Consider the following 57,671-nt stretch of genomic DNA (forward strand, 5'->3'; position numbering starts at 1 on the left):
GCAGCTCTTTAGGGATTTTGGGTAGCTCGCGTAACGCAGGTTTCTTTTTGGTTGGCATACATGCACCTCTTACTCATGTTATGCCCGAACACAAAATTTCTGACACCCCCCTTTTCCAAGTAACTCGCCGAAGGCGAAATGTCTGCCCTTAGGCAGACGCTTTAGATCTTGATCCCAAAACACCCGCCTTAGCGCTTGATCTTCTTGGCCACCACCGGCAACGGCGCAAACAACGCCGCAATATCCTCATCCTGCAACTTCCAGTCCCCGGCCTTGCGCCCATCCAGCACACCGGCCGCCAGCGCCGCCTTCTCCTGCTGCAAATGCTGAATCTTCTCCTCCACCGTCCCCCGCGCAATCATCTTGTACACGAACACCGGCTTATCCTGACCAATCCGATACGCCCGATCCGTCGCCTGATTCTCCGCCGCAGGGTTCCACCACGGATCATAGTGAATCACCGTATCGGCCGCCGTCAGGTTCAACCCCGTGCCACCCGCCTTCAGACTGATCAAGAAGATCGGATGCTTCCCGCTCTGGAAATCCTGTACCGGCACCCGCCGATCCCTGGTCTTCCCGGTCAGCAGCGAATACGCGATCCCGCGCTGCTTCAACTCCGCCTCGATCAACTCCAGCATCGACGTAAACTGCGAAAACAACAGAATCTTGCGATTCTCCGCAAACAACTCCTCCAGCATCTCCATCAGGCTGTCCAGCTTGCCCGAACTCGACTGCCGCGGATTGACCGGCGCACTGTTGACCAGCCGCAGGTCGCAGCAGACCTGACGCAGCTTGAGCAGCGCCTCAAGAATGATGATCTGACTGCGCCCCACGCCCTTACGGGTGATCTCGTCGCGGACCTTCTTGTCCATCGCCAGGCGCATGGTTTCGTATACATCGCGCTGGGTGTCGTTGAGCTCGACCCAATGCACGATCTCGGTTTTCGGCGGCAACTCGGTCGCCACCTGCTCCTTGGTCCGGCGCAGCAGGAACGGCTTGATCCGTGCGTTGAGGTGCTCCAGACGCTGCTCGTTGCCCAATTTCTCGATCGGCGTGCGGTAATTGCTGTTGAACTGCTTGGCATCGCCCAGCCAGCCCGGCATGAGGAAATGGAACAGCGACCACAGCTCGCCCAGGTGGTTTTCCAGCGGCGTACCGCTCAGACACAGACGCTGCCGAGCATTCAACTGACGCGCCGCCTGGGCCGCTTTGCTGGTGGGGTTCTTGATGTATTGCGCTTCATCGAGCACCAGCACATGCAGCAGTTGCTGACTGAGCACCTCGACGTCACGGGGCAGCAGCGCGTAAGTGGTGAGGATCAGGTCGTAATCCTGCAGATGTTTGAAATCCTGATGCCGCTGGGTGCCGAACAGCGCCAGCACCTTGATTTGCGGCGTGAAGTGCTTCGCTTCGTCCATCCAGTTCGGGATCAGGCTGGTGGGCATCACCACCAGCGCCGGTCGGTCGAGACGTCCGGCCTGTTTTTCCAGCAGCAGGTGCGCCAGGGTTTGCAGGGTCTTGCCCAGGCCCATGTCATCAGCGAGCACGCCGCCGACTTCCAGCTCGCGCAGTGCCTGCATCCAGCTGAGGCCCTCCAGCTGATAAGGCCGCAACGTGGCATTCAGGCCCTCCGGCACCTCACCGCGCACGTCCTTGATGTTCACCAGTCGCTCGGAAAACTGCCGTAGCCGGTCGCCGCCCTGCCACACCAGCGGCAGGTCATCGAGCTGCCGCAGCCGCGCGGCGTCGGCGGTGTTCAGGCGAATGGCATTGTTGCCATCCTCGCGCCAATAGAAATCGCCGAGGGTCGCCAGCACCGGTTTCAGCCGCCCATAAGGCAGCGCCACCTGAATCGGCACGCCGCCGCGCTGGGTGAAATGGTTGAGCTGAACCAGCAGCTGCTCGTCGTCGCGGCGCTTGGCGATGCCGCTGGCGGTCATCAATTCCGGGTGCGTGCGCAGCAGATTGATCAGAATCGGCAGCAGGCTCAGCCGCTCGCCATTGACGATGATCCCCAGCTCCAGATCGAACCAGTCGCGCTCCGGCTCGTCGTCGACCACTGCGTACCAATCGTCCACCGGCGTCACGTCGAAGCCGAAGTCTTCGCTCATCTCGATCTGCCAGCCTTCGGCGCGCAGCCGGGGCAGGTCATCGAGAATGAAACTCAGCCAGGCCTTGTCGGTGGGCAGTTCGAACATCTCGCCGGCACTGTCCGGCAGCGCCTTGCTCTGCCGGGTCGCAATGCGAAAGCCCAGTTCCTGAAGCTGCTTGCGATACTCGCCTTCACGCTCCGGATGGCGGCGGGTGCGCAGAATTTCGTCCGGCAGATGCCAGAGGATGTCGCCGCCACGGCCGGGGGCGGGCACGCCAGACACATAGGATTCACGGTAGCGAAACGCCAGGGCTGCGCGGTGCTGGATGTGCCGCTGCATCTTGCCGTTGCGCGGCTCGTAGGCGCTGTACTCGAAGCTGGCGAGAATCAGCCGCGGCTCGGGCTTGATGTTCTTTTCCAAGCGCTCGGGCAACTTGGGTTTTTGCTCGACGACTTTCGGTCTGCGCGCAGTTGGCTCGCCGTCCACCGCTGCAAGAATGCCGGGGCTGTTTGCCGGGTCCTGCAAGAAGAACAGCGCCGCCGCGCAGTGCTTGCAGTTGTTTCTGACCGGGCAGGTGCATTTGCCGACAATGAAATTGCGCGTGCGCTCGGGGTCCTTGAACAACAGCGTCTGGGTGTAGTTCTCCAGGCTTGAACCCCGGCACACCGTGCGCACCACATCGCCGCTCAAGTGTTCGAGCATCACGCGCTTCTGCCGCGCGTACTCCAGACCCCGCTCGACCGCCTGGGTTTTGAACAGCGGTTCCCACGGCAGGGCGAGGGCTTTTTCCAGTAGGGACGCCACGTCTAGGCCTGCGTCAACGCGGTGGCTGGACGGGGGAAACCTTGATCAGCATGGCGAGGCTTCCGTTGTCCATATAAGTAAGTTCTCCGTTTCTGACGCGAGTGGCCTGACGCATGCGCTCGCTGGTCACCAGCACACCGTGGCTGTCCAGCTGGTTGACCCAGAAGTTCGCGTCGATGTCGGTAAAGCGTGCCAGACCCAGGTTCACCGTGCCCTCGATGGGGAAGTGGCCGAACTGCTCCTGGCCGTCACTGATGGCCACCTTGCTCGGCGTGGCACTGAGGTCCTGTTGCCAGGCGGTGTGCAGCAGCACTTTATAGCCGTCGCTTGATTCCAGCTTGTTCACCAGACCGTCCAGCGCCGTGGGCGTCTGGCTGTCCGCGCCCAGCCGTTGCGCCCCGGCGGCCCAGTCTTCCGGCGCGGGTTGATTGGTCGCCGCCGGCTCGCCGTTCTGACGGAACAGGATCAGTTCCACCTGATAGGTGCCATCGGCGAAGGCCGCCGGGGCAAACAGCACCAGCAGCAGGGTGAAGGAGCGGATCAAACCCATGGTGAATCCTTAAGCCGATTTTTTGGAAGGCGGTGGGGTCAAGCGTTCGAACAGCGCCTCCAGTGTGGCGAAGCGTTCCTCGGGACGCTCCATCGGCACCATGAATTTGAACAGCGTGGCGCCTTCGAACTTGTAGCGTTTGGGCTGGCTCTGGATCAGCTTGATCAGCGTCAGCGGGTCGACCGGGGTCTCCGCCGCGAATTCGATGCGTCCACCCTGGGGCCCGGCGTCGACTTTCTTGATGCCCAGTTGCTCGGCCTTCAGCTTGAGCGAGGTCAGGCGCACCAGATTCTTGGTCGGTTCCGGCAGCAGCCCGAAGCGGTCGATCATCTCGACCTGCAGGTCCTTGAGGCCCTCTTCGTCGGCGGCGTTGGCGATGCGCTTGTACAGAATCAGGCGCGTGTGCACGTCTGGCAGATAGGCTTCCGGAATCAGCCCCGGCACCCGCAGATTGACCTCGGGACCGCCACCCAGCGGCTGGTCGAGATTGGGCTGCTCGCCCTTGCGGATCGATTTGACCGCACGTTCGAGCATTTCCATGTACAGGGTGAAGCCCACCGCCTGGATCTGCCCGCTCTGGCCATCGCCCAGCAGTTCGCCGGCGCCACGGATCTCCAGGTCGTTGGTGGCAAGCACGAAGCCCGCGCCGAGGTCCTGGGTGTTGGCGATCGCCTCCAGACGCTTCTCGGCATCCGGGGTGATCTGCTTGCGTGGCGGTGTCAGCAGGTAGGCGTAGGCCTGGTGGTGACTGCGCCCGACCCGACCGCGCAACTGGTGCAGCTGCGCCAGACCGAATTTGTCGGCACGCTCGATGATGATGGTGTTGGCGCTCGGCACGTCGATGCCGGTCTCGATGATGGTCGAGGCGATCAGCACGTTGAAGCGCTTGTGGTAGAAGTCGCTCATCACCTGTTCGAGATCGCGTTCGTGCATCTGCCCGTGGCCGATGCCGATGCGTGCTTCCGGCACCAGTTCGGCCAGGTCCGCCGCGCATTTCTCGATGGTCTTCACGTCGTTGTGCAGGTAGTACACCTGACCGCCGCGCAGCAACTCACGCAGCAACGCTTCTTTGACCGTCGGCTTGTTCTGCTCCATGACGAAGGTGCGCACCGACAGACGTCGCGCGGGCGGGGTGGCGATGATCGACAGGTCACGCATGCCGGCCACGGCCATGTTCAGGGTGCGCGGGATCGGCGTGGCGGTGAGGGTCAGGATGTCGACCTCGCTGCGCAGGGCCTTGAGCTGTTCCTTCTGACGCACACCGAAGCGGTGCTCTTCGTCGATGATCACCAGCCCCAGATTCTTGATCTTGACGTCGTCCTGCAGCAGCTTGTGGGTGCCGATGACGATGTCGATCTTGCCCTCGGCCAGGTCGGCCACGGCGGCGTTGATCTCTTTCGCCGATTTGAAGCGGCTCATCACTTCAACCGTCACCGGCCAGTCAGCGAAACGGTCGCGGAAACTGTTGTAGTGCTGCTGGGCGAGGAGGGTGGTCGGCACCAGAATCGCCACTTGGCGGCCACCGTGCACGGCGATGAACGCCGCACGCATGGCCACTTCGGTCTTGCCGAAACCGACGTCGCCGCAGACCAGACGGTCCATGGGCTTGGGCGCGAGCATGTCGGCGCGCACGGCTTCGATGGTGGTCTGCTGGTCCGGGGTTTCTTCGAACGGGAAGCCGGCGCTGAAGGTGTCGTAGTCCAGCTTCGGATCGGCGAAGGCATACCCCTCGCGAGCCGCGCGGCGGGCGTAGATGTCGAGCAGCTCGGCGGCCACGTCGCGGACCTGTTCGGCGGCCTTGCGCTTGGCTTTCTGCCAGGTCTCGGAACCCAGGCGGTGCAGCGGCGCGAGCTCGTCATCGCTGCCGGTGTAACGGGCGATCAGGTGCAGGTTGGTCACCGGCACATACAGTTTGGCTTCCTCGGCGTAGGCCAGCATGAGGAACTCGGCGACCTGATTTTCGACTTCCAGCGTTGCCAGCCCCAGGTAACGGCCGACCCCGTGATCGATGTGCACCACCGGGGCGCCTTCGCGCAGCTCGGCCAGGTTCTTGATCACGGCATCGCTGGCGTGGCTGTCGGCGCGCTTGTCGCGGCGGCGACGCTGCATGACCCGCTGACCGAATAGCGGGCTTTCCGCCACCAGCGCCAACGCCGGCTCCTCCAGCACCAGGCCTTCGTCAAGCGGCGCGATGGTGATTGCCAGACGCTCCTTGCTGTCGACAAACTCCTGCCAGCTGTCCAGGGTTTTCGGGCGCAGCTTCAGGCGTTCGAGCAGCTCCAGCAGCACTTCACGGCGACCGGCGGATTCGGCGGTAAACAGCACGCGGCCGGGAAATTCGCCGAGGAACTTCGACAGCGCTGCCAGCGGTTGACTGGCCTTGGCTTCGATGGCCAGATCAGGCAGCACCTGTGCCGGAAAACGCTCGCGGCCAACGCCGCTTTCGACGTCGTCCTGGCTGGCGACCACCCGCGGCCAGTTCTTCAGGCGCGCGAAGCAGTCGTCCACCGGCAGGAACAGCTCGGCCGGCGGCAGCAACGGGCGTTCAGGATCGACACGACGTTCTTCGTAACGGTTGCGCACGTCCTTCCAGAACGTCTCGGCCGCCGCTTCGATGCCCGGCATGGAAAACACCTGGGTGTCCTGGGGCAGGTAGTCGAACAGCGTGGAGGTTTCTTCGAAGAACAATGGGATGTAGTACTCGATACCGGCCGGCGTGATGCCGCTGTTCAAGTCCTGAAAGATCGGGCTGCGGCGGAAATCGACGTCGAAGCGCTCGCGGAAGCGAGCCTTGAAGCGCGTCACGGCTTCCTTCTGCAGCGGGAATTCTTTCGCCGGCAACAGACGCACCGAATCGACCTTGTCGATGGAGCGCTGGGTTTCCGGCTCGAAGGTGCGCAGGGTTTCGATTTCGTCATCGAACAGGTCGATGCGGTAAGGCAGTTTGCTGCCCATCGGAAACAGGTCGATCAGCGCGCCACGCACGGTGAATTCGCCGTGCTCGTACACCGTGTCGACGTAGCGATAGCCGCTGGCTTCAAGGCGAGTGCGCATGGCGTCGACGTCGAGCTTCTGGCCGACGTCGAGGACCAGGCTGCTGCCCAGCAGAAAACTGGTCGGCGCCAGACGGTGCAGGGCGGTGGTGATCGGCACCACCAGTACGCCGTGCACCAGCTCCGGCAGCCGGTACAGGCTGGCGATGCGCTGGGAGATGATGTCCTGATGGGGCGAGAACAGATCGTAGGGCAGGGTTTCCCAATCGGGGAAATGCAGGACCGGCAGATCAGGGGCAAAAAACTTCAGTTCCTGCTCCAGTCGCTCGGCGCTCTGGCTGTCTGCGGTAAGCAGCAGGGTGAAGCGTTTCGCGGCGCTGGCAGCCTCGGCGATGGCGAGACTCAGGGCGGCACCGGGGAGGTTACCCCAATGTTGTTTGCCTGCTGCAGCAGGCAGAATCGGAAGGCGCAGAACGGGCACGGAAGTTAAAGCTCCAGGCGTTGCGGCAAAGCCGGGGAGTGTAACTAATCCGCAGAGACGCTGTCAGTTTTGTGCGCCGGGAATTATGTAGTGCTCCAGCTCGTGAAAACTCTGGATTGCTCATAAACAAAGGCCTGTGCATAATGTAGTCCCTTTTTTCAGCCCCTACATGTGGAAGGTTCCCGTGACTCAGAAGCCCGACCAGTGTCTTGGTGAATGGATCGATCGTGAAGCCCTCGCCGAGGCGATGATCCCGCTTATCGGTCAGCTCTACCGCAATAATAATGTGGTGAGTTCGATCTATGGCCGCAGCCTGATCAACCGTTCAGTCATCGCGATTCTCAAAGCACACCGCTTTGCGCGTCACCGCCAGGCCGACGCCAGCGAGTTATCCGTACACGAGACGTTCCCCCTCGTCAAAGCCATGAGCGAGCTCAAACTGGGCGCCGCTTCGGTGGACCTGGGCAAGCTGGCGGTGAAGTACAAGGCCGAAGCCAATGGCCGCACGCCTGAAGAATTCATCCGCGAAGAAATGGCCGAAGTCATTGGCCAGCAGAACTCCGGCGAGCGCAAGGGCACTGACGTCGTCCTGTACGGCTTCGGTCGCATCGGTCGTCTGCTGGCACGCATCCTGATCGAAAAAACCGGTGGCGGCGACGGCCTGCGTCTGCGCGCCATCGTGGTCCGCAAGGGTGCTGAAAACGATCTGGTCAAGCGCGCAAGTCTGCTGCGCCGTGATTCGGTCCACGGTCCTTTCGACGGCACCATCACCATCGATGAAGCCAACAACACCATTTGCGCCAACGGCAACCTGATTCAGGTGATCTACGCCAAGAACCCGGCCGAGGTGGACTACACCCAGTACGGTATCAAGGACGCATTGCTGGTCGACAACACCGGTGTGTGGCGTGATGCCGAGGGTCTGGGCCAGCACCTGCAGTGCCCGGGCATCGACCGCGTGGTCCTGACCGCGCCGGGCAAGGGCAAGTTGAAGAACATCGTGCACGGCATCAACCACCAGCAGATTACCGCCGATGACAAGATCATCTCCGCGGCATCCTGCACCACCAACGCCATCGTGCCGGTGCTGAAGGCCGTCAACGACAAGTTCGGCATCGTCAACGGTCACGTTGAAACCGTTCACTCGTACACCAACGACCAGAACCTGATCGACAACTTCCACAAGGGCGATCGCCGTGGCCGCAGCGCCGCGCTGAACATGGTCATCACCGAAACCGGCGCCGCCACCGCTGCGGCGAAGGCACTGCCCGAGCTGGCCGGCAAGCTGACCGGTAACGCGATCCGCGTTCCAACGCCAAACGTCTCGATGGCCATCCTCAACCTGAACCTGGGGACGGCAACCACGCGCGAAGAGATGAACGAATACCTGCGCCACACCGCGCTGTATTCGGATCTGCACAAACAGATCGACTTCGTGAACTCCCTGGAAGTGGTGTCCACCGACTTCGTCGGCTCGCGTTACGCCGGCGTCGTTGACGCTGAGGCGACCATCGCCATGGATAACCGCGTTGTGCTGTACGTCTGGTACGACAACGAATTCGGCTACAGCTGCCAAGTGGTCCGCGTCATGGAAGAAATGACCGGGGTCAATCCGCCAGCTTTCCCGAAGTAGGTTGAAAGCAGCGGCAAGCGGTGAGCTGAAACGCTAAGCACAAAAAAACGCCCCGACTGGTTCGGGGCGTTTTCATGTGTGAGCAAGTCCAGCGAACTGGCAGAAATCCCGAAGCGACCCACGATCCTGTGGGAGCGAGCTTGCTCGCGAAGGCTGACTGTCAATCACCAGAGAAGGTGGCTGGCTGCCCCGGCCTCTTCGTGAGCAAGGTGGAGCGCCACCCCGGTCACTCCCACAAGTCCTACGAAACGGCTGAAGTCCCGAGGCGACCCACGATCCTGTGGGAGCGAGCTTGCTCGCGAAGGCTGACTGTCAATTACCAGAGAAGGTGGCCGTGTCATCAGGAAACAAAAACGCCCCGAATCAATCGGGGCGTTTTTTTGCTTGAGCTTATGGCTTGAAGCTTGAAGCTCTCGGCGATCAGCTCACCGCCGTCACGCCCTGAATCCGTGTCTGACCCTTGCGGAACAGCACCAGCGTGGCGATCAGGCCCAGTACCGCAGCGCCGCTCAGCCAGATGCCTGGAGCCGCTTTGTTGTCCAGCACGTGAATCAGGTAAGTACAGGCCGCCGGCGTGAAACCGCCGAACGTTGCGGTCGCCAGGCTGTAGGCCAGGGAGAAGCCGGTGGTGCGCACTTCGACCGGCATGATCTCGGTCAGGGAAACCACCATCGCGCCGTTGTACGAGCCGTACAGGAAAGACAGCCACAGCTCGACCATCAGCAGGTTGCCGAAGCTCGGGTTGGCGGTCAGCCAGGACAGGGCAGGGTACGCCGTGATGATCGCCAGAATGGTCGCCGCTAGCAACAGGGGCTTGCGGCCGATCCGGTCCGACAGCGCGCCCATCACAGGCAGCCAGATGAAGTTCGAAATCCCGACGCAGACGGTCACCAGCAAGCTGTCCAGATCAGACAGGTGCAGCTCGTTTTTGCCGAACGTCGGGGTGTAGGCGGTGATCAGGTAGAACGACACCGTGGTCATGACCACCAGCGCCATGCCGGCGATGACCAGTCCGAAGTTCTGGCCGATCGACTTGACCACTTCGCCCAGGCTTGGGCGGTGGTGTTGCGCGCGGGCTTCGAACTCAGGGGTTTCTTCCAGCGAGCGACGGATCACGAAGATCGCCGGAACGATCAGGCAGCCGATCAGGAACGGCACGCGCCAGCCCCATTGGCCCATGTCTTCCGGGCTCAGCCAGTGGTTGAGGCCAACACCCAGCAGACCGGCGAAAACCACCGCTGCCTGTTGGCTTGCCGATTGCCAGCTGACGAAAAAGCCCTTGCGGCCCGGCGTGGAAATCTCCGCCAGATAAACCGAGACACCGCCCAGTTCAACGCCTGCGGAGAAGCCTTGCAGTAGACGCCCGATCAGCACGAGCAGCGGCGCGGCGACGCCCAGGGTCGCGTAGCCCGGCACGCAGGCAATCAGCACCGTACCCATGGCCATCATCGCCAGCGTAATGACCAGGCCCTTTTTCCGGCCGTGGTGGTCGATGTAGGCGCCGAGGAAAATCGCACCCAGAGGGCGCATGAGGAAACCGGCGCCGAAGGTCGCCAGCGACAGCATCAGCGATGCGAATTCACTGTCGGCGGGGAAGAAGGTTTTGGCGATGGCTGTGGCGTAGAAGCCATAGACCATGAAGTCAAACATTTCAAGGAAGTTGCCGCTCACAACGCGAAATATCGCCTTGCCTTTGCCCGTGTTCGAGGCCATCTGGAATTACTCACTTAAGCTGTCTAGCTGGGGGGATCCGTTATATTTATGCGTCCTCTGCTGCGGCGCCCGCGCTTGGCCTCGGGCACCCCAGATTTGTAACGATATGTGTAAAGCTGGCGGTTGGCAATCAGAACGCCCCGGCCATCGACCACGGACCTCCCGCTGCGCCCGCGTGAAAACAATATTTATGTATCCCATCGATGGACTCGTTCCCGGTTTAACTCCCCGCACATTCTCTCAGTGCCTCACGGGGCCCTGAGCGATCCTCAATCCATTGCACGAGTTAACTGGCCAATGAGCTCAACCCTTCATCTGATCGCTGGAGTTTCCCGGCGACCGACCTTGCATAACGTCGCGATCAAACAGCTGCAATCCGCACTGCAACAACAATTCCCGGACCTCGAAATCGATCCCGAGATTTGCGTCATCACCCGAACCGCCTCCGACGGCACCCAGCGCGCGGAAACACTGTTGAGAAATCTGCAGCAGGCATTCCTGACGGGCAAGACTCCCCTTTGGCGCTCCGAAGCCAACACACTTGTCATCGATCCCGCCGTACAGGACGCGACCCCGACGCCCATCGATTTCGATCAGCTGAATATTCTGGTCGATACGGTTGCTCTGGCGCTGAACGAACAGTTCCAGCAGGCGCTGATGGATTTCTGGGAAGCGCCGACTGCCGATGGGCAGAGCCCTTGGGCGGGGCTGTCTGATGCACTGAAGAAGGGCTATCTGCGAGCGTTGAACGACACCCCGGCGCTGCACAAAAACGAGGGCGATTTCCTTCGTCCCATCGCTTATTTTCCCGACCAGACCCAACGCAATTTCATGCTGAGTATCGACAAGGTCCATGCGGACGATGTCGTTCGTGCCTGCATCCCCCAGGCAGTGGATGCTTCCTCACCGGCGTCAGTGCTGCCCGTGCTGGCAGCGACCGGCGTGTGGGGCGGCACGGAGATGTTTTTCACATGGCAGTCGCCGGGTCTGATCGTCAGGCATGGCTCGCTGGCTGATCTGCTGGCCAGCCTCGATACTTCGCCGGCAGCCACCCACCCCGAAACCTGGGCGCTGCGCGAGGTTGAGGGAGACCTGTTCGACGCATTGGCCCAGTCAATCCTTGCTTGCCAATTGCAGCAGATCACCCGGCTCGATCACGCCGACGCAGAAGATTTTGCCGATCTTGATCGCCGGATGACCATCGCCACAGACATCACGCCTTTTCTGATCCCCGCCATCCCCGGGATGGAAACCCCCGAAACCCTTCCTGACTGGTTGCGCAACGCCAGCGTTGCCGACCGCATGGATTTCAGCCGTCGAATGATTGCGTTGGCGAGCGCTCCAGCGGGCGCAGCAAGCACGTTCAACGAAGACATTCCGCCGTTGCTCGATTACGCCAGTCAGCAACTGCAGCGCGAAATGCTCGCCGATCACCCGGAGGCCGCAGATCTGCTGATCGCCGATCTGGACGTCGTTATCCGCAAAGTGGTCGCCGCCGCGATTCCCGGCGGTGGTCAGGTGGTCACCTCGGGCGTGGTCGAGCCAGTGCGCATGAGCCTCGCCGAGTTTGCTCTGGAAAACCTTTCCGGCGAGCCGGCCGGTGCGCTGCACGTCGTGCACAGGGACGGCACCCCGGCGCCGGACTGGTTCAGCGCCGATTATCTGCGGCTGCTGGTGTGTCAGGTGGACATCGGACGCCATTATCCTGCGCTGCTGAAACGGCTGCTGGTGACTGACCCCGGTGAATCCGCCAAGCGTCAGGTGGCGTACATCGATCAGCTTCGGGCGCAGCTGCCACTGCGGGCGTTGGAGCTGAAAATGCGGAGCGAGGGGCACTTTTGTGACAGCGCCTGTCAGCGTGTTGCCGCCCTCGTGCAGCCGCCGGAACAGCGCCCTTCAGCGCTGCGCAACACGACGCTGCGTCCACTGGCCTTCCGCGCCATGGTTGGCAGGAAGGCTGATGCGGTCGCCAACATGTTCGTGATCAGTGACCGCGATACGTCCAGGGATCCGGTGGTGCTGTATCGACCGTTTTCCCGTCAGTCGCTGATCGAATTCGAATCCTGGGCAGCCCTGCGCGCCGCCATCGTCGAACCCGGTGAGCTTCAGGATGACGTGCTGACGTGGATGGACGATCACGCGCAGCAGATGTACGGCAATGGCGGCTTCGATCAGCCGCACATCGTGCGCTTCGGTCAGGGTTCGGAGTTCGCACCCCTGGAAACCCCGGCGCCTGCGCAGATGGCTGTCGACGAAGTCGTCGGTGACCCGCTGGTTGCGCTGTTCAAGGCCGATGCAGCCGCGCTGGTCGAGCTGGCGGACCGGCAGTCCACCTCCAACGCAGAAAGTCGCTGGGCCTTGCTCAAGCGCGGTGGCTGGCTGGCGCTGGAGACCCTCATGCCGTTTGTCTCCGGCCCCGTCGGCAATGCGCTGTGGCTGGTGCAGATGATGAACGAGGCGCAAGGGGCCCTGGCCTCTGAGCGCAATGCCACTGACCGTGATCGTGAAGAATCCATGGGCAATTTACTGCTCACCGTGGCGATGTTGCTGCTGCATAGCACCCAGGCTAATCGTGTCCTCCCGGCGCGCGGGCGATCAGCAGGGGTAGCTCGGCCGAATCTGGCAGACCTGCTGGCTGCACCCAGTCCGACCCTTGCCCCGGAGCCAACGCCTGTAGCAGAGCCCGACCCGCTGCCCGGCACAGTGAGAACCCAACTGGATTTTTCCTGGTCGCGCGCCGATCTGAGCCTCACGGCTGCCCAGCAGGTTGCGCTGCAGGCGTTTGAAGTCCGGCCAGCGCCTTTGCTGCCGGAGCCATCAGGCGCCGCTGGCACCCAAGGGCTGTATGAGCTGAATGGCGCGTGGTACGCGCGCATTGATGGTGCGGTGTACAGGGTTCAGGTGAGCGACCACGTGCAGATTATCGACCCGCGAAACGATGAACTCACCGGGCCCTGGCTTGCGCGTGAGAGTGAAGTCTGGCGTCTTGACCTTGGGCTGCGCCTTCGCGGCGGCGGCCCCAAGCGCAGCGCCCGGCAACTCGCGCTGGAAAACGCCGCCCGACTCAAGCTGGCCATCGCGGAAAAGTCCGAGCTGCTCAAGCGCCAGAACGATCTTTACATCAGGATTGTGGAGAACGACAACCGTATCGATGCCCTGCCGCTCGAAAGGCACCATGAGATCACTTCGTTGCTGGAAACAGACATCCGCGCCGTGATGGAGATCATCGACCGCAAAAATGCTATCGACCAGTCATTGCGTCCTGCCGATCGCACCCCTGACAAAACCTATGCCAAGGACCTGCAGGGCATCGTCAGGCGGATCTGTCTGCTGGAAGGCGTGCTGCTCAGCGACATGCTCATCGTCGCCAAAGAAGAATTGGCCCGGATGCGCGCCGTGTCCGGGATTCTCTCTCTCGAGAATGTCGGGATCTATCTGGGGCTGTTCGAGAAGTCGCTGGTGCTGCAAGAGAGCGGAGTGCACTGGGCGCTGGTCAGGGAAGGGCTGTGGCAGCGGTTGCGCGAGGTGCCGAAAGTCGGCGAGGCATACTGGCGCACGGAAGCGCTGGAGTTTTACAACAACAGGATGTTCTCCCTCGTTGATTGGCGCGCCAGTCGCATGTGGTCGTCCCTCGAACTGTGTTTCAGCGCCGAGACCATTCTGGACACCCACAGGGCGGTGACGCTCAAGCGCATGCTCAACGACGACTCACTGCACTCGGGGCTGAGCTCTCAGGCCGAGCTGGAAAGGCCACACGATTACACGATCGCCGAACAGATCGCTGTGCTGGAAAGCTCCCTCAGGGAATATGACCGGGCCTCGATAGTCGCGCTCGCCGCCTTTGAAAGTGAGCCCGAAGCGGTCAATACCGGGCATTTCAATCGTTTTCTCGAGGATCTTTCGTTGATCTCCGACCGCGCCGAGCACCGGCTTTCGGACCTCATTCGCGAGAGCGAGGAGCCCGCCGAGACGCTTGCCGAATATGTTCCGCGCGCGGCCCAGACGCGCAAGCGGGTGATCAAGACCCGAGGCCAACGCACGTTGATTGGCCGTCTGCGCGAAGGTGAAGAGCCTTCACTGGGTGAAGTCGTGGAGGTCAAGGACGCCACCGGTGATCGCGTCGTCGGCACATACCACCAGCATGCGGAAGGGGAGTGGGTTGAACTCGAGGACCAGCGCCGACAGCCGGTCAATCGTGACAGCATCGTCCCGCTGGCAGAGCTCATGCGCCGCGGACGCGCCTTGCTGGAGCGGATAGAAACTGACATCGCCAGTGCGGTGCGCCAATCCCTTCGCGCCAGTGAGCCCGAGGACATGGAAGACATCCTGGTGCAAAAGGCCGACAAGCTCGGTGAGCTGGCGGAGAAGCTGCAGATTCATCTGGACGATTCCGACGCGGGGGAAAGCAGGGCCCAGGCCGTGCAGACGCTGTTGGACGAGTTGCGTGAGGCCGGGCAGCGACTTCGCGAGCAGGGCCGGCAATTGCGCATCGACATGATCAAGCGACAGCCGCCGACAGCCAGCCGGATCAGTTATCTGGATCGCCAGCAGGAGGTGCACATCGCCCGGGTTGACGGCCGAAAAAATATGTCGGGCGCCCGCCGCAACGACTTCGTGCAGGAATACGCCATTCGCGACAAGGAAGACCATCTGCTGTGGTGGGCGCATTTTCATTACGCCAGTGAAGATGCCGCAGCCGACGCCTTCACCGCCGCGCACCTGAAACTGCCTGAACAGCGACTGATGGGTTACAGGGCGATGCTCAAGGCGGCCAAGGACAATAAGGAAGTCGTGAGCATTTATCGCAGTGCCATCGGCAAGGAACTCGCGCAGCGGTTGTTTCTGCATCTGGCCGAGTAAATTCCAGGGCCGCTGCAGAGGCAGTTGCTTGGACGTGCGATTTTTTTAGGATTCGTCACGCAAGGGATTTATCATCCGCAGCAATTCTGCAGTCGAGTAAGGCTTCCGCCCCTCGACCCGCAAAAGCGCAGGGAAGTCTGCCGAGGGACGCGACCAAGGGTTAATGGTCGTTTGCCCTCGGTGCGACTAGACTGCGCCGCGAGTTTCGATCCTTCATGCCGCCCGGAGCGGCATGATTCAGCCAGAGGCACCAGAGTGGTGGCTCGGCCAGTTCTGAGGAGTACGCATGGCTGTCTACAACTACGACGTGGTAGTGCTGGGTTCGGGCCCGGCGGGTGAAGGCGCGGCAATGAACGCTGCCAAGGCCGGGCGTAAGGTGGCAATGGTCGACAGCCGTCGGCAGGTCGGCGGCAACTGCACGCACCTGGGCACGATCCCGTCGAAGGCCCTGCGTCACTCGGTCAAACAGATCATCCAGTTCAACACCAACCCGATGTTCCGCGCCATTGGCGAGCCACGCTGGTTCTCGTTCCCGGACGTTCTGAAGAACGCCGAGAAGGTCATCAACAAGCAAGTGGCGTCGCGCACCGGTTACTACGCGCGCAACCGTGTCGACGTCTTCTTCGGCACCGGCAGCTTCGCCGACGAGCGCAGCATTGATGTCGTGTGCAACACCGGCGTCGTGGAAAAACTGGTTGCCAACCAGATCATCATCGCCACCGGCTCGCGGCCTTATCGGCCCGCCGATATCGACTTTTCCCACAAGCGCATCTACGACAGCGACACCATCCTCAGCCTGGGTCACACCCCGCGCAAACTGATCATCTACGGCGCAGGCGTCATCGGCTGCGAATACGCGTCCATCTTCAGTGGCCTCGGCGTCGAGATCGAACTGATCGACAACCGTGACCAGCTGCTGAGCTTCCTCGACTCGGAAATCTCCCAGGGCCTGAGCTATCACTTCAGCAACAACAACGTGATGGTTCGACACAACGAGGAATACGAGCGCGTTGAAGGGCTGGACAACGGTGTGATCCTGCACCTCAAGTCCGGCAAGAAGGTCAAGGCCGACGCCTTGCTGTGGTGTAACGGCCGTACCGGCAACACCGACAAGCTGGGTCTGGAAAACGTCGGCATCAAGGCCAACGGACGCGGGCAGATCGATGTCGACGAAGCCTACCGCACCAGCCAGCCGAACATTTATGGCGCAGGCGACGTGATCGGCTGGCCGAGTCTGGCGAGTGCGGCCTATGACCAGGGTCGGTCGGCCTCGGGCAGCGCGGTGGACAACGGCGCGTGGCGCTTCGTCAACGACGTGCCGACCGGGATCTACACCATCCCCGAGATCAGCTCGATCGGTCAGAACGAGCATGACCTGACCGTGGCCAAAGTGCCGTACGAAGTGGGCAAGGCGTTTTTCAAGAGCATGGCCCGCGCGCAGATCTCCAACGAGCCGGTCGGCATGCTGAAGATCCTGTTTCACCGGGAAACCCTGCAGATCCTCGGCGTGCACTGCTTCGGCGACCAGGCATCGGAGATCGTGCACATCGGTCAGGCGATCATGAATCAGCCGGGCGAGGCGAACACCATCAAGTATTTCGTCAACACCACGTTCAACTACCCGACCATGGCCGAGGCCTATCGGGTAGCGGCGTACGACGGCCTCAACCGGCTTTTTTGAGCGGCTCCGGCCGGTGGCCTGAGCCGGCCGGGGAGACCGATTTCAGTATTTCCCAAGGGTGGCGCTGGCCAAACCGGGAAAGTCTGTAATCAGGCTGTCAACGCCGAAGTCGGCGAGTCTGCGCATAAGCGCGGGCTCGTTGACTGTCCACACCGAGACATGCAGGCCCTGATTCTGGGCTTTCTTCAAGCGCTCGGGCGTGCACAGCGTCCAGTTCAGCGCGAGTATCTCGCATCCGTAGCCCTGAGCCACTTTCAGCGGGTCGAGCCAGGCGTATTCCGCCACCAGCCCGCGCGAAATGTCTGGCGTCAGTTCCAAAGCCGCGCGCAGCACTTCCCGGGAACTCGACGTGATCGTTACTTTGTCCAGCAGCCCGTGGCGCTGAGCCATTTCGCGGATCGCCAGCACGGTCGTTGCAGCACGGGTGCGTGACGCGCTTTTGACTTCCAGCTGCCAGTGATCGAAGGGGCATTTCTCGAACAGTTCTTCCAGGCGCGGAATGGGGCAGGGCTGCACCCAGCCCGGGCCGCCCTTGCGCGCGTCGTAGGTCACCAGATCGGCGGCGTCGTGTTCGACGACTTTGCCGCGCCGGTCGGTGGTGCGCTTGAGGGTCGGATCATGAATCACCATCAGCTCGCCATCGCGGGACAGGTGCAGATCCAGTTCGCAACGTTTGACGCCGTGTTTGAGGCATTCCTGAAAGCTGGTCAGGGTGTTTTCCGGTGCTTCGCCCTTGGCGCCGCGGTGGCCGTAAATAAGGGTCACAATCACTCCTTGGTACGCATGGCGCGGGAATAAATCGCTCTGGAATAAGTCGAGCTGGAATCAGTTGGGCTTTACGTCGGGGTCACTTTGCTCACGGGCCAGTCGCCTCTGAGCGGCTTGTCGTTGCAGGATGTGTCGGGCGAGCAATTGGCGCTGGGCATCGGTGAGGTCGATCCACTCCGTGCCGACGTCAAAATCGCCGATGGTCAAGGCATGGCACTGCGTCACCCGTGCGCGCAGCATCATCCCGGAAGCCTGGGGCATCAGCACCATTTTCACCGACAGCAGGGTGCCGGGCTGGAAGGGTTGAGGGGTTTCAAATTGCAGACCACCCTCGGACATGATCACGCGCTGCGGGGCGCCGAGCTTGCCCAGTGCGGTGTGCGCAACCACTTGGCCGAGCAGGTCGATGCGTTTGCTCATGGCCCGAAGGAAGCTGTTGGTGGTGCGGTCGCGATCATCCAGCTGACGCAGCAGGTGCTGGGATTCGAACTCGGCGACGTGCAATTCGCTCAGCAGATCGAAGAGCGTCGAAGTGTCGTGATGGCCAGGTTCATCTCCCGTGCCGGGGCCGGCAATCCGGTTAATTTCCAGTGCGACGCTGTCCTCGATACGGTAGTATTCGCGGCGTTCTTCTTCATCTAGTGTCGGCATGGCGAACCCATGGTAGCGGCGGTTGTCAGAGTGATTGCTCAAGATCATAGCTCAGCTTTCCGAGCATGATTCGGCGGTGATTCGAGTGTAAAGCCGCTTGCCCCAGGCCCGCCACAAGCACGTTCCCATTCCTCCGAACAAGCGCCTAAATGTTCAGACCTCTTTTTGTATTCATCGGCACGCGCTACACCCGTGCAAAGCGCCGTAATCACTTTGTCTCCTTCATTTCCCTGACGTCGATGATCGGCCTCGCCCTGGGCGTGGTCGTGATGATCGTCGTGCTGTCTGTCATGAACGGCTTCGACCATGAGATGCGCACCCGCGTGCTGGGCATGGTGCCCCACGCCACCATCGAGTCCGGCGAACCAATCAATGACTGGCAGGCCCTGGCCGCAAGGGTCAAACAGAACAAACAGGTCGAAGCCGTTGCGCCGTTCACCCAGATGCAAGGTCTGCTGACCAACAACGGCAACGTGCAGAAGATCCTGCTCAACGCCATCGACCCGGCGCAGGAGCGCAAGGTGTCGATCATCGACGGATTCATGAAGCAGGGCAGCCTCGATGATCTGGTCGCGGGCGGTTTCGGCGTGGTGATCGGCGACAAGGCCGCGACCAAGCTCGGTGTCGGCATGGGCGACAAAGTCACTTTCGTGTCCCCGGAAGTCACCGTGACGCCGGCCGGCATGTTCCCGCGCATGAAGCGCTTCACCGTAGTCGGCATCTTTCACGTCGGCGCCGGCGAGCTGGACGGCTACCTGGGCGTCACCAATCTGCAGGATCTTGCGCGGCTGCACCGCTGGAAGCCGGACCAGGTGCAGGGCTTGCGCCTGAAATTCACCGATCTGTTCAAGGCGCCGCGCACCGCGTACGAAATCGCCCAGAATCTCGGCGAGCACCAGTATTACTCCCGCGACTGGACGCGCACCCACGGCAATCTCTATCAAGCGATCGGCATGGAGAAATCCATCATCGGCCTGCTGCTGTTGCTGATCGTGGCGGTCGCGGCGTTCAACATCATTTCCACGCTGGTGATGGTGGTCAACGACAAGCGCGGTGACATCGCCATCCTTCGCACGCTGGGCGCGACCCCGGGCCAGATCATGGCGATCTTCATGGTCCAGGGCACGGTCATCGGTGTGGTCGGCACGCTGATCGGCGCAGGTGTCGGCATTCTCGCGGCGCTCAACGTCAGTTCGGCGATTTCCGCGCTGGAAGGTTTGATCGGCCACAAATTCCTCAACGCGGATGTCTACTTCATCGACTATCTGCCTTCGCAATTGATGGCCCAGGATGTGCTGCTGGTATGCGGCGCGGCGCTGGTCCTGAGTTTCCTCGCCACCCTGTATCCAGCCTGGCGTGCTGCGCGCACCCAGCCGGCGGAGGCGCTACGTTATGAGTGAGTCGGGCATGAGTGATAAAGCTGTACTGAGCTGCCGCAACCTGGGCAAATCCTACGAGGAAGGTCCGGAATCCGTGGTCGTGCTGTCCGGGCTGCAACTGGAATTGCACCCGGGCGAACGCGTGGCGATCGTCGGCAGTTCGGGGTCGGGCAAAAGTACCTTGCTCAACCTGCTCGGCGGCCTCGACACGCCCACCGAAGGCAGCGTCTGGCTGGCCGGTGAAGAGCTCTCGGCGCTGAACGAAAAGGCTCGCGGCCTGCTGCGCAATCGCGCCCTTGGCTTCGTCTATCAGTTCCACCACTTGCTGGCCGAGTTCACGGCGCTGGAAAACGTCTGCATGCCATTGTTGATTGGCAAGACGCCTATTCCGGAAGCCCGTCAGCGTGCAACCGCGCTGCTGGAGCGGGTAGGGCTCAAGCATCGCCTGGCGCACAAGCCGTCGGAGTTGTCCGGCGGCGAACGTCAACGGGTGGCGATTGCCCGCGCGCTGGTCAACCAGCCGGGTCTGGTTATGCTCGACGAGCCCACCGGCAACCTCGATTCCCACACGGCTCAGGGGATTCAGGACCTGATGCTGGAACTCAGCACGTCGTCGCGCACCGCGTTTCTGGTGGTGACCCACGACATGACGCTGGCCCGGCAGATGGACCGCGTGTGGCGTCTTGAAGAAGGCCGTCTGGTCGAAGCCTGACCCGTACAACCGGTGTCTCTCGGGCATCGGCTTTTACTTTTAGCTGCTTAGTTACGGTGCTCCACGAATGTTCAGACCGTTATCCATCTTTATCGGAACGCGCTACACGCGGGCCAAGCGTCGCAACCACTTCATCTCGTTCATTTCCATGACCTCAATGATCGGGCTGGCGCTGGGCGTGCTGGCGATGATCGTGGTGCTGTCCGTGATGAACGGTTTCCAGCAGGAAATGAGTTCGCGGATCCTTGGCATGGTGCCGCACGCGGTGATCTCCGGGGTGAAGCCGCTGGACGACTGGCAGCCCGCTGCGAAGGCATCGCTCAAGGACCCGCAAGTCACTGCCGCCGTGCCATTCACTGAAATGGACGGCATGCTGTCGTACAAGGGCTCGATGCAGCCGATTCAGATCAACGGCGTTGACCCGGCCCTGGAATCCAAAGTCTCCATCGTCACCCAGCACATCGTGCAGGGCCGGCTGCAGGACTTGAAGGCCGGTGAGTTTGGGGTGGTGATCGGCGAAATCACCGCCCGGCGCTTTCGTCTGAACGTTGGCGACAAACTGACCCTGATCGTGCCGGAAATCAGCAATGCCCCGGGTGGCATCACTCCGCGGCTGCAGCGTTTAACGGTGGTCGGCGTATTCAAGGTCGGCGCTGAGCTGGACGGTTCCATGGCGCTGGTCAACGTGGCTGATGCCGCCGTGATCCAGCGCTGGCAGCCCAATCAGGTGCAGGGTGTGCGCCTGGCGCTGACCGATCTGTACGCCGCGCCGCAGGTGTCGACGGCCATCGCCGGCGGACTCGGTGCGGACTATAAGGCGGATGACTGGACCCACAGCCAGGGCAGCCTGTTCAGCGCAATGAAGATGGAAAAGACCATGATCGGTCTGCTGTTGCTGATGATCGTTGCCGTGGCGGCGTTCAACATCATCGCCACGCTGATCATGGTGGTAAACGACAAGGGCGCTGACATCGCGATCCTGCGCACCATCGGCGCGACACCCGGCCAGATTATGAGCATTTTCATGGTTCAGGGCACCGTCATCGGCATCGTCGGCACCGTGATCGGCGGCGTGCTGGGCGTGATTGCGGCGATCAACGTCAGCCAGATCGTCGGCTGGGTCGAGCGCGTGACGGGCCAGCACATCTTCACCTCGGACGTTTACTTCATCAGCAATCTGCCGTCGAAGCTCGAAGGCAGTGACGTGGCGCTGATCTGCAGTGCCGGGTTTATCCTCAGCTTCCTGGCAACGATCTACCCGGCCTACCGCGCCGCTCAGATCCAGCCGGCCCACGCCTTGCGCTACGAATAGGAAATGAGGATGCCCCGTCTTTTCGCCATTGCCCTGGTGCTGGGAGCAAGCCTCTCGGCGCAGGCATCACCCGGCGAGCATTTCGCCTTCGGTCATCCCGCCGATGCGGCTCAGGCAACGCGTACGGTTGAAGTGACCCTGGGCGATATCTACTTCGAACCCAAATCCCTAGACGTGAAAAAGGGCGAGACCGTGCGGTTTGTGCTGGTCAACAAGGGCCGGCTGCTGCATGAGTTCAACCTGGGTGACGCAGCCATGCATGCGGCGCATCAGCAGGAAATGCTGAAAATGACGGCCAGCGGCATGCTGACCCCGACCGGCATGAAGCACGACATGGCCGGCATGGATCACGGCTCGGAGCAGGGCGCCGGGAGCATGAAACATGACGATCCCAACAGCGTGCTGGTCGAACCAGGCAAAACCGCCGAGCTGACCTGGACGTTCACCGACGCCACTGGCCTGGAGTTCGCCTGCAATATTCCCGGGCATTACCAGGCGGGCATGGTCGGCAAGGTGGCGATCAGTCAGTAAACGCTGAAAACCCGGTCCGAACCCGATAAACTTCGCGGCCTTGGTTTTTAACAGCCGCTTTTTAAGGTTCAGGTCCCGCCATGCATCCCGCAGCCGAACACTCGCCGCTGGGCAAGTCCAGCGAGTACATCGCCACCTACACGCCGTCTCTGCTGTTCCCGATACCGCGCGCTGCCAAATGGGCAGAGCTGGGGCTGACCGCCGAGACGCTGCCTTATCAGGGTGTCGATTTCTGGAATTGCTACGAGTTGTCCTGGCTGCTGCCGTCGGGCAAGCCGGTGGTGGCTATCGGTGAGTTCAGCATTCCGGCGGACTCGGCCAACATCATCGAATCCAAGTCGTTCAAGCTCTACCTCAATTCGCTCAATCAGACCGCGTTTGCGTCTCAAGCCGAGCTGATCGCCACGCTGGAGAAGGATCTGTCGGCTGCCGCGGGCAAGCCGGTGGGGGTGCGCGTTCGCAGCCTCAAGGACATCGAGGCCGAGGGGATTGTCGCGGTGCCGGGCGTGTGTGTTGATGACCTGGACGTGAGCATTTCAAGCTACGACCGCCCTCAGCCCGAGCTGCTGCGCTGCGATGAATCGCGTGTGGTGGACGATTCGCTGCACAGCCATCTGCTCAAATCCAACTGCCCGGTGACGAGTCAGCCGGACTGGGGCAGCGTTGCGGTTGAATACCGTGGCGCGGCGCTTGATCACGCAAGTTTCTTGGCCTACATCGTCAGCTTCCGCCAGCATTCGGATTTCCACGAGCAGTGCGTGGAGCGCATCTTCATGGACCTGCAGCGTCTGCTGAAGCCGGAGAAACTGACCGTGTACGCGCGTTACGTGCGCCGCGGCGGGCTGGACATCAACCCTTACCGCAGCACTGAAACGCTGACGCTGGAGAACGGACGTCTCGCGCGGCAGTAATATCTCACTCACGTTCTGCAAGTGAACGCACTGTGGGAGCGACCGGCGTGGCGCTCTCACATGAATGGGAAGGGATGATTCAGATCCCCATGCTGCCAAGGGTGACCAATACATTGCGCAGGGTGCCGGCAATGGTGGGGTGATCGACTTCAAACCGCTCGACCGCCAGGTTGACGCCATCGGAGATACTCGGGTCCTGAGAGACTGTCTCCAGTTCGATCTGCGCCTGGATCTGCTCCATGACCTCGGTCAGATTCCCGCGCTCCTCCAGCGTCAGCTGCGGATTCTGCTCAAGTTGCTCGCGCAAGGTGTTGAGTTGTAGTTGCAAGTCACTGACGGACATGGGGTCTTCCTTAATCTGATTAGTCTCACGATGGACCGCAATGCGCAGGCAAAGGTCCTTTACGGTCATAGACTAATCCACTCGGGGCCGCTGTGCATGGCCCCGGTCATCTCAGGGCTTTTCTGATTTCTGCCGGCGCAGCGTGATATCCGCCAGACACGACTCCAGTTCGCCCAGGTGATCGATCACCGAATGCGCGCCGGCGGCATACAGCTCAAGGGTGGCGCGGCCGCGACGGCGCTCGCGATCCAGATCACTCAACGCCTCCCATTGCTCGGGTGACAAACCGCACAGCGGCCCGCAGGACGCCAGCCCGACCGTCCAGAGTCCTGCGTTGATCCCGGCCATGAGCAGACGCGGATCGCCGCTGACCAGCACGCAACCGTCCAGTTGCCTGACGCCGAGGGTCATCAGCGCCTGCCAGCACGCATCAGGCGCGGGCCAGCGGCTGGTGGGAGTGAGGGTAGGGAGAACCAGAGTGCCGAGTGGCGCAGCCAGTTGGTCGGTGATAGAGGAGGGGTATTCATCGATCCAGGCGCAGGGAATGCCGAGCTGCTTCAGATGCTTCAACGCGTTGATCGCACCGGGCGCGAGCGTTGCGAATGGCTGGGCGTCCTGCGAGACAAGAGACTTGCCATCACTGCCGAGCAGCGTGCGCGCCTGTGCGCCGAAGTCGACGAGGCAACCGCTCAATCCGAACAACACAGCGGTGAACGACGGTGCAGCGACGGCGACTGGGGCGAGCATGGCATTCCCTCTCAAAGCCGATGACGCTAAGGGATTGCCATGACAAACCGATGACCGAACGATGACAGTGGCGGCAGATGTTTATTGCCCTACAAAACCGCGACCATTTCAGCGACGTAAATAGTCACAGAACGCTTTATACTCTCGCCTTTGGTTTGGGGCGTAGCGCCCGCTTGATTACTTTGACTGGGAGTCTCAGCTATGCCCGAGAACGGTGCTGGCTTTATCAATCGTCTGATTCGAACGTGCGTGTGGGCCAGCCTGGCCGTGGCGCCGATGGCTGCAAATGCGGCAGACGAAGATCCGTGGGAAGGCGTCAATCGTGCGATTTTCCGTTTCAACGACACCGTCGACACCTACGCGCTGAAACCCATTGCCCAAGGCTATGAGTTCATCACGCCGCAGTTCCTCGAAGACGGCATCCACAACATGTTCAAAAACGTCGGCGAAGTGACCAACTTTGCCAACGATGTGCTCCAGGCCAAACCTGAAGCCGCCGGCGTCGACACCGCCCGCCTGATCTTCAACACCACCTTTGGTCTGCTCGGCTTCTTCGACGTGGGCACCAAGATGGGCCTGCAGCGCAACGACGAAGACTTCGGCCAGACCCTCGGTCATTGGGGCGTTGCCAGCGGCCCGTTCGTGATGCTGCCGCTGTTCGGTCCAAGTACCGTGCGTGACGCGTTCGCCAAATACCCGGACACCTACACCCAGCCATGGCGCTACATCGATCACGTGCCGACGCGCAACACCGCGCTGGGCGTAAGCCTGGTCGATACCCGCGCCAGCCTGCTGTCGGCTGAAAAGCTGATCAATGGCGACAAGTACATCTTCATCCGCAACGCTTACCTGCAGAACCGCGAGTTCAAGGTCAAAGACGGCAAGGTCGTCGACGACTTCTGATCCAGCGGTCTGCAAAACGATGCTAAAAAGGCGACCCGAGGGTCGCCTTTTTATTTTCGCTTTTTTTCGAAAATGTGACGGAGTTCCGGGCTGCCGTCACTTCATCGCCAGAATCGTCAGCCCCAGTTTCTGCTCGCCGCCGTCGATGTCGGCGATCCACACCACCTCGGTATCGGCCTCCAGGCCCTTGAGCGCGGCGTGCTCGGAATCAATGCTCACGCTGATCTTGTCGCCCACCTGGAATGAGCGGGGCGCCTGTATTTGCATGCCGGAGCTGGAGAGATCCACGCAAACCGCCGGGATAATCTGGCCGGCGTAGATCAGGTTGATGTCCGCATCGACCCGCATGCGAATGTAATCCCGTTTTTCTTCGTAATCGCGATCGAGCTGGCCCATGGCACATCCTTTGTTTTGATTGCTGATTTAAGGGTTCTTATAACTCCGGGCGATTTGCGATGTAAAGACACCGCTCGGCAGCGGGGCCCGCTTGAAACGCCAGGCGGATGGGAGTACCGTCTGCGCCTTGAAGGGCAGCTCTGTCATGTGAAGCGTTTGACCAAAAGTCCGCTACCTGAGCCAGAGAGGCTAGAAGCGAATCCAGTACGCGGGCTGACTGCAACCAGCCGCCTACGCCAACCTAATCTGGCGCCGTTTGCCCACATGCAAAAAACCAGTGCCACGCTGCTGATCATCGATGACGACGAAGTAGTGCGCGCGAGTCTCGCAGCCTATTTGGAAGACAGCGGGTTCAGCGTTCTGCAAGCCGGTAATGGCCTGCAGGGTCTACAGACTTTCGAGCAGGAAAAGCCCGATCTGCTGATCTGCGATCTGCGCATGCCGCAGGTGGGCGGTCTCGAACTGATTCGTCAGGTCACCAGCCTCGCGCCGGAAACGCCGGTCATCGTGGTGTCTGGCGCGGGCGTCATGAGCGATGCCGTCGAAGCACTGCGCCTTGGCGCTGCCGATTACCTGATCAAACCCCTCGAAGACCTCGCCGTGCTGGAGCACTCTGTCCGACGCGCGCTGGATCGGGCGCGCCTGCTTCACGAAAACCAGGAATACCGACAGAAGCTGGAGACCGCCAACCGCGAGCTCGAGGCCAGTCTGCATTTGCTGCAGGAAGACCAGGACGCAGGCCGTCAGGTGCAGATGAACATGCTGCCCACCAGCCCCTGGGCCATCGACGCGTTCGAATTCGAACATGAGATCATTCCGTCGCTGTACCTGTCGGGCGATTTCGTGGATTATTTTCGGGTCGATGAGCGACGTGTCGCGTTCTATCTGGCGGACGTGTCCGGCCATGGCGCATCGTCAGCGTTCATCACCGTGCTGTTGAAGTTCATGACCACGCGCCTGCTGTTCGAGTCCAAGCGCGGCGGCAGTCTGCCGGAGTTCAAGCCGTCCGACGTGCTTGGCCACATCAATCGCGGGCTGATCAGCTGCAAGCTGGGCAAGCACGTGACGATGGTGGGCGGCGTGATCGACGAGGAAACCGGGCAATTGACCTACAGCGTCGGCGGTCATCTGCCGCTGCCGGTGTTCTACACCCCGGGCGACACGCATTATCTTGAGGGCCGAGGTCTGCCCGTCGGGCTGTTCAACGAAGCGACTTACACGGATCACGTCATCGATCTGCCTGAGTCCTTTAGTCTGACGCTACTGTCCGATGGCATTCTGGACCTTCTGCCAGGTGATACACTCAAAGAGAAAGAAGCCAACTTGCCCGAACTGGTCAAGGCGGCGGGGGGCAGCCTGGATGGTCTGCGCCAGACGTTTGGATTGGCCACTCTAGGGGAGATGCCGGATGATATCGCCTTGTTAGTGTTGAGCAGGAACCTTTAATGAGTACCGGTAGAATCCAGTTCGCCGAGCAAGATGGCACATTCGTCCTCAAGTTTGTGGGTGAAGTGCGTCTGACACTGTGCTCGGCGTTGGATGCGACAATTGAGCGGATCTTCACCTCGATGAACTTTTCGACGGTGGTCATCGATCTGACCGAAACCCGCAGCATCGATAGCACGACCCTCGGTCTGCTGGCCAAGCTGTCGATCCTCTCGCGCCAGAAGGCCGGGTTGTTGCCGACAGTCGTGACCACCCACGAAGACATCACGCGCCTGTTGCAGTCCATGGGCTTCGATCAGGTGTTCAACATCGTCGGTCGGCCGATTCCGCGTCCTGAGGCCTTGAGCGACCTGCCGAGCCAGGATCAGTGCGAAGACGTGGTCAAGGCCAAGGTACTGGAGGCCCACAAGATTCTCATGGGCTTGAACGATTCGAACCGCGAAGCCTTCCGTGATCTGGTCAACGCCCTCGAACACCAGTAGCAACGCCATCAGCAAGATCAGTAACAAGCCCCAGTCCTGAACCGAGGCAATAAAAAAGGGCGGCACCCTCACAGGTGCCGCCCTTTTTACGTGCCTGACGCGTCAGGCTTTGGCCGACAGCATCTTTTCCAGTGCCACCTGGTCACGGGCGAACTGACGAATGCCTTCGGCCAGTTTCTCGGTGGCCATGGCGTCTTCGTTGGAAGCCCAGCGGAACTGGCTTTCGTTGAGGGTCACGCGTGGCTCGCCGCCATTGCCCGGCTTGAGTTTCTGCACCAGCGTGCCATTGTCTTCTGCCAGCTTCTGCAGCAGGTCAGGGCTGATGGTCAGACGGTCGCAGCCGGCCAGTTCTTCGATCTGGCTGAGGTTACGGAAGCTGGCGCCCATGACCACGGTCTTGTAGTCGTTGGCCTTGTAGTAGTTGTAGATGCGGGTCACCGACTGCACGCCCGGATCTTCTGCACCGACGTAGTCTTTGCCTTCCGCTTTCTTGTACCAGTCGTAGATGCGACCTACGAATGGCGAGATCAGGAACACGCCGGCGTCGGCACAGGCCTGGGCCTGAGCGAAAGAGAACAGCAGGGTCAGGTTGCACTGAATGCCTTTCTTTTCCAGCACCTCAGCGGCCTTGATGCCTTCCCAGGTCGACGCCAGCTTGATCAGGATGCGGTCGCGACCGATACCGAAATCTTCGTACAAACCGACGATGCGGTCGGCGCGTTCGATGCAGGCCTGGGTGTCGAACGACAGGCGTGCGTCCACTTCGGTAGAAACGCGGCCCGGGACCACTTTCAGAATCTCGCGGCCAATGGCGACGGCGAAACGGTCGCTGGCGACGTTGATATCGTTGTTGCTGCCGGCAAACGCTTCTTTCAACCGGTCGCTGTTGCTCTCGCTGGAAGCAGCCTTGAGCAAGAGGGAAGGGTTGGTGGTGGCGTCGACGGGCTTGAGTTTTTCGATGGCAGCGAAATCGCCGGTGTCGGCCACGACGGTGGTGAATTGCTTGAGTTGTTCCAGCTTGGAAGTCATGAGCGTGCTCTGTCCTGTGGTTGTGCTGACATTACCCGAGCGCCGCCGGTCACTCAAGGGCGTAAACCGCGACAGACACGCCGGTTTAGACGCCTGCGTTTGCGCAAACGGCCTGCCTGCGCGTCAGCCATGATCCGGGCGATGCGAGCTTTTTACAAAGGGCGGCGCGGGGTCATGGTCTGTCGGTTCCCGAGGAGGGCGGATACTCGATCCAGACTGGTTGGAGCCCGGACCGCCCGGGATGTTCCCGGCGCCTGGCATCTAATCCGCCAACGGTCAGGGACTGGCAGGGTGCGCTGACCGGCTGATCCTCCCAAACCTGCCGCGGTCTGAATCAGCGAGCGGGTGTCTCGCCGCAATCGCTGTCCACCGCTTTGATCAGGGTCGTCCGGTCGAAGACTTCCAGATGAACCTGACACGTCGCCTCGGCCGGCAGGGTGAGGCTCACGCTGTTCGCCGCGATGCCGTTCTGCAGATCGCCCTGCTGGTTGATGGCCGACGTGCCTTGCGCGCTGGTCTGCCTGACGGTCATTCGGTACTGCAGCGTCAGCGGCGCAGGATTTTCCAGGTGCGGGCGGATCACCACCGTCGAACCGCTGCGCTGGGCGTCAACCGTCACCACCAACTGCGTGAAGTCCATCATCGAGGTCACCGTTGGGTCGCGCTGGCGTTCATGTTGTCGCCGAACTGCTTGATGGAGACGGCGCCGCCGAATCCGGCCTGGGTGACGCTGGCTTGGTTGGCCTGACCGTACTGCCCGACGAAGGCCTGATTGTAGGCGCCGATCTGCACCACGCTCGCGGCGTTGTCGGTGCCGTGCTGCGTCACGCCGGTCTGGTTGTTGTTGCCCGACTGACTGACCTGCGCGGTGTTCGCCGTGCCGTTCTGCTGCGCGGTGATGCCGTTGTTCACGCCACTTTGGTTGACCACCGCCTGGTTGCGACTGCCGGTCTGACTCACGGCCTGATTCTGTCGGGCCCCGCTTTGGTCGACGCGCGCATTGTTATAGGCGCCGATCTGCAAAATGGTGGCGACGCTGTTGCCGATGGTGATGTCCGCGTAGCGTGCTTCGCGCACCAGATCCTGCGCTTGGGCGAGCGAGCCGGTGAGCAGCAGTGCCGCTGCGAACCGGCCGAATCCTTTAGCGTTGCGTTCCATTCTTATCTCCTGTGGCAACGATGTCCTTCTCCGCATCAGCCAGCGGCAAGGTGGTCATCTGTTCGTCGTAGCTCTGCAGATAGCCCTGCAGCAGCGGCTTGTTCAGGTCAGCGGGGTTTTTCAGGTTCCAACTGCCGTCACGGGCACCCTGGGCAATCATGTGGATCAGTGCCGTTTCGATGGCTTCGCGCACGCATTGCTGCACCGGTTCGTTGCGCGACACCCCGGTCTCGACCTCCAGCAGGTGCTTGAGGGAGACGAAGCGGAAGATGCCGAAATCGACCTGAATCGAGAAGATGGTCTTGGTGGTGGTGATGCTCTGGATGATGTCTCCGGTGCGGATGTCCACCGCCCTCAGGTTGACGGTCACCTGATCCTGGCGGTAAAGCTCCGACGGCCCGACACCCAGATAGCGAACACCGATGCCGCCGGTGCGCACGTTGCTTTCGTAGGCGACGATGGCGCCTTCGATGATCATGTTCGCCGGTCGCAGGGCAGGCAGTTGCACCTGGGCCTGATCCTGGGGCTGTTCCAGCGCGCGGATGATCTTGCGCTCGGTGAGCAGGTCCTGAAGATTCTCGCGCTCCACCGGCTTGAACCAGCGTGAGTCGCGCAGGGCGCTGATCAGCAACGACGCGGCGCCCTGGGTCACCGAGGTGGAAAACGAGCTGTCGGGGGACGGTTTGTATTGCCCGGTCTGGTCGCGCAGGCCGTACACCGCGACGCTGATCGGTCCGGCGGGTGCCGGCAGATGGGTCAGGTCACGCAGGCTCTGGGTCGCAGGCGACAGCGTGGCCGGGGAAATGGTCGCAGCAGGCCGGGACGTGGTGCAGCCGGCAAGCAGTATGACGGCAGTGAACATGAACATGAGGGGGCGGACGCGCATTGTTTTTCTTCCCGCAAGAAAACCCCGCCAGACCCTGGCGGGGTACATCATCTTAGTGTTGGTAGATCGTTGCCCTGTTGCCGCTGCCGCCGGTCTGGCTGACGTTGGCGACCATGTTGTTGCCTGTTTGGGTCAGGCCGACGAGGTTGACGGACTGATAAGTGCCCGTGCCGGTCTGGCTCACGACAGCGCGGTTGTTGTTGCCGGTCTGCAGCAGGGCTTCTTCGTTGTTGAGGCCGGTCTGGGTGCTGGACGCGTAGTTGTTGTTGCCGTTCTGCTGGACGTCGGCTTTCAGCAAAGCGCCGTTCTGCGAAACGGAAAGCGTGTTGAAGTCGCCGCGCTGTTGAGCATTGGCGGTGGTGACGAGGGTGTCGTTCTGCTGGATCGAGCCGAGGTTGTTGTTGCCGTTCTGTTGCAGGGTGGCGGACACCTGCTGGGAGTTATGCCGTTGCGAAACAATTCCGGTATTGCCGTTGCCCGCCTGGGTGAGACTGCTGGTGACGGTGTTGTTGTTGCTCTGCTGCGAGACGCTCGCCAGGTTGTAGCTGCCGGCTTGGGAGACAGTCGTGCCGACGCGAGTGCTGTTGCCGATTTGTGAAGTGCTGGCGGTGTTGTTGTTGCCGCCGCCCTGGGTGATGGAGGCGCTGGTGCTGTAGCTGGACTGTTGATCGATGGTCGCTTTGCTGTAACCACCGGACTGATCCAGGCTCGCGATCTGCGGTTGAGGGCCACCACCGTTCTGGGTGATCGAGCCCGTATTGTTGTTCCCGGCCTGTTTGGCGCTGGTGAGGTTGTAGTAGCCGGTCTGATTGATCGTCAGGTTGCTGTAAGTGGCCGTCTGGTTGATAGCGCCTGCGGTGTTACGGCCGCCGTTCTGATTAACGGTGACAGTGGACTGGGTGGCGCCGCGCTGCTCGACGTTCAGTCCGTTGTCAGAACCTGCCTGGGTGGTGTTGACGGTGCTTGAGTCGGCCATGGCCGCACCGGAGACAGCAAACAGGATGGCCAGAGACAGTAAAGACTTGCGTGCTTGCATGATGATCTTCCTTATTCAATGTTGTAGTGGGTTGTTGCGGGGTAGCGGATGCGACGGATGTTACGGTTGATTCACTTGAAACTGGGTGGTCTGGCCGGTGTTCTTGTCGGTCGTGACGATTTGCAACAGGCCGCCTTGCAGATTGGTAATTGCGATGCGGAAGTCGGTGGTTTCGACGGTGCCTGGCACCAGTTGGCCGTTGGCACCGACGATGCTGGACGTCACTGCCGACGACACCCGGCTCAGAATCGCACTCTGCAACATGCTGTTGAACTGGGTCAGCGCGGTCTGCCCGGAAGCGCCCGACGATGAAGACTTCTCGACGTAATGGTTTTGCGCCTGGGCTTGGTTTAGCAGCACCGGGCCGTTCAGCGGATTGCCGCCAAACGAGGGGTTGTTCGGCACATACGCCAACTCGCTGGCCTGAACGCCTGAACAGATGCCGGCCATCAAGGCGAGGCTGGCGACAACCACCAAACTGCGATTAATAGTGAGTGCTTTCATAGCTCGTCTCGTCCCATGTCCGGGTCGCCAAAGAATTGTGCCAATTGATAATCAAGAATGGCCTGGTACACCTGGCCGGCCGCATCGGCTGCAATGGCCGGAATAAGCGTGCGGTTGGGCGGCAGGAACATTTGAAACAAGCGGCGATTGCCATAATCCACGAATACCTGACTGCCTAAACGCGCAGTAGGGCGTTCGGTGATGGTCACAGTGAATGTTTCCGCTTCATCTTTTTCCCGCCAGGTGTTTGCAAAACTGTCATAAAACGTCCGACCTGCCAGGGTCATGGTCTGCCCGATCACAATGCCGCCGACATCACGGTGGTTAAGCGTCCGGTGTTGTTCGACCGTCGCGGACGTATTCACGCTGGGCTGAGCAAACACCGTAGTTGCGGCGCACAGTGGCAGCAGCCATAGGCCGATAGCGTTAAGAGTTGTCATGTTTGTACGATCTTGGGTACAGGTTGTTACTTGTTATATCTCAATAAAAATACTTTGCCAGTGGTTAATTAAAATAAAGTTCATTTATTTTGTTGGCGTCAACTTCCGTACTTATTTAAATAAGTTTTTTTAAAAGGCGGTGGCGCAAGAGGGGTGCGAATCAATGGCGTCAAATTATCTGCCAGGAAGCGGACTTATTAAAATAGCGTCTATTGAGAATTAATGGGGGGGGTGCTTAAACGGGAGGTTGTTAGCTTGCTAATGTTTGGAAAGTGAGTTCAGGTTATGACTGCGTGTTGTCGAGTTAGTTGTTAAACGTTTTTTTCACCACCGGCTTATGCAAGTCCCGGGTGAGGCCGGTCCTGCAAGGGGCGTGTTTTCGGCAGGATCAGCTTCAGCCGGGCGTGCGAGCTGTTAGAATGCGCGTCCTCTTCGACCGACCTGCTTATTGCTCCCATGCTGCCTATCACAGACCCCCGCACCGACCGCCTGCCGTCCGAGCCGTCACGGCGTTTTTCCGTGGCCCCGATGATGGACTGGACGGATCGTCACTGCCGTTTTTTCCTGCGTCTGCTGTCGAAGCATGCGCTGCTCTATACCGAGATGGTCACCACCGGCGCGTTGCTGCACGGCGACACCGAGCGCTTCTTGCGCCACGACGAAACGGAGCATCCGCTGGCATTGCAACTGGGTGGCAGCAACCCGGCCGACCTCGCCGCCAGTGCGCGGCTGGCACAGGCGGCGGGCTACGACGAAGTCAATCTCAACGTCGGCTGCCCGAGCGATCGCGTGCAGAACAACATGATCGGCGCAGTGTTGATGGGGCATCCGCAGTTGGTCGCCGATTGCGTCAAAGCCATGCGCGACGCGGTGACGATTCCGGTGACGGTCAAGCACCGCATCGGCATCAACGGACGCGACAGCTACGAGCAGCTGTGTGAGTTCGTCGGCACCGTGCGCGATGCCGGCTGCACCAGCTTCACCGTGCATGCCCGCATCGCCATTCTTGAAGGCCTGTCGCCGAAGGAAAACCGTGACATCCCGCCGCTGCGCTACGACGTCGCCGCGCAGCTTAAGCAGGACTTTCCCGAGCTGGAGATCATCCTCAACGGCGGCATCAAAACCCTGGAGCAGTGCCAGGAACACCTGACCACCTTCGACGGCGTGATGCTCGGCCGCGAGGCATATCACAACCCGTACCTGCTGGCAGGCGTGGACCGCGAACTGTTTGGCAGCGATGCCCCGCAGATCACTCGCGCCGAAGCCCTGGCGCTGCTCCGCCCCTATGTGGAGGCGCACCTTCGCGACGGTGGCTCGATGCACCACATCACCCGCCATGTGCTGGGTCTGGGCACCGGCTTCCCCGGGGCGCGCAAGTTTCGGCAGATGCTCTCGGTGGACATTCACAAGACGGACGACCCGCTGGGGTTGCTGGATCGGGCGGGGGAGTTGCTGGAGGGGCGGTGAGTGAGCTACTGCTTCCAGCGCCGGGCTCGCATATTGGCTTCGCGCGAAATCCTTGTGTGGGAGCGACCGGGGTGGCGCTCCACTTTGCTCGCGAATGCGGTATTTCAAGCGCTGAAAATGCGGCGGCTGTACCGGCCTCTTCGCGAGCAAGCTCACTCCTACAGGTTTTGTATCCGACGCAGGTATTGAGTCGTTTCCGAACCTCCCTGTGGGAGCGAGCTTGCTCGCGAAGGCTGTATTTCAGGCGCTAGAAAATGCGGCGGCTGTACCGACCTCTTCGCGAGCAAGCTCACTCCCACAGGTTTTGCAACAACCGGAAAATCCCTAGCCGAATCACCACTCTGTGGGAGCGACCGGGGTGGCGCTCCACCTTGCTCGCGGATGCGGTATTTCAAGCGCTGAAAATGCGGCGGCTGTACCGGCCTCTTCGCGAGCAAGCTCACTCCCACAGTTTTTGCAACAACCGGAAAATCCCTAGCCGAATCACCACTCTGTGGGAGCGACCGGGGTGGCGCTCCACCTTGCTCGCGAAGGCGGTCTGCCAAGCGCTGAAAATGCCGCGGCCTGACCGGATCCACCCTCACCGCCGTCCCGCCCGCGTACTCACATCCACCCACACCGCCAGCACCAGAATGCTGCCCTTGACGATCATCTGCCAGTAACTGTCGACGTCGAGCATGGACATGCCGTTGTCGAGGCTGGTGATGACGAGGGCACCGAGCAGGGCGCCGTAGACGGTGCCCGAGCCGCCGCGCATGGAGGTGCCGCCGATGAAGCAGGCGGCGATGGCGTCGAGTTCACCCATGTTGCCCGCCGACGGCGAACCGGCGGCCAGGCGGGCGGTGTTGACCAGGCCGGCGAGGGCGCACATGACGCCCATGATGCCGAAGATCCACAACTTCACCGCCTGCACGTTGATCCCGGAGAGGCGCGTGGCTTCCATGTTGCTGCCCACCGAATAGATCCGCCGGCCGAACACAGTCTGGCTCGTGATGTAGCTGAACACCCCAAGCAGGACCAACAGCAGCAGAACCGGCACCGGAATCCCGTCATAGCTGTTCAGCGTGTAGACGAAGCCTGCCAGCACGGCACCGATCGCCACGACCCGCACCACATCCCGTGCCAGCGAATGCGCGGCCAGCCCGTGCAACGCGCGGTTGCTGCGCTGGCGCCAGGTCAGGAACAGCGTCAGCGCGAAGAGCAGCACGCCGAGCACGATCCCCACCAGCGGCGGCAGATAACCCTGGCCGATGTAGACCAGTTCCGGCGACACCGGCGCGATGGTGGTGCCGCCGGTGATCCCCAGCAGAATCCCGCGAAACGCCAGCATGCCGCCCAGGCCGACGATGAATGAAGGGATGCGCAGGTACGCGGTCATGCAGCCGTTGGCGAGGCCGATCAACAGTCCGCATCCGGCGACGATGCACAGGTTCAGCGGCAGCGGGACGTGGTAGACCACGTCGAGAATGGCCGCCACGCCGCCGAGCAAGCCGAGCAGCGAACCCACCGACAGATCGATCTCGCCGCTGATGATCACCAGCACCATGCCGCAGGCGAGAATCCCGGTGATCGACATCTGCCGCAGCAGATTGGACAGGTTGCGCGGCGTCAGAAAACCCCCGTCGGTTTGCCAACTAAAGAACAGCCAGATCACCGCGATGGCGATCACCAGCGCGAGCATTTTGTAGCGGGTGAACAGTTGCTTGAGCTGATTCATTGACGCGTGTCTCCCACAGCATCGGGCCGGTCGTTATTGTTTTTGTTGTACGCAGTGTCGCCGGATTGGCTGAGCGCGGCCGCGAGCACCTGTTCTTGGGTCAGGCCCTGATTGATGAAGTCGCCGCGCAGCTGGCCGTCGCCGATCACCAGCACCCGGTCTGAGACGCCCAGCACCTCGGCCAGCTCCGACGACACCATGATGATCGACACGCCGCTGGCCGCCAGCGCGCCCATCAGTTTGTAGATCTCGTACTTGGCGCCAACGTCCACGCCGCGGGTGGGCTCGTCGAGAATCAGCACCCGCGGCTTCGTCAGCAGCATCTTCGCCAGCACGGCTTTTTGCTGATTGCCGCCGGACAGGCTGGTGATCGGCAGGAACGGGCTCGCGGTCTTCAGGTGCATGCGCGCGATCTCCTTGCCGATGCTGCCCAATTCGGCCTCGGCATCGATCCGGGTCAGGTGGGCGAAGCTATCGAGCACGGCGAGCGTGATGTTCTGGCCCACGCCCAGGTCCGGAATGATGCCCTGACGCTTGCGGTCCTCCGGCACCATGCACAGGCCCGCGCGGATTGATTTGAGCGGCGTGCGCGTGTCGATGGGTTTGCCGTCCAGCCACACTTCGCCGGTGTAGCGCCCCGGGTAGGCGCCGAACAGCGCCGACACCAGTTCGGTGCGCCCGGCGCCGACCAGCCCGGCGATGCCGAGGATTTCCCCGCGCCTGAGCACGAACGAGATGTCGTCCACGCGCTTGCGTTTGGGGTTGTCGACGTCGTAGCAAGTGACGTGGCGCGCCTCGAAAATCACCTCACCGACGCTGTGGGGTTCGGTGGGGTAGAGGTTGCTCATCTCGCGGCCGACCATCTGCGTGATGATCTTCGGGATGTCCATGTCGGCCATGGCCGTGGTCGCGATGTGCTTGCCGTCGCGGATCACCGAGATGGTGTCGCAGACGGCGGCGACTTCATCGAGCTTGTGGGAGATGTAGACGCAGGCGACGCCCTTGGCTTTGAGCTCGCGAATGATGTCGAGCAGGACCTCGATTTCCGAGCGGGTCAGGGCCGAAGAGGGTTCGTCGAGAATCAGCAGGCGCGCCTGTTTGTTCAGCGCCTTGGCGATCTCCACCAGTTGCTGATACCCGCCGCCGTATTGCGAGACCGGCAGGGCGACGTTCATGTCCGGCACTTTCAGTTCGCGCATCAAGGCTTCGGCGCGGTGGATCATCGCCGGGTAATTCATGCGCCCGCCCGGCAGGGTCAGTTCGTGGCCCATGAAGATGTTTTCTGCCACCGACAGGTCGGGGACGAGGGTGAGTTCCTGGTGAATGATGACGATCCCGGCGGCCTCGGTTTCGCTGATGGATTGCGCCTTCAGCGGCTGGCCGTCCCAGAGGATTTCACCCTCCCAGGTGCCGTGGGGATAGACCGCCGAGAGGACCTTCATCAGCGTCGATTTGCCGGCGCCGTTCTCGCCGCACAGGCCGACGCATTCGCCGGCCCGCACCTTGATGTCGATGCCGTTGAGCGCCTTGACGCCGCCGAAGGATTTGACGATGCCGTTCATTTGCAGCAGGTAATCGGACATTGCGGGATCTCGCGCAGAAGCAGAAGACGGGTGCAGCTCGGCCGGTTTGCGCAAAACCCCGTGGCACCGAATCACGTCGGTCCCACAGGGCTTGGCATTAATGCGGCGAATCAGGCCTGTTCAGCTTGATGCCCTACTTACCCGCGATCTGATCCTTGGTGTAGAACCCGTCCTTCTCCAGCAGATCGATGTTGTCCTTGGTCAACGGCGTCGGGGTCAGGAGGATGGTGTCAACCTTCTTCGCGCCGTTGTCGTACTGCGAGCTGTACGTAGGCTTCTCGTTGCGCGCCAGTTGCACCGACAGTTTCGCCGCTTCCGAGGCGATCAGTTTCAGCGGTTTGTAGACGGTCATGGTCTGGGTGCCGTCGATCACGCGCTTGACCGCTGCCAGGTCGGCGTCCTGGCCGGAGATCGGCACTTTGCCGGCCAGTTTCTGCGCGGCGAGGGCCTGAATCGCGCCGCCGGCGGTGGCGTCGTTGGAGGCGACGATGCCGTCGATCTTGTTGCTGTTTTTGGTCAGGGCGTTTTCGACGATGCTCAGGGCTTCGGTCGGGTTCCACTCCTTGACCCACTGCTGACCGACAATCTTGATGTCGCCCTTGTCGATGGCCGGCTGCAGCACTTTCATCTGGCCTTCGCGCAGGACCTTGGCGTTGTTGTCGGTGGGCGCGCCGCCGAGCAGGAAGTAATTGCCTTTCGGGGCCGCCTTGAGCACGCCGGTCGCCTGCATTTCACCGACTTTTTCGTTATCGAATGAGATGTAGGCGTCGATGTCGGCGTTGAGGATCAGCCGGTCGTAGGACACCACCTTGATGCCGGCCTTCTTGGCTTCGGCGACGGCGTTGGTCAGCACGGTGGCGTTGAACGGTACGATGACGATGACATCGACGCCCCGGGAAATCAGGTTTTCGATCTGGGAGATCTGTTTGCCTTCGTTGGCATCAGCGGACTGGACGTACACCTTGGCGTCCATTTTTTCTGCCGCTGCGACGAAGTAGTCGCGGTCCCGGGCCCAGCGTTCGAGGCGCAGGTCATCGATGGAAAAGCCGATTTTCGGATGGGCCGAATCGGCCATGACGGGCAGGCTGAGCAGGGCCAGGGCACTGGCGAGCAGGGTGGTCTTGAAACTCTTCATGGGGGTGCGTCCTGTTATTTTTGTTTAGAGACACTGTCCGAGCGTGTACGGGTTTTCCGGTGAAACTGTAGATACTGGTTGTGCGCCGCGAGCGGGGAATTGTCGTGAGAATGTAACCAACGTAATTCCCCTCTGATGCCGGTCCTGCTCACCCATCGCGTCCATCCAACGGCATTGGCGATGACCTCGACTGTAGGACCGGCTTTAGCCGGGAATGCGTCAGTCGTCACACTGCAAATGTGAGGGTGCCACCACTGGCCTCTTCCCGGCTGAAGCCGGTCCTACGAAAGACATAGCATCCATCCAGCAGATCGCGGGCGCCTGTTGTCAGGGATAAATAAACCGGTTCACCACGCCTTCGAGCATTTCCTGGCGACCGCTCACGGCCTGCGGGTTGAGTTCGTTGTCCATGGCATGTTGCGCCAGTGCATCCAGACTGAAATCCCCCGACAGCACGGCGCGCCCGAACGGCTGGTCCCAGCCGGCATAGCGCTGGTCCTTGAACGCCTGCAGCTTATCGTCCTGAATCATCGCCGCCGCCCGTTCCAGCGACAGCGCAAGCACGTCCATGGCGGCGACGTGGCCGTAGAACAGGTCGATTTCGTCTAGGCTCTGCCGGCGCACTTTGGAATCGAAGTTATAGCCGCCGTTCTTGAACCCGCCGGCCTTGAGGATCTCGTAGGTGGCCAGGGTCAGCTCTTCGACGCTGTTGGGAAACTGGTCGGTGTCCCAACCGTTCTGCGGATCGCCCCGGTTGGCGTCGATGCTGCCGAAGATGCCAAGGGACGCCGCCGTGGCGATTTCATGATGAAAACTGTGCCCGGCGAGGGTGGCGTGGTTGGCCTCGATATTGACCTTGATCTCTTTCTCCAGACCGAACTGTTGCAGAAAGCCGAACACCGTGGCCGTGTCGTAATCGTATTGGTGCTTGGTCGGCTCCTGGGGTTTGGGCTCAATCAACAGGTCGCCGGTAAAGCCGATCTTGTGTTTGTGCTCGACCACCATGCGCATGAAGCGGCCCAGTTGCTCGCGTTCGCGCGCAAGGTCGGTGTTGAGCAGTGTCTCGTAACCCTCACGGCCGCCCCACAGCACGTAGTTCGAGCCCTTGAGCCGATGGGTGGCGTTCATCGCGCTGAACACCTGGGCGGCGGCGAAGGCGAACACTTCCGGGTCGGGGTTGCTGGCGGCGCCGGCGGCGAAGCGCGGGTTGCTGAAGCAGTTGGCGGTGCCCCACAGCAGCTGAATGCCGCTCTGCTCCTGATGGCGTTCGAGCTCGTCGACCATCTGCGCGAAGTTGTGGCTGTACTCTTTCAGGCTCGCGCCTTCGGGTGCGACGTCGGTGTCGTGGAAGCTGTAATAGTCGATGCCCAGTTTTGAAAAGAATTCGAACGCCGCATCGGCCTTCGAACGCGCCAGGTCCATGGCGTCCCCCGGCTTGACCCACGGACGCTTGAAGGTGCCGACGCCGAACATGTCGGCGCCCGGCCAGACGAAGGTGTGCCAGTAGCAGGCGGCCATGCGCAGGTGTTCGCGCATGGGCTTGCCGAGGATGATCTTGTTGGCGTCGTAATGGCGGAAGGCGAGGGGCGACTCGCTGCCGGGACCTTCGTAGCGAATGGTGTCGACATCGGGGAAGCAGGGCATCGGGGTTTCCTTATTGTTTTTGTTGACGGCGGTCTTCATGGTTTTGTTCTTGGCTGCTCCCGATACTAGCAACGGCCCCGTCCGCGCCGATTGCGAAAATCACCAACCCGCTGTTCGATTTTGAGTATTGAGATTCCCCCGGTGCAGGCCTAGTCTGTGCCGACTCGCTTCACAGGCCCGGGGAACAATAATGAAAACCGTCCCGCCCACTCACCGTATCGCGCTGTTGTTCAACGGCGGCAAGATCTATGACCGCGGCATCATCACCGGCATCGGCAATTATCTGAGCAGCACCCGCGCGACCTGGGATCTGTTTCTGGAAGAGGACTTTCTCTGCCGCCTGAAGGGCATCGAGCGCTGGCAGGGCGATGGCATCATTGCTGACTTCGACGATCCGCTGATCGGCGAGGCCCTGGCCGGAAGCACGGTGCCGGTGGTGGCGGTGGGCGGTTCCTACGAGGACAAGCGGGCCTATCCGAAACACATTCCCTACGTCGCCACCGACAACTTCGCCCTGATCAAGCTGGCCTACGAACACCTGATCGAGGCTGGCCTGACACGCTTCGCCTGTTTCAGCCTGCCGGAAGCGCAAAGCAATCGCTGGGCCCAGGAGCGTGAAAAAGCCTTCCGCCGGCTGTTGCAGCGCGACGGTTTGCACGGTGAGGTCTATCGCGGCCTGAGCACCAGCGCGCCATTGTGGGACAGCGCCGTGGAACAGCAGATCACCTGGCTGCAAAGCCTGCCCAAACCCATCGGCATCATCGCCGTCAGCGACGCCCGCGCGCGGCAGTTGCTGCAGGCGTGCCTGACGGCGGGCATTGCGGTGCCCGAGCAGGTGGCGCTGATCGGCATCGACAACGACCCGCTGACCCGCACCCTGACGCGGGTGCCGCTCAGTTCGGTCACTCAGGGGACTCAACTGATGGGGCGCACGGCGGCGCAGTTGCTGCACCAGATGCTCCACGGCATGCCCTCGACCGCGAGCCAGATTCTGGTGCCGCCCGAGGCCATCAACGTTCAGGCCTCCAGCCTGCATCAGCCGCTGGGCAATCCGTATGTGATGCAGGCGCTGCACTTCATTCGCCAGTACGCGTGCCAGGGCATCAAGACCGCCCAGGTCGCGGGCTACGTGGGCATTTCCCGTTCTTCCCTGGAATCGCACTTTCGCAAGGAACGCGGCTGCAGCGTGCATGACGAGATATTGAGCTTCAAACTCACGGCCGCCGCGTCAGGTCTGAAAGACGGTGACTCAGCCATCGCCGACATCGCGCAAAACTGTGGCTTCAAATCCGCGCAATACCTGCACACGGTGTTCCGCCGGGAGTTCGGCTGCACCCCCCGCGAATATCAGCAGGGCGAGGCAGCACCGATTCATTGATTTGCTTTAGGGCGCTTCGTTTGGGGCGCGTCTGTCATAACAACGACAACATCACAGGAGTCATCGATGCATCCGATTCGTTTAGGGCTGGTGGGTTACGGCAAGATCGCCCAGGACCAGCACGTGCCGGCGATCCACGCCAGTGACCGCTTTGAGCTGGTGGCCGTGGCGACGCTGGGTCAGCACTGTCCGGGCGTGCCCAATTTCAGCTCGCTGGCTGAGCTGCTGGCAGAAGGTCCGGCAGTGGACGCCATCGCCTTTTGCACGCCGCCTCAGGGGCGTTTTGCGCTGGTTGAAGAGGCGCTGAAGGCCGGCAAACACGTGCTGGTGGAAAAACCGCCGTGCTCGACCCTGGGCGAAGCGCTCGCCCTGATCGACGAGGTCAATGCCGCGGGCGTCAGCGGCCTGTTTGCCTGGCATTCACGCTTCGCCCCGGGCGTGAGCAATGCGGCGCAATGGCTGGAGGGCAAGACCCTCAAGCAGGTGCGGATTGACTGGAAAGAGCAGGTGCGCAAATGGCACCCGGGTCAGGCGTGGATCTGGCAGGCGGGCGGGCTGGGGGTGTTCGATCCGGGGATCAACGCGCTGTCGATCGTCACCGAATTGCTGCCCCATGCGCTGTTCGTCGAGTCGGCCAACCTGAGCGTGCCGAGCAACTGCCAGTCGCCGATTGCGGCGTCGCTGCAGATGCGTTCCGGCGAGGAGGTGCGGGTGATCGCCGAACTGGATTTCGATCACAGCGTCAACGAGCAGTGGAGCATTGAGCTGCACTGCAACGACGGCGTCATGCGCCTGGACGCCGGCGGCGCGCAGGTCAGCATCGACGGCGTGGCGCAGACCGTGTCGGAGGAGGGCGAATACCCGGCCATGTACGGGCACTTCGCGCGGCTGATCGACGCGGGCAAAAGCGATCTGGACTTGCAACCGCTGCGCATCGTCGCCGACAGCTTTTTTGTCGGCAGCAAGGAGACGGTGGCGGCTTTTCACGAATAAACAAGTGACGATCGATGGCCCGGTCTGGTGTGCTGGATCGGGCTTCGGCGCTGACTGCGCTTGTGCGGCCAGCGTCAGATCAGATATGCACCACGCCGGCCAGAGCGATTGAGAACGAAACGATCAGGGTCAACAGAATGGTCATGTTGATGGACATTGCGGGCAAATCCTTGTCTGGTTAATCAGTGCCGCCATCATCCGGATTTGCACGGGCAAACAGAACGGCGTTCGTGCCTATGTTGGCAATCGATGGAAATAATAGTTCGGGGTTTTTCAGAGAGATGCCCTTGCAGCTGCGCCACTTTTCGCGAGCAAGCTCGCTCCCACAGGATTTGCGGCAACTGATACATCTCTGGTGTGGTCATGATTGAGCAGAGCCCATCTTTCTGACGCGCTGCTTTCGCAAGGCAAACGCTGCCCTTGTGGGAGTGAGCTTGCTCACGAAGATGGCATTCCAGCCGCTGGAGATGTGGCGGATGTACCGGCCCCTTCGCGAGCAAGCTTGCTCCCACAAGGTTTGCGTCATTGCTTAATCCTCGGTAGCCGCCCAAGCCCAATCCAACCACCCCCTACCCATAAGGACCACCATGCCTTCCACCCCCATCCGCATCACCGACGAACAACTCCTCTCCGACAACTGGTACGTGCTCAAGAAGTACAGCTTTGAACTGCAACGCCGTGACGGCAGTTGGCAGTCGCAGACCCGCGAGGTCTACGACCGGGGCAATGGCGCGACGATTCTGTTGTACAACCTCGAACGCCGCACCGTGGTGCTGACCCGGCAGTTCCGCATGCCGGCCTTCGTCAACGGCCACGATGGATATTTGATCGAAGCGGCAGCAGGGTTGCTGGACAACGCCAGTCCCGAAGAGCGCATTCGCCTCGAAGCCGAAGAAGAAACCGGCTACGTCGTGCGTTCGGTGAAGAAGATCTTCGACGCCTTCATGAGCCCGGGTTCGGTGACCGAGCGCATTCACTTTTTCATCGGCGAATATCAGCCCGATGATCGGGTCAGCGATGGCGGCGGGCTGGAAGAGGAGGGCGAAGACATCGAAGTCCTGGAGCTGGATTTCGAGCGGGCCATCGCCATGGTGGAAAGCGGCGAAATCAACGACGGCAAGACCATCATGCTCCTGCAATACCTGGAGCTGCGCCTGATGAAATGAAGACGGCAGGGCCAGAACGACTCGAAGCGCGACGAAAAAGTTTCACCCATCGGTAAACTTTCTTACGTTGCAATGAGAATCGTTTGCGTTATCCTTCGCGTTCCTTTGTTACCAGGGATGTCGAACAAGATGGATTTTCGCCCTGCAATGAGCCAGCCCACCCGGCTTGGCTCACCTTGTGTTGGCGCCACCCGTGGCGCGAGAGACCCGCGCCTCGAGGCGCTGATGGGCACCTACAACACCCACCGCGAGGCACTGCTGCGCCTGGCGGCAAAATTCCTCGGCTGTCGCGCCCGCGCCGAAGACGTGGTCCAGGACGCTTTCGTGAAGATGCTCGAAAGCGACCTCGCGTCCGCGGAACCTGCGCGCTACATGTTTCGCGTCGTGCGCAATCTGTCGATTGACCGTCTTCGCCGCCAGCGTCTCGAACGCAACCACGGCGCCGAAGCCGAGCAGCAAGAGCAGATCCGTTTCGAGGTGTCCCCGGAGCGCGTGCTGGCCGGTCGCGAGTCCCTCGGTCAATTGGTCGGCGCGCTCAACGAACTGCCCAAGCGCATGCGCATCGTCTTCAACCTCAGCCAGATCGAGGGCTACACCCAGCGCGACGTGGCCAAGGTCATCGGCACCTCGCCGACCATGGTCAATTTCCTCCTGCGCGACACCCTGTCTCACTGCCGCGCGCGGCTCGGCGAGCTCTAGGCATCGCCGCGTCATGTCTTTCGTTTTCACTGCCCGGAGTCATTCATGAAATTAGTTCGTCTGGTCTTCCAGCAATACCGCTGGCCGCTTGCGATGGTGCTGCTGCTGAGCGTCAGCAGCGGGCTGTTGAGCGTCGGCGTGATTGCCTTCGTCAACCAACGCATGATCAGCAGCCACGAAGGCCTCGGCACCGCGCTGTGGCAATTTGGCCTGATGCTCGCCGTGCTGCTGGCGCTGGCGTCCGGTGCGTCGTTGTCGCTGACCGCGCTGGGCCATCGATTTGTTTATGGCCTGCGCCGGGTGATGGTCAAACGCCTGCTGGACACCAACATCGAGCGCATCGAATCCATCGGCGGGGCCAAGATCTTCGCCAGCCTGTCCAGCGACATTCGCGCCGTGACCATGGCCTTCGTGCAGCTGCCGGACCTGATCTACGGCTCGGTGCTCAGCGTCGCGTCGTTCAGTTATCTGGCCTGGCTGTCGCCGTCGCTGTTCATCACCACGCTGTGCTGGATGGCGTTCACCCTGGGGGTGGGCTGGTTGCTGGTGGGCAAACTCAACGCCCACATCCGCGCGCTGCGTGAGTCCGAAGACAAGCTCTATCAGAGCTATCAAGGCGTGATCGACGGGCGCAAGGAGCTGACCCTCAACCGCGACCGCGCCCGCCGGCTGTACGAAGAAACCTTCGACGTCGCCGCCCAGCGCTACCGCGAGCATTTCACCCTGGCGGACCGGTATCACGGCCTGGCCAGCAACTGGGCCAACATCATGGTCCTCGGCACCATCGGCCTGGCGTTCTACCTGGCCAACGGCCTGGGCTGGGCGCCGACGGAAGTGGCGGCGACCTATGCGCTGACCGTGCTGTTCATGCGCACGCCGCTGGTGCTGGCGGTGGCAGCGATTCCGGCGCAGATCTCCGGGCGCGTGGCGCTGGATAAAGTCGAGTCGCTGGCCCTGGCCGAGCACCACGAAAGCTTCGACGTCGCCCCGAGCCACATCGCCGGTCACTGGCAGACCCTCGAACTGCGTGACGTCGAATACCACTACGCGCCCCAAGGCGACGAGCCCGGTTTTGATGTCGGTCCGGTGAACCTGACCCTGCGCCGGGGCGAAACCGTATTCCTCATGGGCGGCAACGGCAGCGGCAAATCCAGCCTGGCGCGTTTGCTCAGTGGCCTGTATCGACCATCGGCGGGGGCGATCCTGATCGACGGCCAGGTCATCGGTTCGGACGACTGGCTGGCCTACCGTCAGCTGTTCGCCAGCGTGTTCACCGACTTCCACCTGTTTGCGCAATTGCTCGGTCCCGACGGGCAGAACGCTGACGTGGCGGATGTCGAGCACTGGCTGGAAAAACTGCACATGAAGCACAAGGTGCAGCTCGCCGACGGGCATCTACTCGACACGCGCTTCTCCCAGGGGCAGCGCAAGCGTCTGGCGCTGATGCTGGCGCTGCTGGAGAAGCGCGACATTCTCCTGCTGGACGAATGGGCCGCAGATCAGGACCCGTTGTTCCGCCGCTTTTTCTACCGCGAGCTGCTGCCGATGTTCAAAAAGGATGGCGTCACGGTGTTTGCCATCAGCCACGACGACCAGTACTTCGACCTCGCCGACCGTCTGGTGAAGATGGAGTCCGGCCAGCTCAGCGAGCTGCAGGGCGATCGCCGCGAAAACGCCAGCCGCGACGCGGTGGAGGAGATCGGTGCCGCCTACCAGATAAAGGCAGCCGAGGCGTTGTAAGAAATTTCGGCGACCGGGACTAAACAGTCGTCAGCCTCAGTCGTCATGTTAATGAGAATCAGTCTTAAACATTTTTGATGCGCGTGAACTGCCATCCGGCGCCAGCGACCTTGTCGTCCGGCTGCCGGAGTCGATCGCGCATCGCGCCTTACGAGAGGGAAGCATGGAACTCGTCTACGACTTCATCGGCATCGGTTTCGGCCCGTCGAACCTGGCTTTGGCCATTGCCACCCAGGAGCATGCCCAGCGCAGCGGTCTGGCGCCCCACGTGTGTTTCCTCGAGAAAAAGCCGGCGTTCAACTGGCACGAAGGCATGCTGATCGACGGTTCCACCATGCAGATTTCCTTCCTCAAGGACCTGGTGACCCTGCGCAATCCGGCCAGCCGTTTCACCTTCGTCAACTACCTCAACGAGCGCGGCCGCCTGCAGGACTTCATCAACCTGAAGACCTTCTTTCCGACCCGCGAGGAGTACACGGACTACCTGACCTGGGCCGCGTCTCACTTCAACGAACAGGCCCATTACGGTGCCGAAGTGATGTCGGTGGAGCCGCATTTCGAAGACGGCCGCTTTGTCGCCATGGACGTGTTGTCTCGCGATGAGCACGGCGAAATCTCCCGTCGTCGCGCGCGCAATCTGGTGTTCGGCATCGGCGGCATTCCCCAGGCGCCGGTGGCCTTCGACGGACTTGAAGACGCGCGCGTGCTGCATTCTGCCGGCTATCGCGGCGGCATCGAAAAACTCCTCGCCAATCGCCCTGGCCCGGTGCGCGTGGCGGTGGTCGGTGGCGGCCAGAGCGCGGCGGAAATCTTCGAAGACCTGGCCTCGCGCTTCGACAATGTTGAGGCCACGCTGGTGATTCGTGGCAGTGCGCTGAAACCGTCCGATGACAGCCCCTTCGTCAATCAGATCTTCAACCCGTCGTTCACCGACACCATCTTCAACCACAGTCAGGAGCGCCGCGTCGCGCTGTTCGACGAGTTCCGCAACACCAACTATTCAGTGGTCGACACCGACCTGATCGAGACCATCTTCCAGCGCATGTACCAGCAGAAGGTGCGCGGCGAAGAGCGTCACCGCATGCTCACCAACCGCGAAGTGGTGCACGCCGAAGTCGCCGCCGACGGCATCGAGCTGTTCCTGCGCGATGCGCCCCATGACCAGATGCACAGCGAGACCTTCGACGTCGTGGTGCTCGCCACTGGTTATCGCCGCGACTATCACCTGGAGCTGCTCTCGGGTATTCAGCAATACATCCAGGGCGCCAACGTTGACCGTCATTACCGCTTGCCCCTGACCCCCGGCAGCGAAGCGGGGATTTTCCTGCAGGGTTGCTGCGAAGACAGCCACGGTTTGAGCGACACCCTGTTGTCGGTGCTGGCGATCCGTTCTCAGGAGGTCGTCGAATCGATCTTCGGCGATCAGGCGCAACCGTGTTCGGCGCGCTCAGGGCATGGGTCGTTGCAGGCTGAGCCTCGCGTAGCGCTGAAGCTCGCGCGCTAAGCCCGGGCCTTCAAAAAAGCCCGTCACTGCGGTGGTCGTAAACGGCCACCCACTCTTTTCTCACAACGTTGTGGGCCGCCTTTGCGCGGCCTGCGGGTTGAGCCTTGCCGATACAAACAGGTGAAAGAATGAAATCCATACGAGATCAGGCCGCGCATTTTCCCGAACTGGTGGGCTTTTATGCGCAGACCCAGCCGGACCGGATTGCTCTTCGACACATCGTCCACGAGGACCAGCCGCCGCTGCTGACCACCTACGCCGAGCTGGATGCCAAGGCGCGGTCGATTGCCGCTTGCCTGCAGCAGCACCTTGGCGCGCAGGGCGGCGAGCGGTGCGTGCTGATCCTGCCGACCGGCGCGGATTACGCGGCGGCGTTCCTCGGCTGTTTGTACGCCAGGGTCATCGCGGTGCCGGCCTTCGCCCCTGAGTACAACCGGCAGACCCACCTCGACCGGTTGACCGGCATCCTCCACGACGCCGCGCCGCAGATGGTCCTCGGGCGCCGGGAAGACCTGGATAAATTCCAACACCTGTTGCAGCCGTTCATGCCCGCTGGCGGGCGTTTCGCTGCGGTCGAAGAGATCACCGACGGGCACGCAGGCTTTCAGGCGCCGCTGATCGACACCGCGTCGCTGGCGTTTCTGCAATACACTTCGGGCTCAACCAGCGCGCCAAAAGGCGTGATGGTCTCCCACGACAATCTCATGGCCAACGAAGTCGCCATGGCCCGGCACTTCGTCTCCGATTCGGGGTTGGAGAGCTGGGTCAGCTGGCTGCCGCTGTACCACGACATGGGCCTGATGTGCGGTCTGCTGTTGCCGCTGTACTACGGCGGCACGCTGACGCTGATGTCGCCGAACTACTTCCTCGGCCGCCCGGCGCGCTGGCTGGAAGCGATGAGTCAGTACGGCGGGACCTTCTCCGGCGGCCCGGATTTCGCCTATCGCCTGTGCGTCGAGCGCATCAAACCCAGTGCGGTGAAAAACCTGACACTGGACAACTGGAGCCTGGCGTTTTCCGGCTCCGAGCCGATCCGCATCGCCACCCTGGATGCCTTCAGCGAGCATTTTGCGCCGGCCGGTTTCAACCGCCGCGCCCTGACCCCGAGCTATGGTCTGGCCGAAGCGACGCTGTACGTGAGCGCCGCCGAGCGCGACAGGCCGTTCGGCATCAAGCATTTCGACGGCAGCCAGCTCGCCGCCGGGGATGCAGCCGAGGCGGTGTTCGCCAATCAGAATGCGAAGAGTCGTCTGCCGGGGTGCGGCTGGTGCCGGCCCGATCATGACCTGCGGATTGTCGATCCGGCCACGCTGCAGCCCCTCGCGTCCGGCCACGTCGGCGAAATCTGGATAGCCGGGCCAAGCGTCGCCCAGGGCTATTGGCAGAACGCCGAAGCGACCGCGCAGACCTTCGTCGAGGAAGACGGCCAGCGCTGGTTGCGCAGCGGCGATCTGGGCATTGCCAGCGACAACGAGTTGTTCATCACCGGTCGCTTGAAGGATCTGATCATCCTCAACGGCCAGAACCTGTACCCCCAGGACATCGAACAGGCGCTGGAGAAAAGCGTCGAGCTGCTGCGTCGCGGGCGCATCGCCGCCTTCCCGGTGACGGACGAGCAGGGCGTCGAAGGCGTTGGCCTGGCCCTGGAAATCAGCCGCAACGTGCGCCGTCTGATGAAGCCGCCGATGATTTGTGAAGCGGTGCGCGACGCGGTGTCGGAGCTGTTTCTGGTGGCGCCGAAAGTCATTGTGCTGCTGGAGCCGGGCGCACTGCCGCGCACCACCAGCGGCAAGCTGCAACGTTCCGCCTGTCGCAGCGGCTGGCAGAACGGCAGCCTCGACAGCTTCGCGATCTGGCAGGACGGCCGCTTGCTCGATACGGACAGCGCGGACGTTGCCGCTGATGCATCGCCGCTGCTGCCGGAAGTCCTGGCCGCGTGGCAGGAGGTCCTCGGCAAAAGCGATCTGAATGCCGCGGATCACTTCTTCGCCCGTGGCGGTGATTCGGTCGGCGTGGTGCAAGTGCTGTCGCGCCTGAACAGTGAGCTGGGCCTGACACTTGAGCCCGCCCACCTGTTCGAGCACCCGACCCTTGGCGCCTTCAACGCCCACGTCGCTGTCCACGTCTCCACCCAGCCCCGCAGCGCCGAACGCCCTGCTGGCGTACCGCTGATTTCCCGCGACAGCGACCCCGAGCAGTCTTTTGCCCAGCAGCGCCTGTGGTTCCTCGCGCAGCTGGAGCCGGACAGCAGCGCCTATCACCTGTGCGGCCAGTTGAGCCTCAACGGCGCACTGGATGACGCCGCGCTGCAACGCAGTTTCGACGACCTGGCCGCCCGCCATGAAAGCCTGCGCACCACCTTCGCCATCGACGCCAACGAAAAGCTGGTGCAGCGCATTCACGCGTCGGGCCCCGTGCTGATCGAACGCCATTACCTGAGCGAGGACACCGACCCGCAGGAGGCGTTGAGCGAATTGGCCAGAGCAGCCGTCGAGCAACCGATGGATTTGCAGAACGGTCCTCTGTGGCGCGTGCTCAATGTGCGGTTGGCGGCGGATCGGCAGCAACTGGTGCTGGTGCTGCATCACATCATCGCCGACGGCTGGTCGGTGCAGGTCATGCTCAAGGAATTCGCCGCGCTGTACAGCGCCCATGTAAAGGGCGCGGAGCCGGCGTTGCCGCCGCTGCCGATCCAATACGCCGACTTTGCCGCCTGGCAGCGCGCGCGTCTGGCCGGTGGCGAAGGTCAGCGCCAACTGGCGTACTGGCGTGAGCAATTGGGTGATGCCCAGACCGTTTTGAACCTGCCAGCCGATCGCCCGCGTCCGGCCCAGCAAAGCCACCGCGGCGCCCGCTACGCCATCGCCCTCGACCGCGACTTGAGCCAAAGTCTGCGCGACCTCGCCAGTCGCCACGGCGCGACCCTGTTCATGGTCATGCTCGCCGCCTACAAAACCCTGCTCCAGCGTTACAGCAGCCAGACCGATCTGCGCGTCGGCGTGCCGGTGGCGGGGCGTACCTGCACCGAATCCGAAGGATTGATCGGGCTGTTCGTCAACACCCTGGTGCTGCGCAGCGAGGTGTCGCCGCAGCAATCGTTCAGCACGCTGATTGAGGCCTTGCGCCACACCGCGCTGGGCGCGCAACACCATCAGGACCTGCCGTTCGAGCAACTGGTCGAAGCCCTCGGCGTGTCGCGCAACCTCAGCCACAACCCGTTGTGCCAGGTGAAATTCACCCAGCAGTTCCCGCTGCCGCAGAACGTTGAAATGGCCGGCGTGCGCATGGACGTCAGCCAGCTCGACGACTACTCGGCGCATTTCGATTTAGGCCTGGACATCACCGACGACGCCGACGGCATTCAGGCGGTGTTCACCTATGCCTGCGACCTGTTTGACGAGCCGCGCATCGCCGGTCTTGCGGGTGATCTGCTGTGGATCTGCGCGCAAGTGGTGGCGCAACCTCAGGTGCGTCTGGCTGATCTGCGGATCGGCGCCGGGCCTTCATTCGTCGCGGCGGAAACGGTGACGTTCCCGGCCACTGATGTGCTGAGCCTGTGGGATGCCAGCGTGTGTGCGCAGCCCGATCGTCTGGCGCTGCAAGACGAACAGCGCAGCGCCCGCTTTGCCGAGGTCGATGCCCAGGCCAACCAACTGGCGCAGCATTTGCGCCAGGCCGGTGTGGGCGTGGAAAGCCGCGTGGGTATTCTGCTGGAGCGCTCGCTGGAGTTCGTCGTCGGCCTGCTGGCGGTGCTCAAGAGTGGCGCCGCATTTGTGCCGATGGACCCGAAATGGCCGACCGAGCGTCAGGCGTTTGTGCTGGCCGACAGTGGTGCCAGCGGGTTGATCAGCGACGTGGCGGCGCCGGGCGACTTCCAAGGCGATGTCGTCAGCATGGCGGCCGATGCCCCTTGGCGCTTGTTGCCGCCCCAAGCCCTGGACCTGCAACCCCGCGCCGATCAGGCCGCGTACCTGATCTACACCTCCGGCACCAGCGGCACGCCGAAAGGGGTGGTGATTAGTCACGGTGCACTGGCGGATTACGTGCAGGCCTTGCTCGCCCGGCTTGATCTGACGCCCGAGGCGAGCATGGCCATGGTCTCGACCGTCGGCGCCGACTTGGGCCACACCGTGCTGTTCGGCGCCCTGTGCTCGGCGCGTTCGCTGCACCTGATCAGCCCCGACCGCACCAACGACGCCGACCGCTTTGCCGCCTACATGGCCGAGCACAAGGTGGGTGTGCTGAAGATCGTGCCGACCCATTTGAACGGCCTGCTGCAGGCGACGAATGCGGCCGATGTGCTGCCGGAACACGCGCTGATCCTTGGCGGCGATACGCTGCCGTGGGAGCTGGTCGCGCAGGTGAAGCGCTTAAAGCCCGGCTGCCGGGTGATCAACCACTACGGCCCGACCGAAACCACCGTCGGCGTGCTGAGTAATGAGGCGTTTGAAGAGTCGATGGGCGACAGCGTGCCCGTCGGGCGTCCGCTGCCGAATGCCGTGGCGCTGATTCTCAACGATCAGCTGCAACCGGTGGTGCAGGGCGACGTCGGTGAGCTGTACATCGGCGGGCCGGGTCTGGCGCGCGGGTATCACCAGCGTCCGGCGATGACCGCTGCGGCGTTTATTCCTGATCCGAGCGGCAACGGCACGCGGTTGTACCGCAGCGGTGACCGCGCGCGCTTGCTGGCCAACGGTCAGATTCAGTTCCTCGGCCGTGCCGACGATCAGGTCAAGGTGCGCGGCTACCGCGTGGCCCTGGGTGAAATCGCCCAGCGCCTGCGCCAGCTGGACGGCCTGCGTGACGCCCACGTGCGCGTCGATGATCGCGGCCAATTGATCGCTTATGCGCTGGTGGCGAGTGGTGCAACGGTGGACGGCGAGGCGCTGCGCACACAGCTGGCCCAGAGCCTGCCGGACTACATGGTGCCGAACCACATCCTGACCCTCGATGCCTTCCCGCTGACCGCCAACGGCAAGCTCGACGCCAACGCGCTGCCGACGCCGACCCTGGCGTCCGACGATTTCGAAGCGCCCCGTGAAGGGGTCGAAGCCGCACTCGCCGCGCTGTGGCAAGCGGCGCTGAACGTCGACGCGGTGGGCCGTCACGACAACTTCTTCACCCTCGGCGGCGACTCGATTCTCAGCCTGCAGATCATCGCCCGTGCCCGGCGTCAGGGCATCCGCCTGACGCCCAAGCAGCTGTTCGAAAAACAGACCATCGCCGAACTCGCCCAGGTCGCCACGGTGGCCGAAGCCAAACCTGTCGCCGCGCCCGTCACGGCGGCGGTCGCACCCCGCGAGTTTGCCCTGACGCCGATTCAGGCGCGCTTCTTCAGCCTGCCCATCGCCCAGCGTCAACACTGGAACCAGTCGTTGCTGCTCGACGTGCCCGAGGCGCTGGACACCGCGCGGTTGCAACAGGCCCTTGCGGCCGTGCTGGCCCATCACGACAGCCTGCGTCTAAGCTTCCATCAGAACGATGCAGGCCAGTGGCAGCAGCGTTACCGCGACAGCGAAAGTGCCGAGCGCGTGCTGTGGACCTGTGAAATGAGCCGCGAAGACGACCTCGATTCACTGAACGATGAAGCCCAGCGCAGCCTGAACATCGACACCGGTCCGCTGCTGCGGGTGGTCCATGCGCGCCTGCCATCGGGCGAGGCTCGGTTGCTGCTGGCGATCCATCACTTGGCCGTGGACGGCGTCTCGTGGCGGGTGCTGCTGGAAGATCTGCAACTGGCTTACAGCCAACTGGCGGCTGGAAAGCGCGTGGCATTGGCCGATAAAACCGCCAGCTTCCAGACCTGGTCGCAATCGTTGAGCACCCTGGCGCACAGCCCAGAACTGCAAAAACAGCTTCCGTACTGGCAAGGGCTGAACGCCGCCGATGCCGTCCTGCCCGGTGATGCGTCGGTGGAAAGCCTTGTCGGCGACGGCGAAACCCTGCACCTGACACTCGACGCGACCGCTACCCGTCGCCTGCTCAGCGAAGCCCCGGCCGCCTACCGCACACGCATCGATGATCTGCTGCTGGCGGCGCTGTCCCAGGCGCTGTGGCAGTGGAGCGGCCGCCGTCGCCACGTCATCAGCCTCGAAGGTCATGGCCGCGAGGACGTCACCGGCGAGTTGGACCTGAGCCGCAGCGTCGGCTGGTTCACCAGCTTGTACCCGCTGGCCCTGGACGCCGCGGATGACGCAATCGCCACCCTCAAGTCGGTGAAGGAAGCCGTGCGCGCGGTACCGGAAAAAGGCCTCGGCTACGGCGTCTTGAAGCACTTGGCCGGCGCCGATTTGCCGGAGTTGATCGGCCAAGGCGTGACCTTCAACTACCTCGGCCGTTTCGACGACAGCGAGGGCGCGCTGTTCGCATTGTCGAGCCGCACGCCGGGCAATCTGCGTTGCCCCCAAGGGCCGCTGGCCAATGCTTTGGCGGTGGACGGGCAGGTGCGCGACGGCCAGTTGCAGCTGGACTGGACCTTCAGCCGCGAGCGTTTCAGCCGCGACAGCATCGAGCAACTGGTGGCGCTGTATGAAGCGCAATTGCTGCAGCTGATCGCCCATTGCGGCGATGAATCCAACGCCGGCCTGACGCCGTCTGACTTCCCTCTGGCCGGCCTGAATCAGGATCAGCTCGACGGGCTGGGCATTCCCGCGCGCGAGATCGAAGACATTCTGCCGCTGGCGCCGATGCAGCAGGGCATTTTGCTGCACAGCCTGCTGGAGCAGGGCAATGGCATCTACCTGATGCAGGATCAGTACGACGTCGGCGCCCACGTGGATTTCGACGCGTTCAAATTCGCCTGGCAGCAAGTGGTGCAGCGCCACCCGGCGTTGCGCACGGCGTTTCACGGCCTGGAGAGCGGCGTGCAGCGTCAGATTGTCATGCGTCGCGTGCCGTCGCCGGTGCAACTGATCGACCTCAGCCATCTGTCCCGCGACGCCGCCGAAGCGGAGCTTGAAGAGCTGCTGAAAAGCGAGCGCGAGCAGGGCTTCGATTTCGCCCGCGCGCCGTTGCTGCGCCTGCGCCTGATCAAGTTCGGCGAGGCGGATTTCCGCATCGTTCAGAGCCACCACCACGCGCTGATCGACGCCTGGTGCCGGGGCCTGATGCTCACCGAGTTCTTCGCCCATTACCGCGCGTTCCTTGAGGGCCGTCAGGTCAGCCTGCCGCCGGCGCGGCCGTATCGCGACTTCCTCGCCTGGCTCGCCGAGCAGGACGAAGCGGTCAGCCGCGATTACTGGCGCAACGCGCTGGCGGGCTTCACCGACGTCACGCCGCTGCCGTACCGCCATAGCCCTCAGGGAGATTCGCAAATGCGCGACGTCACCCTGGCGCTGGGCGTCGAGCAGACCGCAAAACTCGCCGAACAAGCGCGTCAGCATCGCCTGACCGCCAACACCTTCGTGCAGGCCGCCTGGGCCTTGTTGCTGATGCGCCATGCCGACCGCGACGAAGTGCTGTTCGGCGTCACCGTGGCCGGTCGCCCGACCGAGCTGGAAGGCATCGAAGGCGCACTGGGGCTGTTCATCAACACCTTGCCGCTGCGCATCCGCCGGCCGGGCCTCGGCGCCTCGGCGCTGGACTTGCTCAACGCCTTGCAGGGGCAGAACGCCGACATGCGCCAGCACGAACATTTGTCCCTGGCCGACATTCAGCTGCTCGCCGACACCCCGCGCGGCCAGCCGCTGTTCGACAGCCTGTTTGTTTTCGAGAACGTTCCGTTGGGCGCCGAGGTGCAACAGGCCGTGAACGAATACCGCATCAACCCGCTGGCCAACCGCACCCACACCAACTACCCGTTGACCGTGGTGTTGCTGCCGGGCGAATCCCTGCAATTGCAGCTGACCTACGACACCCGGCACTTCGACGACGCCGACATGGGCATGCTGGTCAGCCACTTCCGCCGTCTGCTCACGCAGTTGATCGACAACCCGCAGCAGACGCTGAGCCAGTTGCAGATCCTTGAGCAAACGGAGCGCGAGCAGTTGCTGGCCCAAGGGCTCGGCCCGGTGCAAAAACACTGGTACGACATCAGCTACCTGGAGCGTTTCGAGGCGCGGGTGCTGGCCCATCCTGCCCAGGAAGTGGCGCGCTGTCAGGGTCACAGCCTGACCTACCGCGAGCTGAATCGTCAGGCCAACCGCATCGGTCACGGCCTGATCGCAGCGGGCGTGCAGGGCGATGATGTAGTGGCGCTGTTTGCACCGCGCGGCCTGCCGTTGTTGAGCATGATCGTCGGCGCGTTCAAGGCCGGTGCGGCCTATCTGGCCCTGGATGATCGTCACCCGGCCGGGCGCAGCGCGCGCATGCTGGGCAGCAGCGCCGCGCCGGTATTGCTGACGCCGCGGGAGTGTCTGCCTCAGGTCGAGGCGATTGTCGCGCTGGCTGAACGTAAGCCCCGTGTGCGGGTGCTTGAGGACGTGCTGGCCGGAAGCGATTCCCTTGCTGACCAGAACCCCGGCCGCTACGCCACCGCCGAGCAACTGGCTTACGTCATTTACACCTCCGGTTCCACCGGCGAGCCGAAAGGGGTGATGGTCAATCAGCGCGGCATGCTCAACAACCAGATGTCCAAGCTGCCGTATCTGCGCCTGGGCGAAGGCGATGTCATTGCCCAGACCGCCGCCACCGGGTTCGACATTTCCGTGTGGCAGTTCCTGACCGCGCCGCTGTTTGGCGGGCGCGTGGAGATTCTGCCGGACGCCGTGGTGCAGGACCCGCAGCGCCTGCTGGAAGAAGTCGCGGCCAATCAGGTCAGCGTCCTGGAATGCGTGCCGGCGATGATCGACGCCATGCTCGCAGTCGCGCCCCAGCGGCTCGATGCCTTGCGCTGGCTGCTGCCGACCGGCGAAGCGCTGACCACTGATCTCGCCGCGCGCTGGTTTGCGCGCTACCCCGAGGTCCCGCTGGTCAACGCCTACGGTCCGGCCGAGTGCGCCGACGATGTCGCGCTGCACACCCTGATCGCCGCGCCGGCGCTCAACGCCAACATGCCGATTGGCCGGCCCACCGACAACAACTGCCTGTACGTGCTGGATTCCCATCTACAACTGGCGGCGCCCGGTGTGGTGGGCGAGCTGTACATCGGCGGCGTCGGTGTGGGCCGTGGCTACGCCGCGCGGCCAGGCCTGACCGCCGAGCGCTTCCTGCCGGATCCGTTTGGCGAGGCCGGTGCGCGGCTGTATCGCAGCGGCGACCTGGCCCGCTGGAACGCCGACGGCGCACTGGAATACGTCGGCCGTGCCGACTTCCAGGTGAAGATCCGCGGCCAGCGCATCGAGCTGGGCGAAATCGAAAACCTGCTGTTGGCGCAACCCTCGGTGCACGACGCGGTGGTCAGCGCGCAACCGACGGCCCACGGCCCGCAACTGGTGGCCTACGTGGTCGCCGAGGCGCAGCAGGCGTTGTCCAGTGACGTGCTGAAAACCGCGCTAGCGCAAACCCTGCCGGCGTTCATGGTGCCGGCGCACATCGTCGTGCTGGCGCAAATGCCGCGCAACGCCAACGGCAAGCTCGACCGCAAGGCGCTGCCGGCGCCGAGCCTGGAAGAACGCGAGTTCGAAGCGCCACAGGGCGAGCGCGAGGAAGTGCTCGCCGAGCTCTGGCAGAGCCTGCTCAAGGTTGAGCAGGTCGGTCGTCACGACAACTTCTTTGAACTGGGTGGCCATTCGTTGCTGGCGACGCGGCTGCTGTCGCGGATTCGCGAGCGCCTCGGCGTGAGCATACCGCTGGCCCAGGCCTTCGAAGCCACCACCGTCGCCGCCCAGGCGGCGCTGATCGACACCTTGCAGGGGCAGACCCTGACACTCGACCGGCTCGATGCCCTGGACGAGTTAATGAATGAGCTGGAGGAAAGCAACTGATGTCGCAACCGAGCATGACTTCCCGGAGCAAGCTGCTGGCCCTGGCCACGCGTTTCCTCAGCCTTGGCAGCGCTCAGCGTCGGGTGTTTCTGAACAAGCTGCGTGAGCAGGGCCTGGACGCGTCGTCGTTGCCGGTGCCACCGGGCGTGGCGGGCGAGCGCAGCCCGGCGTCGTTTTCCCAGCAGCGTCTGTGGTTTCTCGAGCAACTGGAACCGGGCAACAGCACCTATCACCTGCCGGGTGCGTTGCGCCTGAAGGGCAAGTTGGATATCGGCGCCGTGCAAACGGCTTTCCAGCGCGTGGCCGAGCGTCATCCCAGCCTGCGCACGGTGTTCGCCAC

The 57,671-nt window shown here is 62.2% G+C and carries 39 protein-coding genes and 2 pseudogenes (1 of these 41 running past the window's edge); 20 read left to right on the plus strand and 21 right to left on the minus strand.

The window, feature by feature from the left end; all coding sequences use genetic code 11:
* Window positions 1-188: 188 nt before the first annotated feature.
* The 4 genes and pseudogenes from ACYASU_RS09670 to mfd form a co-directional block, all read right to left on the minus strand.
* Window positions 189-2,321, minus strand: a pseudogene (locus tag ACYASU_RS09670) (DEAD/DEAH box helicase); the annotation flags it as partial.
* A gap of 62 nt (window positions 2,322-2,383) precedes the next feature.
* Window positions 2,384-2,897, minus strand: a pseudogene (locus tag ACYASU_RS09675) (SWIM zinc finger family protein); the annotation flags it as partial.
* 13 nt (window positions 2,898-2,910) lie between these two features.
* The gene (locus tag ACYASU_RS09680; protein ID WP_463582660.1) at window positions 2,911-3,447 is read right to left on the minus strand and encodes a peptidoglycan binding protein CsiV; all 537 of its coding nucleotides are present in this window, start codon (window positions 3,445-3,447) and stop codon (window positions 2,911-2,913) included.
* 9 nt (window positions 3,448-3,456) lie between these two features.
* Complete coding sequence (gene mfd / locus ACYASU_RS09685; protein ID WP_346626447.1) at window positions 3,457-6,921, minus strand: transcription-repair coupling factor; 3,465 nt, start codon at window positions 6,919-6,921, stop codon at window positions 3,457-3,459.
* 169 nt (window positions 6,922-7,090) lie between these two features.
* Here mfd and ACYASU_RS09690 point away from each other — a divergent pair, with 169 nt between their 5' ends.
* Entirely contained in the window at window positions 7,091-8,554 is a 1,464-nt protein-coding gene (locus ACYASU_RS09690) for a glyceraldehyde-3-phosphate dehydrogenase (RefSeq protein WP_065989594.1), read from the plus strand.
* Between the two features lie 420 nt (window positions 8,555-8,974).
* On the opposite strand, the gene tcuC is transcribed toward ACYASU_RS09690, so the two are convergent.
* Complete coding sequence (gene tcuC / locus ACYASU_RS09695) at window positions 8,975-10,267, minus strand: MFS transporter (protein ID WP_192174302.1); 1,293 nt, start codon at window positions 10,265-10,267, stop codon at window positions 8,975-8,977.
* A 297-nt stretch (window positions 10,268-10,564) separates the two neighbouring features.
* On the opposite strand from tcuC, the gene ACYASU_RS09700 reads away from it, so the two are divergent.
* Window positions 10,565-15,127 carry a dermonecrotic toxin domain-containing protein gene (locus ACYASU_RS09700; RefSeq protein WP_463582661.1) on the plus strand — a complete coding sequence of 1,521 codons (4,563 nt, stop codon included), beginning with the start codon at window positions 10,565-10,567 and terminating at the stop codon, window positions 15,125-15,127.
* 286 nt (window positions 15,128-15,413) lie between these two features.
* Entirely contained in the window at window positions 15,414-16,808 is a 1,395-nt protein-coding gene (gene sthA, locus ACYASU_RS09705; protein ID WP_122538030.1) for a Si-specific NAD(P)(+) transhydrogenase, read from the plus strand.
* Window positions 16,809-16,850: 42 nt separating this feature from the next.
* Here the strand turns inward: sthA and ACYASU_RS09710 are convergent, their stop codons facing one another.
* Complete coding sequence (locus tag ACYASU_RS09710; protein WP_346626445.1) at window positions 16,851-17,573, minus strand: glycerophosphodiester phosphodiesterase; 723 nt, start codon at window positions 17,571-17,573, stop codon at window positions 16,851-16,853.
* A 60-nt stretch (window positions 17,574-17,633) separates the two neighbouring features.
* Complete coding sequence (locus ACYASU_RS09715) at window positions 17,634-18,227, minus strand: PilZ domain-containing protein (RefSeq protein ID WP_282372715.1); 594 nt, start codon at window positions 18,225-18,227, stop codon at window positions 17,634-17,636.
* Window positions 18,228-18,376: 149 nt separating this feature from the next.
* Between ACYASU_RS09715 and ACYASU_RS09720 the strand changes: the two genes are divergently transcribed.
* The 5 genes from ACYASU_RS09720 (at window position 18,377) to queF (ending at window position 23,072) form a co-directional block, all read left to right on the plus strand.
* Entirely contained in the window at window positions 18,377-19,627 is a 1,251-nt protein-coding gene (locus ACYASU_RS09720; RefSeq protein WP_108119677.1) for a lipoprotein-releasing ABC transporter permease subunit, read from the plus strand.
* A gap of 7 nt (window positions 19,628-19,634) precedes the next feature.
* The gene (lolD, locus tag ACYASU_RS09725; protein ID WP_167355799.1) at window positions 19,635-20,318 is read left to right on the plus strand and encodes a lipoprotein-releasing ABC transporter ATP-binding protein LolD; all 684 of its coding nucleotides are present in this window, start codon (window positions 19,635-19,637) and stop codon (window positions 20,316-20,318) included.
* Between the two features lie 67 nt (window positions 20,319-20,385).
* Complete coding sequence (locus tag ACYASU_RS09730) at window positions 20,386-21,630, plus strand: lipoprotein-releasing ABC transporter permease subunit (RefSeq protein WP_346629663.1); 1,245 nt, start codon at window positions 20,386-20,388, stop codon at window positions 21,628-21,630.
* 3 nt (window positions 21,631-21,633) lie between these two features.
* Entirely contained in the window at window positions 21,634-22,161 is a 528-nt protein-coding gene (copI, locus tag ACYASU_RS09735) for a copper-resistant cuproprotein CopI (protein WP_282372710.1), read from the plus strand.
* 80 nt (window positions 22,162-22,241) lie between these two features.
* The gene (queF, locus tag ACYASU_RS09740) at window positions 22,242-23,072 is read left to right on the plus strand and encodes an NADPH-dependent 7-cyano-7-deazaguanine reductase QueF (RefSeq protein ID WP_463582662.1); all 831 of its coding nucleotides are present in this window, start codon (window positions 22,242-22,244) and stop codon (window positions 23,070-23,072) included.
* A gap of 79 nt (window positions 23,073-23,151) precedes the next feature.
* Here the strand turns inward: queF and ACYASU_RS09745 are convergent, their stop codons facing one another.
* Both ACYASU_RS09745 and ACYASU_RS09750 read right to left on the minus strand, forming a co-directional pair.
* Window positions 23,152-23,415 (minus strand): DUF4404 family protein, encoded by a 264-nt coding sequence (locus tag ACYASU_RS09745; RefSeq protein ID WP_074885178.1) that lies wholly within the window; start codon window positions 23,413-23,415, stop codon window positions 23,152-23,154.
* A 111-nt stretch (window positions 23,416-23,526) separates the two neighbouring features.
* Window positions 23,527-24,162 (minus strand): HAD family phosphatase, encoded by a 636-nt coding sequence (locus ACYASU_RS09750; RefSeq protein WP_463582663.1) that lies wholly within the window; start codon window positions 24,160-24,162, stop codon window positions 23,527-23,529.
* Window positions 24,163-24,363: 201 nt separating this feature from the next.
* Between ACYASU_RS09750 and ACYASU_RS09755 the strand changes: the two genes are divergently transcribed.
* Window positions 24,364-25,065 (plus strand): MlaA family lipoprotein, encoded by a 702-nt coding sequence (locus ACYASU_RS09755; RefSeq protein WP_346629665.1) that lies wholly within the window; start codon window positions 24,364-24,366, stop codon window positions 25,063-25,065.
* A 96-nt stretch (window positions 25,066-25,161) separates the two neighbouring features.
* On the opposite strand, the gene ACYASU_RS09760 is transcribed toward ACYASU_RS09755, so the two are convergent.
* The gene (locus ACYASU_RS09760; protein ID WP_192174294.1) at window positions 25,162-25,461 is read right to left on the minus strand and encodes a PilZ domain-containing protein; all 300 of its coding nucleotides are present in this window, start codon (window positions 25,459-25,461) and stop codon (window positions 25,162-25,164) included.
* 264 nt (window positions 25,462-25,725) lie between these two features.
* Between ACYASU_RS09760 and rssB the strand changes: the two genes are divergently transcribed.
* Together rssB and rssC are read left to right on the plus strand one after the other, a co-directional pair.
* Complete coding sequence (rssB, locus tag ACYASU_RS09765) at window positions 25,726-26,907, plus strand: two-component system response regulator RssB (RefSeq protein WP_282372705.1); 1,182 nt, start codon at window positions 25,726-25,728, stop codon at window positions 26,905-26,907.
* Window positions 26,907-27,389, plus strand: a complete 483-nt coding sequence (rssC, locus tag ACYASU_RS09770) for an anti-sigma factor antagonist RssC (RefSeq protein ID WP_037009276.1) — start codon at window positions 26,907-26,909, stop codon at window positions 27,387-27,389. Before rssB ends, rssC begins: the two co-directional genes overlap by 1 nt.
* Window positions 27,390-27,491: 102 nt before the next feature.
* Here the strand turns inward: rssC and tal are convergent, their stop codons facing one another.
* The 7 genes from tal to ACYASU_RS09805 all read right to left on the minus strand — a co-directional run bounded on the left by tal (window position 27,492) and on the right by ACYASU_RS09805 (window position 32,442).
* Window positions 27,492-28,418, minus strand: coding sequence for a transaldolase (tal, locus tag ACYASU_RS09775; RefSeq protein WP_369306033.1), 927 nt, complete (start codon window positions 28,416-28,418; stop codon window positions 27,492-27,494).
* Between the two features lie 334 nt (window positions 28,419-28,752).
* Window positions 28,753-29,061: a curli-like amyloid fiber formation chaperone CsgH gene (gene csgH / locus ACYASU_RS09780; RefSeq protein ID WP_463582664.1), complete on the minus strand. Its 309-nt coding sequence runs from the start codon at window positions 29,059-29,061 to the stop codon at window positions 28,753-28,755.
* Window positions 29,062-29,066: 5 nt separating this feature from the next.
* On the minus strand, window positions 29,067-29,576 hold the full coding sequence (locus ACYASU_RS09785; protein WP_463582665.1) for a curlin-associated protein: 510 nt from the start codon (window positions 29,574-29,576) through the stop codon (window positions 29,067-29,069).
* Window positions 29,560-30,462 carry a CsgG/HfaB family protein gene (locus ACYASU_RS09790; RefSeq protein ID WP_463582666.1) on the minus strand — a complete coding sequence of 301 codons (903 nt, stop codon included), beginning with the start codon at window positions 30,460-30,462 and terminating at the stop codon, window positions 29,560-29,562. The genes ACYASU_RS09785 and ACYASU_RS09790 overlap by 17 nt, the downstream gene beginning before the upstream one ends.
* 52 nt (window positions 30,463-30,514) lie before the next feature.
* Complete coding sequence (locus ACYASU_RS09795; RefSeq protein ID WP_463582667.1) at window positions 30,515-31,498, minus strand: hypothetical protein; 984 nt, start codon at window positions 31,496-31,498, stop codon at window positions 30,515-30,517.
* Window positions 31,499-31,558: 60 nt separating this feature from the next.
* Window positions 31,559-32,002, minus strand: coding sequence for a curli assembly protein CsgF (locus ACYASU_RS09800; protein ID WP_346626437.1), 444 nt, complete (start codon window positions 32,000-32,002; stop codon window positions 31,559-31,561).
* Window positions 31,999-32,442 carry a CsgE family curli-type amyloid fiber assembly protein gene (locus tag ACYASU_RS09805; protein ID WP_463582668.1) on the minus strand — a complete coding sequence of 148 codons (444 nt, stop codon included), beginning with the start codon at window positions 32,440-32,442 and terminating at the stop codon, window positions 31,999-32,001. Before ACYASU_RS09805 ends, ACYASU_RS09800 begins: the two co-directional genes overlap by 4 nt.
* Before the next feature lie 456 nt (window positions 32,443-32,898).
* Between ACYASU_RS09805 and dusA the strand changes: the two genes are divergently transcribed.
* Window positions 32,899-33,909 carry a tRNA dihydrouridine(20/20a) synthase DusA gene (gene dusA / locus ACYASU_RS09810; RefSeq protein ID WP_463582669.1) on the plus strand — a complete coding sequence of 337 codons (1,011 nt, stop codon included), beginning with the start codon at window positions 32,899-32,901 and terminating at the stop codon, window positions 33,907-33,909.
* Between the two features lie 580 nt (window positions 33,910-34,489).
* Here dusA and ACYASU_RS09815 read toward each other — a convergent pair.
* From ACYASU_RS09815 to xylA, 4 genes are all read right to left on the minus strand, one after another.
* On the minus strand, window positions 34,490-35,626 hold the full coding sequence (locus tag ACYASU_RS09815) for a sugar ABC transporter permease (RefSeq protein WP_192174285.1): 1,137 nt from the start codon (window positions 35,624-35,626) through the stop codon (window positions 34,490-34,492).
* A complete protein-coding gene (gene xylG / locus ACYASU_RS09820; protein WP_463582670.1) occupies window positions 35,623-37,209 on the minus strand; it encodes a D-xylose ABC transporter ATP-binding protein in 1,587 nt (528 codons plus the stop codon). The genes ACYASU_RS09815 and xylG overlap by 4 nt, the downstream gene beginning before the upstream one ends.
* A gap of 133 nt (window positions 37,210-37,342) precedes the next feature.
* The gene (gene xylF / locus ACYASU_RS09825) at window positions 37,343-38,344 is read right to left on the minus strand and encodes a D-xylose ABC transporter substrate-binding protein (protein WP_192174283.1); all 1,002 of its coding nucleotides are present in this window, start codon (window positions 38,342-38,344) and stop codon (window positions 37,343-37,345) included.
* 327 nt (window positions 38,345-38,671) lie between these two features.
* Window positions 38,672-39,988, minus strand: a complete 1,317-nt coding sequence (gene xylA / locus ACYASU_RS09830; RefSeq protein WP_463582699.1) for a xylose isomerase — start codon at window positions 39,986-39,988, stop codon at window positions 38,672-38,674.
* A gap of 190 nt (window positions 39,989-40,178) precedes the next feature.
* On the opposite strand from xylA, the gene ACYASU_RS09835 reads away from it, so the two are divergent.
* The 8 genes from ACYASU_RS09835 to ACYASU_RS09870 all read left to right on the plus strand — a co-directional run.
* Window positions 40,179-41,366, plus strand: a complete 1,188-nt coding sequence (locus ACYASU_RS09835) for a XylR family transcriptional regulator (RefSeq protein WP_463582671.1) — start codon at window positions 40,179-40,181, stop codon at window positions 41,364-41,366.
* 66 nt (window positions 41,367-41,432) lie between these two features.
* Complete coding sequence (locus ACYASU_RS09840; protein ID WP_463582672.1) at window positions 41,433-42,359, plus strand: Gfo/Idh/MocA family protein; 927 nt, start codon at window positions 41,433-41,435, stop codon at window positions 42,357-42,359.
* Window positions 42,360-42,946: 587 nt separating this feature from the next.
* Window positions 42,947-43,525, plus strand: a complete 579-nt coding sequence (gene nudK / locus ACYASU_RS09845; RefSeq protein ID WP_108119691.1) for a GDP-mannose pyrophosphatase NudK — start codon at window positions 42,947-42,949, stop codon at window positions 43,523-43,525.
* Between the two features lie 147 nt (window positions 43,526-43,672).
* Entirely contained in the window at window positions 43,673-44,224 is a 552-nt protein-coding gene (locus ACYASU_RS09850; protein ID WP_463582673.1) for a sigma-70 family RNA polymerase sigma factor, read from the plus strand.
* Window positions 44,225-44,269: 45 nt separating this feature from the next.
* On the plus strand, window positions 44,270-45,964 hold the full coding sequence (locus ACYASU_RS09855) for a multidrug ABC transporter permease/ATP-binding protein (RefSeq protein WP_463582674.1): 1,695 nt from the start codon (window positions 44,270-44,272) through the stop codon (window positions 45,962-45,964).
* 163 nt (window positions 45,965-46,127) lie between these two features.
* Window positions 46,128-47,468: a lysine N(6)-hydroxylase/L-ornithine N(5)-oxygenase family protein gene (locus ACYASU_RS09860; protein ID WP_463582675.1), complete on the plus strand. Its 1,341-nt coding sequence runs from the start codon at window positions 46,128-46,130 to the stop codon at window positions 47,466-47,468.
* Window positions 47,469-47,596: 128 nt separating this feature from the next.
* A complete protein-coding gene (locus tag ACYASU_RS09865) occupies window positions 47,597-57,331 on the plus strand; it encodes an amino acid adenylation domain-containing protein (protein ID WP_463582676.1) in 9,735 nt (3,244 codons plus the stop codon).
* Window positions 57,331-57,671, plus strand: the start of a protein-coding gene (locus ACYASU_RS09870) for a non-ribosomal peptide synthase/polyketide synthase (protein WP_463582677.1). Its footprint extends 15,841 nt past the window's final position; 341 of the gene's 16,182 nt are visible here — the first part of the coding sequence; the start codon lies at window positions 57,331-57,333; its stop codon lies beyond the right edge, outside the window. Before ACYASU_RS09865 ends, ACYASU_RS09870 begins: the two co-directional genes overlap by 1 nt.

The organism is Pseudomonas sp. HP_12 (genome assembly GCF_055283955.1).

What these genes read in the sequence shown, in the direction of transcription:
- ACYASU_RS09680 (WP_463582660.1), bottom strand. Translation starts at nt 3,447, where the DNA reads ATGGGTTTGATCCGCTCCTTCACCCTGCTGCTGGTGCTGTTTGCCCCG.
- ACYASU_RS09690 (WP_065989594.1), top strand. Translation starts at nt 7,091, where the DNA reads ATGTGGAAGGTTCCCGTGACTCAGAAGCCCGACCAGTGTCTTGGTGAA.
- tcuC (WP_192174302.1), bottom strand. Translation starts at nt 10,267, where the DNA reads ATGGCCTCGAACACGGGCAAAGGCAAGGCGATATTTCGCGTTGTGAGC.
- ACYASU_RS09700 (WP_463582661.1), top strand. Translation starts at nt 10,565, where the DNA reads ATGAGCTCAACCCTTCATCTGATCGCTGGAGTTTCCCGGCGACCGACC.
- sthA (WP_122538030.1), top strand. Translation starts at nt 15,414, where the DNA reads ATGGCTGTCTACAACTACGACGTGGTAGTGCTGGGTTCGGGCCCGGCG.
- ACYASU_RS09715 (WP_282372715.1), bottom strand. Translation starts at nt 18,227, where the DNA reads ATGCCGACACTAGATGAAGAAGAACGCCGCGAATACTACCGTATCGAG.
- ACYASU_RS09720 (WP_108119677.1), top strand. Translation starts at nt 18,377, where the DNA reads ATGTTCAGACCTCTTTTTGTATTCATCGGCACGCGCTACACCCGTGCA.
- lolD (WP_167355799.1), top strand. Translation starts at nt 19,635, where the DNA reads ATGAGTGATAAAGCTGTACTGAGCTGCCGCAACCTGGGCAAATCCTAC.
- ACYASU_RS09730 (WP_346629663.1), top strand. Translation starts at nt 20,386, where the DNA reads ATGTTCAGACCGTTATCCATCTTTATCGGAACGCGCTACACGCGGGCC.
- copI (WP_282372710.1), top strand. Translation starts at nt 21,634, where the DNA reads ATGAGGATGCCCCGTCTTTTCGCCATTGCCCTGGTGCTGGGAGCAAGC.
- queF (WP_463582662.1), top strand. Translation starts at nt 22,242, where the DNA reads ATGCATCCCGCAGCCGAACACTCGCCGCTGGGCAAGTCCAGCGAGTAC.
- ACYASU_RS09745 (WP_074885178.1), bottom strand. Translation starts at nt 23,415, where the DNA reads ATGTCCGTCAGTGACTTGCAACTACAACTCAACACCTTGCGCGAGCAA.
- ACYASU_RS09750 (WP_463582663.1), bottom strand. Translation starts at nt 24,162, where the DNA reads ATGCTCGCCCCAGTCGCCGTCGCTGCACCGTCGTTCACCGCTGTGTTG.
- ACYASU_RS09755 (WP_346629665.1), top strand. Translation starts at nt 24,364, where the DNA reads ATGCCCGAGAACGGTGCTGGCTTTATCAATCGTCTGATTCGAACGTGC.
- ACYASU_RS09760 (WP_192174294.1), bottom strand. Translation starts at nt 25,461, where the DNA reads ATGGGCCAGCTCGATCGCGATTACGAAGAAAAACGGGATTACATTCGC.
- rssB (WP_282372705.1), top strand. Translation starts at nt 25,726, where the DNA reads ATGCAAAAAACCAGTGCCACGCTGCTGATCATCGATGACGACGAAGTA.
- rssC (WP_037009276.1), top strand. Translation starts at nt 26,907, where the DNA reads ATGAGTACCGGTAGAATCCAGTTCGCCGAGCAAGATGGCACATTCGTC.
- tal (WP_369306033.1), bottom strand. Translation starts at nt 28,418, where the DNA reads ATGACTTCCAAGCTGGAACAACTCAAGCAATTCACCACCGTCGTGGCC.
- csgH (WP_463582664.1), bottom strand. Translation starts at nt 29,061, where the DNA reads ATGATGGACTTCACGCAGTTGGTGGTGACGGTTGACGCCCAGCGCAGC.
- ACYASU_RS09785 (WP_463582665.1), bottom strand. Translation starts at nt 29,576, where the DNA reads ATGGAACGCAACGCTAAAGGATTCGGCCGGTTCGCAGCGGCACTGCTG.
- ACYASU_RS09790 (WP_463582666.1), bottom strand. Translation starts at nt 30,462, where the DNA reads ATGCGCGTCCGCCCCCTCATGTTCATGTTCACTGCCGTCATACTGCTT.
- ACYASU_RS09795 (WP_463582667.1), bottom strand. Translation starts at nt 31,498, where the DNA reads ATGCAAGCACGCAAGTCTTTACTGTCTCTGGCCATCCTGTTTGCTGTC.
- ACYASU_RS09800 (WP_346626437.1), bottom strand. Translation starts at nt 32,002, where the DNA reads ATGAAAGCACTCACTATTAATCGCAGTTTGGTGGTTGTCGCCAGCCTC.
- ACYASU_RS09805 (WP_463582668.1), bottom strand. Translation starts at nt 32,442, where the DNA reads ATGACAACTCTTAACGCTATCGGCCTATGGCTGCTGCCACTGTGCGCC.
- dusA (WP_463582669.1), top strand. Translation starts at nt 32,899, where the DNA reads ATGCTGCCTATCACAGACCCCCGCACCGACCGCCTGCCGTCCGAGCCG.
- ACYASU_RS09815 (WP_192174285.1), bottom strand. Translation starts at nt 35,626, where the DNA reads ATGAATCAGCTCAAGCAACTGTTCACCCGCTACAAAATGCTCGCGCTG.
- xylG (WP_463582670.1), bottom strand. Translation starts at nt 37,209, where the DNA reads ATGTCCGATTACCTGCTGCAAATGAACGGCATCGTCAAATCCTTCGGC.
- xylF (WP_192174283.1), bottom strand. Translation starts at nt 38,344, where the DNA reads ATGAAGAGTTTCAAGACCACCCTGCTCGCCAGTGCCCTGGCCCTGCTC.
- xylA (WP_463582699.1), bottom strand. Translation starts at nt 39,988, where the DNA reads ATGCCCTGCTTCCCCGATGTCGACACCATTCGCTACGAAGGTCCCGGC.
- ACYASU_RS09835 (WP_463582671.1), top strand. Translation starts at nt 40,179, where the DNA reads ATGAAAACCGTCCCGCCCACTCACCGTATCGCGCTGTTGTTCAACGGC.
- ACYASU_RS09840 (WP_463582672.1), top strand. Translation starts at nt 41,433, where the DNA reads ATGCATCCGATTCGTTTAGGGCTGGTGGGTTACGGCAAGATCGCCCAG.
- nudK (WP_108119691.1), top strand. Translation starts at nt 42,947, where the DNA reads ATGCCTTCCACCCCCATCCGCATCACCGACGAACAACTCCTCTCCGAC.
- ACYASU_RS09850 (WP_463582673.1), top strand. Translation starts at nt 43,673, where the DNA reads ATGAGCCAGCCCACCCGGCTTGGCTCACCTTGTGTTGGCGCCACCCGT.
- ACYASU_RS09855 (WP_463582674.1), top strand. Translation starts at nt 44,270, where the DNA reads ATGAAATTAGTTCGTCTGGTCTTCCAGCAATACCGCTGGCCGCTTGCG.
- ACYASU_RS09860 (WP_463582675.1), top strand. Translation starts at nt 46,128, where the DNA reads ATGGAACTCGTCTACGACTTCATCGGCATCGGTTTCGGCCCGTCGAAC.
- ACYASU_RS09865 (WP_463582676.1), top strand. Translation starts at nt 47,597, where the DNA reads ATGAAATCCATACGAGATCAGGCCGCGCATTTTCCCGAACTGGTGGGC.